At 57.7% G+C, this 57,671-nt stretch carries 52 protein-coding genes and 1 pseudogene (2 of these 53 running past the window's edge); 39 read left to right on the top strand and 14 right to left on the bottom strand.

The annotated features are described in order from the left end of the window. Positions 1 to 1,723, top strand: partial view of a phosphoribosylformylglycinamidine synthase gene (gene purL / locus EE949_RS16675; RefSeq protein ID WP_122665280.1) — the 3' end only. The gene continues 2,174 nt to the left of window position 1, outside the view; the window shows 1,723 of its 3,897 coding nt (coding positions 2,175–3,897); the start codon falls outside the window, past its left edge; it ends in the stop codon at positions 1,721 to 1,723. 6 nt (positions 1,724 to 1,729) lie between these two features. Next, the gene (locus EE949_RS16670) at positions 1,730 to 2,041 is read left to right on the top strand and encodes a YqfO family protein (protein WP_122665279.1); all 312 of its coding nucleotides are present in this window, start codon (positions 1,730 to 1,732) and stop codon (positions 2,039 to 2,041) included. Positions 2,042 to 2,136: 95 nt separating this feature from the next. On the opposite strand, the gene EE949_RS16665 is transcribed toward EE949_RS16670, so the two are convergent. Both EE949_RS16665 and EE949_RS16660 read right to left on the bottom strand, forming a co-directional pair. Beyond that, positions 2,137 to 2,700, bottom strand: coding sequence for a L,D-transpeptidase family protein (locus EE949_RS16665; protein WP_122665278.1), 564 nt, complete (start codon positions 2,698 to 2,700; stop codon positions 2,137 to 2,139). 44 nt (positions 2,701 to 2,744) lie between these two features. Further along, entirely contained in the window at positions 2,745 to 3,296 is a 552-nt protein-coding gene (locus EE949_RS16660; protein WP_122665277.1) for an NUDIX hydrolase, read from the bottom strand. A gap of 156 nt (positions 3,297 to 3,452) precedes the next feature. On the opposite strand from EE949_RS16660, the gene EE949_RS16655 reads away from it, so the two are divergent. From EE949_RS16655 to purT, 5 genes are all read left to right on the top strand, one after another. Next, entirely contained in the window at positions 3,453 to 4,049 is a 597-nt protein-coding gene (locus tag EE949_RS16655) for a CoA pyrophosphatase (protein WP_087264536.1), read from the top strand. A gap of 42 nt (positions 4,050 to 4,091) precedes the next feature. Further along, positions 4,092 to 4,616 (top strand): gamma carbonic anhydrase family protein, encoded by a 525-nt coding sequence (locus tag EE949_RS16650; RefSeq protein ID WP_122665276.1) that lies wholly within the window; start codon positions 4,092 to 4,094, stop codon positions 4,614 to 4,616. Then, complete coding sequence (locus tag EE949_RS16645) at positions 4,616 to 4,813, top strand: DUF1289 domain-containing protein (protein WP_430735944.1); 198 nt, start codon at positions 4,616 to 4,618, stop codon at positions 4,811 to 4,813. The genes EE949_RS16650 and EE949_RS16645 overlap by 1 nt, the downstream gene beginning before the upstream one ends. Positions 4,814 to 4,981: 168 nt before the next feature. Beyond that, positions 4,982 to 5,449, top strand: coding sequence for a VUT family protein (locus EE949_RS16640; protein WP_122665274.1), 468 nt, complete (start codon positions 4,982 to 4,984; stop codon positions 5,447 to 5,449). A gap of 98 nt (positions 5,450 to 5,547) precedes the next feature. Next, on the top strand, positions 5,548 to 6,729 hold the full coding sequence (purT, locus tag EE949_RS16635; protein WP_122665273.1) for a formate-dependent phosphoribosylglycinamide formyltransferase: 1,182 nt from the start codon (positions 5,548 to 5,550) through the stop codon (positions 6,727 to 6,729). Between the two features lie 176 nt (positions 6,730 to 6,905). On the opposite strand, the gene EE949_RS16630 is transcribed toward purT, so the two are convergent. The 3 genes from EE949_RS16630 to EE949_RS16620 form a co-directional block, all read right to left on the bottom strand. After that, positions 6,906 to 8,228 (bottom strand): MFS transporter, encoded by a 1,323-nt coding sequence (locus EE949_RS16630; RefSeq protein ID WP_122665272.1) that lies wholly within the window; start codon positions 8,226 to 8,228, stop codon positions 6,906 to 6,908. 276 nt (positions 8,229 to 8,504) lie between these two features. Next, positions 8,505 to 9,740, bottom strand: coding sequence for an HlyC/CorC family transporter (locus EE949_RS16625; protein ID WP_122665271.1), 1,236 nt, complete (start codon positions 9,738 to 9,740; stop codon positions 8,505 to 8,507). Between the two features lie 13 nt (positions 9,741 to 9,753). Continuing rightward, entirely contained in the window at positions 9,754 to 10,566 is an 813-nt protein-coding gene (locus EE949_RS16620; RefSeq protein WP_122665270.1) for a cytochrome C assembly family protein, read from the bottom strand. A 210-nt stretch (positions 10,567 to 10,776) separates the two neighbouring features. Between EE949_RS16620 and ffh the strand changes: the two genes are divergently transcribed. The 11 genes and pseudogenes from ffh (at position 10,777) to EE949_RS16565 (ending at position 22,125) form a co-directional block, all read left to right on the top strand. Beyond that, positions 10,777 to 12,153 (top strand): signal recognition particle protein, encoded by a 1,377-nt coding sequence (gene ffh, locus EE949_RS16615; RefSeq protein ID WP_087264527.1) that lies wholly within the window; start codon positions 10,777 to 10,779, stop codon positions 12,151 to 12,153. Between the two features lie 247 nt (positions 12,154 to 12,400). Beyond that, positions 12,401 to 12,658 carry a 30S ribosomal protein S16 gene (gene rpsP / locus EE949_RS16610; protein WP_122665269.1) on the top strand — a complete coding sequence of 86 codons (258 nt, stop codon included), beginning with the start codon at positions 12,401 to 12,403 and terminating at the stop codon, positions 12,656 to 12,658. A 5-nt stretch (positions 12,659 to 12,663) separates the two neighbouring features. Continuing rightward, on the top strand, positions 12,664 to 13,200 hold the full coding sequence (gene rimM / locus EE949_RS16605; RefSeq protein WP_087264526.1) for a ribosome maturation factor RimM: 537 nt from the start codon (positions 12,664 to 12,666) through the stop codon (positions 13,198 to 13,200). A 3-nt stretch (positions 13,201 to 13,203) separates the two neighbouring features. Further along, positions 13,204 to 13,956: a tRNA (guanosine(37)-N1)-methyltransferase TrmD gene (gene trmD / locus EE949_RS16600; protein WP_122665268.1), complete on the top strand. Its 753-nt coding sequence runs from the start codon at positions 13,204 to 13,206 to the stop codon at positions 13,954 to 13,956. A gap of 42 nt (positions 13,957 to 13,998) precedes the next feature. Continuing rightward, positions 13,999 to 14,349, top strand: coding sequence for a 50S ribosomal protein L19 (gene rplS, locus EE949_RS16595; protein ID WP_027902605.1), 351 nt, complete (start codon positions 13,999 to 14,001; stop codon positions 14,347 to 14,349). 111 nt (positions 14,350 to 14,460) lie between these two features. Further along, positions 14,461 to 15,357, top strand: a complete 897-nt coding sequence (xerD, locus tag EE949_RS16590) for a site-specific tyrosine recombinase XerD (RefSeq protein WP_122665267.1) — start codon at positions 14,461 to 14,463, stop codon at positions 15,355 to 15,357. A 149-nt stretch (positions 15,358 to 15,506) separates the two neighbouring features. Continuing rightward, positions 15,507 to 16,247, top strand: coding sequence for a DsbC family protein (locus EE949_RS16585; RefSeq protein ID WP_122665266.1), 741 nt, complete (start codon positions 15,507 to 15,509; stop codon positions 16,245 to 16,247). A 103-nt stretch (positions 16,248 to 16,350) separates the two neighbouring features. Continuing rightward, positions 16,351 to 17,655, top strand: a complete 1,305-nt coding sequence (locus EE949_RS16580) for a homoserine dehydrogenase (RefSeq protein WP_122665265.1) — start codon at positions 16,351 to 16,353, stop codon at positions 17,653 to 17,655. A 106-nt stretch (positions 17,656 to 17,761) separates the two neighbouring features. Beyond that, positions 17,762 to 19,171, top strand: coding sequence for a threonine synthase (thrC, locus tag EE949_RS16575; RefSeq protein WP_122665264.1), 1,410 nt, complete (start codon positions 17,762 to 17,764; stop codon positions 19,169 to 19,171). A gap of 173 nt (positions 19,172 to 19,344) precedes the next feature. Further along, positions 19,345 to 21,594, top strand: a pseudogene (locus tag EE949_RS16570) (transporter substrate-binding domain-containing protein); the annotation flags it as partial. A 234-nt stretch (positions 21,595 to 21,828) separates the two neighbouring features. Continuing rightward, complete coding sequence (locus EE949_RS16565) at positions 21,829 to 22,125, top strand: DUF3509 domain-containing protein (protein ID WP_122665263.1); 297 nt, start codon at positions 21,829 to 21,831, stop codon at positions 22,123 to 22,125. Positions 22,126 to 22,296: 171 nt separating this feature from the next. On the opposite strand, the gene EE949_RS16560 is transcribed toward EE949_RS16565, so the two are convergent. Further along, entirely contained in the window at positions 22,297 to 23,139 is an 843-nt protein-coding gene (locus EE949_RS16560; RefSeq protein WP_162874480.1) for a TIGR02285 family protein, read from the bottom strand. 324 nt (positions 23,140 to 23,463) lie between these two features. On the opposite strand from EE949_RS16560, the gene EE949_RS16555 reads away from it, so the two are divergent. From EE949_RS16555 to EE949_RS16545, 3 genes are all read left to right on the top strand, one after another. After that, a complete protein-coding gene (locus EE949_RS16555) occupies positions 23,464 to 24,006 on the top strand; it encodes a YaeQ family protein (protein WP_122665261.1) in 543 nt (180 codons plus the stop codon). Positions 24,007 to 24,181: 175 nt separating this feature from the next. Next, positions 24,182 to 25,897, top strand: coding sequence for a single-stranded-DNA-specific exonuclease RecJ (gene recJ / locus EE949_RS16550; RefSeq protein ID WP_122665260.1), 1,716 nt, complete (start codon positions 24,182 to 24,184; stop codon positions 25,895 to 25,897). Positions 25,898 to 26,000: 103 nt separating this feature from the next. Then, the gene (locus EE949_RS16545; RefSeq protein ID WP_122665259.1) at positions 26,001 to 27,107 is read left to right on the top strand and encodes an NADH:flavin oxidoreductase/NADH oxidase; all 1,107 of its coding nucleotides are present in this window, start codon (positions 26,001 to 26,003) and stop codon (positions 27,105 to 27,107) included. Between the two features lie 251 nt (positions 27,108 to 27,358). Here the strand turns inward: EE949_RS16545 and EE949_RS16540 are convergent, their stop codons facing one another. From EE949_RS16540 to ydcS, 5 genes are all read right to left on the bottom strand, one after another. Continuing rightward, entirely contained in the window at positions 27,359 to 28,783 is a 1,425-nt protein-coding gene (locus EE949_RS16540) for a gamma-aminobutyraldehyde dehydrogenase (RefSeq protein ID WP_122665258.1), read from the bottom strand. A gap of 24 nt (positions 28,784 to 28,807) precedes the next feature. Then, positions 28,808 to 29,635: an ABC transporter permease gene (locus EE949_RS16535; protein ID WP_122665257.1), complete on the bottom strand. Its 828-nt coding sequence runs from the start codon at positions 29,633 to 29,635 to the stop codon at positions 28,808 to 28,810. Beyond that, complete coding sequence (locus EE949_RS16530; protein WP_122665256.1) at positions 29,625 to 30,563, bottom strand: ABC transporter permease; 939 nt, start codon at positions 30,561 to 30,563, stop codon at positions 29,625 to 29,627. The genes EE949_RS16535 and EE949_RS16530 overlap by 11 nt, the downstream gene beginning before the upstream one ends. A 1-nt stretch (position 30,564) precedes the next feature. Next, complete coding sequence (locus tag EE949_RS16525) at positions 30,565 to 31,605, bottom strand: ABC transporter ATP-binding protein (protein WP_122665255.1); 1,041 nt, start codon at positions 31,603 to 31,605, stop codon at positions 30,565 to 30,567. Between the two features lie 179 nt (positions 31,606 to 31,784). Then, positions 31,785 to 32,936, bottom strand: a complete 1,152-nt coding sequence (gene ydcS, locus EE949_RS16520; protein ID WP_122665254.1) for a putative ABC transporter substrate-binding protein YdcS — start codon at positions 32,934 to 32,936, stop codon at positions 31,785 to 31,787. A gap of 218 nt (positions 32,937 to 33,154) precedes the next feature. On the opposite strand from ydcS, the gene EE949_RS16515 reads away from it, so the two are divergent. The 15 genes from EE949_RS16515 to EE949_RS16440 all read left to right on the top strand — a co-directional run bounded on the left by EE949_RS16515 (position 33,155) and on the right by EE949_RS16440 (position 51,184). Further along, positions 33,155 to 33,892 carry a tellurite resistance TerB family protein gene (locus EE949_RS16515; protein WP_122665253.1) on the top strand — a complete coding sequence of 246 codons (738 nt, stop codon included), beginning with the start codon at positions 33,155 to 33,157 and terminating at the stop codon, positions 33,890 to 33,892. 614 nt (positions 33,893 to 34,506) lie between these two features. Beyond that, the gene (locus EE949_RS16510; RefSeq protein WP_122665560.1) at positions 34,507 to 36,129 is read left to right on the top strand and encodes a methyl-accepting chemotaxis protein; all 1,623 of its coding nucleotides are present in this window, start codon (positions 34,507 to 34,509) and stop codon (positions 36,127 to 36,129) included. A gap of 9 nt (positions 36,130 to 36,138) precedes the next feature. Continuing rightward, positions 36,139 to 36,678 carry a chemotaxis protein CheW gene (locus EE949_RS16505; protein ID WP_122665252.1) on the top strand — a complete coding sequence of 180 codons (540 nt, stop codon included), beginning with the start codon at positions 36,139 to 36,141 and terminating at the stop codon, positions 36,676 to 36,678. Then, the gene (locus tag EE949_RS16500) at positions 36,675 to 37,973 is read left to right on the top strand and encodes a CheR family methyltransferase (protein WP_122665251.1); all 1,299 of its coding nucleotides are present in this window, start codon (positions 36,675 to 36,677) and stop codon (positions 37,971 to 37,973) included. Before EE949_RS16505 ends, EE949_RS16500 begins: the two co-directional genes overlap by 4 nt. After that, positions 37,970 to 38,659 carry a chemotaxis protein CheW gene (locus EE949_RS16495; RefSeq protein WP_122665250.1) on the top strand — a complete coding sequence of 230 codons (690 nt, stop codon included), beginning with the start codon at positions 37,970 to 37,972 and terminating at the stop codon, positions 38,657 to 38,659. The genes EE949_RS16500 and EE949_RS16495 overlap by 4 nt, the downstream gene beginning before the upstream one ends. Beyond that, a complete protein-coding gene (locus EE949_RS16490; RefSeq protein ID WP_122665249.1) occupies positions 38,656 to 41,049 on the top strand; it encodes a hybrid sensor histidine kinase/response regulator in 2,394 nt (797 codons plus the stop codon). The genes EE949_RS16495 and EE949_RS16490 overlap by 4 nt, the downstream gene beginning before the upstream one ends. Beyond that, positions 41,046 to 42,056 (top strand): chemotaxis response regulator protein-glutamate methylesterase, encoded by a 1,011-nt coding sequence (locus EE949_RS16485; RefSeq protein ID WP_122665248.1) that lies wholly within the window; start codon positions 41,046 to 41,048, stop codon positions 42,054 to 42,056. The genes EE949_RS16490 and EE949_RS16485 overlap by 4 nt, the downstream gene beginning before the upstream one ends. 45 nt (positions 42,057 to 42,101) lie before the next feature. Then, positions 42,102 to 43,106 (top strand): response regulator, encoded by a 1,005-nt coding sequence (locus EE949_RS16480; protein ID WP_122665247.1) that lies wholly within the window; start codon positions 42,102 to 42,104, stop codon positions 43,104 to 43,106. A 988-nt stretch (positions 43,107 to 44,094) separates the two neighbouring features. Next, positions 44,095 to 45,190 (top strand): peptide chain release factor 2 gene (prfB, locus tag EE949_RS16470; protein WP_122665246.1). Its coding sequence is split into 2 segments (ribosomal slippage): positions 44,095 to 44,166 and positions 44,168 to 45,190, totalling 1,095 coding nucleotides; the frame shifts between segments, so codons are not numbered across the junction. A gap of 73 nt (positions 45,191 to 45,263) precedes the next feature. After that, positions 45,264 to 46,766: a lysine--tRNA ligase gene (gene lysS / locus EE949_RS16465; protein WP_122665245.1), complete on the top strand. Its 1,503-nt coding sequence runs from the start codon at positions 45,264 to 45,266 to the stop codon at positions 46,764 to 46,766. A gap of 416 nt (positions 46,767 to 47,182) precedes the next feature. Continuing rightward, the gene (locus tag EE949_RS16460; RefSeq protein WP_122665244.1) at positions 47,183 to 47,914 is read left to right on the top strand and encodes a TetR/AcrR family transcriptional regulator; all 732 of its coding nucleotides are present in this window, start codon (positions 47,183 to 47,185) and stop codon (positions 47,912 to 47,914) included. A 23-nt stretch (positions 47,915 to 47,937) separates the two neighbouring features. Next, positions 47,938 to 48,504: a hypothetical protein gene (locus EE949_RS16455; RefSeq protein ID WP_122665243.1), complete on the top strand. Its 567-nt coding sequence runs from the start codon at positions 47,938 to 47,940 to the stop codon at positions 48,502 to 48,504. A gap of 25 nt (positions 48,505 to 48,529) precedes the next feature. Next, positions 48,530 to 49,807 (top strand): flavohemoglobin expression-modulating QEGLA motif protein, encoded by a 1,278-nt coding sequence (locus tag EE949_RS16450; protein ID WP_122665242.1) that lies wholly within the window; start codon positions 48,530 to 48,532, stop codon positions 49,805 to 49,807. 196 nt (positions 49,808 to 50,003) lie between these two features. After that, entirely contained in the window at positions 50,004 to 50,858 is an 855-nt protein-coding gene (locus tag EE949_RS16445) for an alpha/beta hydrolase (protein ID WP_122665559.1), read from the top strand. Next, positions 50,855 to 51,184: a hypothetical protein gene (locus tag EE949_RS16440; RefSeq protein ID WP_122665241.1), complete on the top strand. Its 330-nt coding sequence runs from the start codon at positions 50,855 to 50,857 to the stop codon at positions 51,182 to 51,184. The genes EE949_RS16445 and EE949_RS16440 overlap by 4 nt, the downstream gene beginning before the upstream one ends. A gap of 159 nt (positions 51,185 to 51,343) precedes the next feature. On the opposite strand, the gene EE949_RS16435 is transcribed toward EE949_RS16440, so the two are convergent. From EE949_RS16435 to EE949_RS16425, 3 genes are all read right to left on the bottom strand, one after another. After that, a complete protein-coding gene (locus EE949_RS16435) occupies positions 51,344 to 52,126 on the bottom strand; it encodes an OmpA family protein (protein WP_122665240.1) in 783 nt (260 codons plus the stop codon). Between the two features lie 60 nt (positions 52,127 to 52,186). After that, positions 52,187 to 52,615 (bottom strand): DUF4398 domain-containing protein, encoded by a 429-nt coding sequence (locus EE949_RS16430; RefSeq protein WP_122665239.1) that lies wholly within the window; start codon positions 52,613 to 52,615, stop codon positions 52,187 to 52,189. Between the two features lie 259 nt (positions 52,616 to 52,874). Beyond that, a complete protein-coding gene (locus EE949_RS16425; protein ID WP_122665238.1) occupies positions 52,875 to 53,213 on the bottom strand; it encodes a pilin assembly protein in 339 nt (112 codons plus the stop codon). Between the two features lie 235 nt (positions 53,214 to 53,448). Between EE949_RS16425 and ppc the strand changes: the two genes are divergently transcribed. From ppc to tsaB, 3 genes are all read left to right on the top strand, one after another. Continuing rightward, positions 53,449 to 56,085 (top strand): phosphoenolpyruvate carboxylase, encoded by a 2,637-nt coding sequence (gene ppc, locus EE949_RS16420; RefSeq protein ID WP_122665237.1) that lies wholly within the window; start codon positions 53,449 to 53,451, stop codon positions 56,083 to 56,085. Between the two features lie 276 nt (positions 56,086 to 56,361). Then, positions 56,362 to 57,009: an adenylate kinase gene (adk, locus tag EE949_RS16415; RefSeq protein WP_122665236.1), complete on the top strand. Its 648-nt coding sequence runs from the start codon at positions 56,362 to 56,364 to the stop codon at positions 57,007 to 57,009. A 90-nt stretch (positions 57,010 to 57,099) separates the two neighbouring features. Next, a protein-coding gene (gene tsaB, locus EE949_RS16410) for a tRNA (adenosine(37)-N6)-threonylcarbamoyltransferase complex dimerization subunit type 1 TsaB (protein WP_122665235.1) crosses the window boundary here: on the top strand, positions 57,100 to 57,671 show its 5' portion. Its footprint extends 103 nt past the window's final position; only the first 572 of its 675 coding nucleotides appear in the window; its start codon is at positions 57,100 to 57,102; the stop codon falls past the right edge of the window.

The raw sequence follows: 57,671 nt of genomic DNA, 5'->3' as shown, positions 1-57,671 counted from the left end.
CATCGAAAAGCTTTCCGATATCAAGATGTCCGCCAACTGGATGTCCGCTGCCGGTCACCCAGGTGAAGACGCTCGTCTGTACGACACGGTCAAGGCTGTGGGTATGGAGCTTTGCCCTGCACTGGGTATCACCATTCCGGTGGGCAAGGACTCAATGTCCATGAAAACCCGCTGGAGCGATGAAGGCGTCGAGAAGAGCGTAACGTCGCCGCTGTCGCTGATCGTGACCGGCTTTGCGCCGGTGACTGACATTCGCAAGACCCTGACTCCAGAGCTGCGTATGGACAAGGGCGTCACCGACCTGATCCTGATCGATCTGGGTCGTGGCCAGAACCGTATGGGTGCTTCTATCCTGGCTCAGGTTTACGGCAAGCTCGGTCGTGTTGCACCGGACGTCGATGACTCGGAAGACCTCAAGGCGTTCTTCGCTGTCATTCAAGGTCTGAACGCTGACGGCCATCTGCTGGCTTACCATGACCGTTCCGATGGCGGTCTGTTGGTTACGACGCTGGAAATGGCTTTCGCTGGTCATTGTGGTCTGGACCTGCACATGGACGGTCTGGCTGAGACGCCAGCCGAACTGGCAGCAATCCTGTTCAACGAAGAGCTGGGTGCGGTGATTCAGGTTCGCCAGGATGCCACTCCGGATGTACTGGCCCAGTTCAGCGCTGCGGGTCTGGAAGATTGCGTTGCCGTAATTGGTCAGCCGGTCAACAACGACGAAGTTTCCATCAGCTTCAATGGCGAGCCAGTGTTTGGCGGCCAGCGTCGTCTGCTGCAGCGTCAGTGGGCTGAAACCAGCTACCAGATCCAGCGTCTGCGTGATAACGCCGAGTGTGCCGATCAAGAGTTCGACGCGCTGTTGGAAGAAGATAATCCAGGCCTGACCGTCAAGCTGGGCTTCGACGTCAACGAAGACATTGCGGCGCCGTACATCAAGACTGGCGTGCGTCCACAAGTCGCTGTACTGCGTGAGCAGGGCGTCAACGGTCAGGTCGAAATGGCAGCTGCTTTCGACCGCGCCGGTTTCAACGCGATTGACGTTCACATGAGCGATATCCTCGCCGGTCGTGTCGATCTGAACGATTTCAAAGGGATGGTTGCTTGCGGTGGCTTCTCGTACGGCGACGTGCTGGGCGCTGGTGAAGGCTGGGCCAAGTCGGCGCTGTTCAATAGCCGAGCGCGTGATGCGTTCCAGGGCTTCTTCGAGCGTCAGGACAGCTTCACTCTCGGTGTGTGCAATGGTTGTCAGATGTTGTCCAACCTGCACGAGTTGATTCCGGGCAGCGAGCTGTGGCCACACTTCGTGCGCAACCGCTCCGAGCAGTTCGAAGCCCGGGTTGCGATGGTGCAGATCCAGGAGTCGCCGTCGATCTTCCTGCAGGGTATGGCCGGTTCGCGCATGCCGATCGCCATCGCCCACGGCGAAGGTCACGCTGAGTTCTCCAGTGATGAAGCGCTGGTCGCTGCCGATGTTTCCGGCACGGTCGCGCTACGTTTCGTCGACAACCACGGCAAGATCACCGAAGCCTACCCGGCCAACCCGAACGGTTCGCCGCGCGGCATTGGTGGTCTGACTACTCGCGACGGTCGCGTCACTATCATGATGCCGCACCCTGAACGTGTATTCCGTGCCGTGCAGAACTCCTGGCGTCCAGAAGACTGGAACGAAGACGGTGCGTGGATGCGCATGTTCCGCAATGCACGTGCCTGGGTTAACTAAGACGTCATGTACAAGCTCGCGTTCTTTGTGCCGCCGAGCCATGTAGATCAGGTCAAAAGTGCCGTATTCGCCGCTGGTGCAGGGCGAATCGGGGCTTATGACCAGTGTTCATGGCAGGTGCTTGGCCACGGCCAGTTCCGCCCGCTGGATGGCAGTCAGCCATTTATCGGGCAGGGCGGCGTGGTCGAGCAGGTGCAGGAATGGAAGGTTGAGCTTGTTGTAGCGGATGAGTTGATTCAGCAAGTAGTGGTGGCTCTCAAGCAGAGCCACCCCTATGAGACACCAGCCTACGAGGTTTGGCGGTTGGAGGATCTGTAATTCCTCTGTAGGAGCTGCCGAAGGCTGCGATGCGATTTATCTGATACATCGCCATCGCAGCCTTCGGCAGCTCCTACAGGAGTCCAGCGTTCTCTTTAAGGCCTGATCTCAATCATCGTGCCGTCTTTTACCAGGCTCCACACTTCCCGCATGTCGTTGTTCTTCAGCGCGATGCAGCCGTTGGTCCAGTCCAGCGTGTGGAAGTACCACTCCGGATACTCCTCATCCACTGGCGTGCCATGAATCATGATCATGCTGCCCGGCTTCACGCCTTCGCGTTTTGAGCGCTCTGCGTCCGCAGCATTCGGGTAGGAGATGTGCATCGACAAGTTGTAGTTGGTGCTGGTCTTGCGCCAGTCGAGCCAATAGAAACCTTCGGGTGTGCGCTGGTCGCCTTCCTTGAGTTTGGTGCCTTTGGGTTGTTTACCCAGCGAAATACGGTAGGTCTTCAGGGACTCGCCACCGCTGATCAGTTGCAACTGACGGACTGATTTGAGCACCAGCACTTTGTCGATTTTCTTGTCTGCGATGTTCTCGACGTTGATGACCTTTTCGCCAACGATCTTCTGCTCGCTGCCCTTCGGAACAATGGTCTGAGTAAACGAGGCCTGAGACAGCGGCATGAATGACAAGCACAAAGCAGCGAGCAACCAACGCATCTAAACGGTATCCCTGAGGCGGCGCCTGTTGTGGGCTGGCCTGATTAAGAGTCTTGAATGGGCCGCGATGGCGGCAGGGACTCGTTACGCACAGGGTAAACCTGTTGGCGACGATCCGCGAAAAAGCATTCTAGGGTACGGCGGACCGTCATGAAAGCCAGCTCTGACCACGGTATGTCGGCTTCGTCGAACAGGCGGACTTCCAGGCTCTCGATTCCGGCGGCGAAGTCTGGTGTAGCCAGCTCGCCCCGAAAGAACACATGCACCTGATTAATGTGCGCAACGTCTACCAGCATGTACAGACTGAGATCGCCCGGCGTTGCGCAGGCTTCTTCATCCGTTTCCCGGCGTGCTGCCTGCTCCATGGTTTCGCCGTTTTCCATAAAGCCTGCCGGCAGGGTCCAGAACCCCAGGCGAGGTTCGATAGCCCTACGGCACAGCAATACCTTGCCTTCCCACACCGCCAGGCAGCCCGCGACGATATTGGGGTTCTGGTAGTGAATGGTTTTGCAATGTTCGCAGACATAACGCAGGCGGCTATCGCCTTCAGGAATGCACTGGATAACCGGTTTGGCGCACTGGCTGCAGAATTTCATGGAATGAGTCGATTGCTGAATTCAGCCGCTATCTTGGCGCGTGGTGCGGGTCATCGGCAAGCTGCGCTTTAGTCTTGCTTACATTGTCCTACAAGGGCTTGGGCGGTTCGCCACTTTGGTGCATGATGCGGGGTAGGCAACAGATCGAGATTTCCCATGCTGGATGAGCTACTTCGCCGTGTAAGCAGTCATACGCCGAGCACATTTGAGACGGATCGACTTTTTCCCGAAGCTGCAGTGTTGCTGCCGATTACCCGTAGTGACGAGCCGGAGTTGATTCTGACTCTGCGTGCCAGCGGGCTGTCGACCCATGGTGGTGAAGTGGCCTTTCCGGGTGGGCGACGTGACCCTGAAGACAGTGACCTGATTTTTACTGCACTGCGCGAAGCCGAGGAAGAGATCGGTCTGCCGCCGGGGCTGGTAGAAGTGATCGGCCCGCTCAGCCCATTGATCTCCAAGCACGGTATCAAAGTCACGCCCTATGTGGGGTTGATTCCCGACTTCGTCGAATATCGCCCCAACGATGCTGAAATCGCCGCCGTGTTCAGCGTGCCGCTGGAGTTCTTTCGGCAGGACACCCGAGAGCATACCCACCGCATCGACTATCAAGGACGTAGTTGGTACGTGCCCAGCTATCGTTACGGGGAATTCAAAATCTGGGGGCTGACTGCGATCATGATCGTCGAGTTGATCAACGTGCTTTATGACAGCAAGATCAGCCTGCATCACCCGCCTGAACACTCCGTGATCTAAGCGTCGATTAAACGGGCCGCAGAGCCTTGAGGATTCCTACCCATGAAATATCGTCTGGGCGATTTTCGCGTCGAAACCCATCCGCAAAGCTGGGTCGCGCCCAATGCTGTGCTGATCGGCAAGGTCAAGCTGGAGGCGGGGGCTAATGTCTGGTTCAACGCCGTGCTGCGTGGCGATAACGAGTTGATCCACATTGGTGAGAACAGCAACGTGCAGGACGGCACGGTGATGCATACCGATATGGGCTCGCCGTTGGCGATCGGTAAAGGCGTGACTATCGGGCATAACGCCATGCTGCATGGTTGCAGCGTCGATGATTACAGTCTGATCGGGATCAACGCAGTGATCCTTAACGGCGCGAAGATTGGCAAGTACTGCATCATCGGCGCCAATTCGTTGATCGGTGAGGGCAAGGTGATCCCTGATGGCTCGCTCGTCATGGGCTCGCCCGGTAAAGTAGTGCGTGAACTCACTGAAGTGCAGAAGAAAATGCTTGAAGCCAGTGCCGCCCACTACGTCCACAACGCCCAGCGCTACGCTCGCGACTTGATGCCGCAGGACGATTGATGGAAACCGAACGCCGTGTTGCCTCACCCTGCGTCAGTATCTGCGCGCTGGATGACGATGATGTATGCCTGGGTTGCCAGCGTACCGTGAAAGAAATCACCGACTGGCACGCCATGGACAACGACCAGCGCCGCGCCGTGCTCAGGCTCTGCCATGAGCGTGCCGAAGCGAGTGGGCTTGTCTGGAAGTTGTCCTGAGCAGTCTCGCATGGCGATTCTTGTAGGAGCTGCCGAAGGCTGCGAAAGCGGTCTTCCAGATGGTTCGCTTCGCAGCCTTCGGCAGCTCCTACAAAGTACCGATTCCAGATCAGCGAGCAGCGAGGCTGGTATCATCTCCGCATCTTCCCGCCACATAAGCCTCACCTCATGCTCTTCCTGATTGCCTACATCAGCAGCGTTGTGCTGATCAATTTCGCTTTTTCCGCCGCGCCGCATCTGGACGTTATCTGGTCTGCCTGGGGTGGGTTGGTGTTTGTGTTGCGCGATATGGTGCAGACCCGTTTCGGCCACGGTGCGATCCTGGCTATGCTCGCCGCTCTGGTGCTGTCGTATGTGACGTCCGATCCCACCATTGCGCTGGCCAGTGCCACAGCGTTTGCGGTCTCGGAGTGCATCGACTGGCTGGTGTTCACTATCACCAAGCGTCCGTTGCGTGATCGTTTGTGGCTAAGTTCGGCGTTGAGTATCCCGGTGGATACCTTCATCTTTTTCGGCCTGATCGATGCGCTGACCACTCCGGTTATTGTCACGGCGCTGGTTTCCAAGTTTGCCGGTGTCACTGCCGTCTGGCTGATCATGGCCTGGCGTGCGCGCAAGAACGCTTGTCCTGGCTGAGAATTACGGGGCTTCGTGTTAAATTGCGCGCCTTTCTCCACAGCGGTCGCTCGCATCGACGCGGGCTGCCCTCGATATCTGCTCCACGAGGACCTGAGATGACTCAAATCGGAACTCCACTGTCGCCTGTCGCGACCCGTGTATTGCTCTGCGGTTGCGGTGAGCTGGGCAAGGAAGTAGTGATCGAACTGCAGCGCCTGGGCGTTGAGGTGATCGCTGTTGATCGTTATGCCAATGCGCCTGCCATGCAGGTTGCCCATCGCAGCCATGTGATCAACATGCTCGACGGTGCTGCGCTGCGTGCGGTGATCGAAGCCGAGAAACCGCACTACATCGTGCCGGAAATCGAGGCAATCGCCACCGCCACTCTGGTTGAACTGGAAGCTGAAGGGTTCACGGTTATCCCGACGGCCCGCGCCACGCAATTGACCATGAACCGCGAAGGCATCCGTCGTCTTGCCGCCGAAGAGCTGGACCTGCCAACGTCGCCGTATCACTTCGCCGACACCTTCGAAGACTACAGCAAGGCTGTCCAGGACCTGGGCTTCCCATGTGTGGTCAAGCCGGTGATGAGTTCGTCGGGCAAAGGCCAGAGCCTGCTGCGCACTGCTGATGACGTGCAGAAGGCCTGGGACTACGCTCAGGAAGGCGGTCGTGCCGGTAAAGGCCGCGTGATCATCGAAGGCTTCATCGACTTCGAATACGAAATCACTCTGCTGACCGTACGTCACGCGGGCGGTACTACCTTCTGCGCGCCAGTGGGCCACCGTCAGGAGAAGGGCGACTATCAGGAGTCCTGGCAGCCACAGGCTATGAGCCCTGTTGCACTGGCTGAGTCCGAGCGCGTTGCCAAGGCGGTTACTGAGGCGCTGGGTGGTCGTGGTCTGTTTGGTGTCGAACTGTTCATCAAAGGTGATCAGGTCTGGTTCAGCGAAGTTTCGCCGCGCCCGCACGATACAGGCCTGGTTACTCTGATTTCTCAGGACCTGTCGCAGTTTGCCTTGCACGCTCGCGCCATTCTGGGTCTGCCGATCCCGCAGATTCGCCAGTTTGGGCCATCGGCTTCAGCTGTAATTCTGGTGGAAGGTCAGTCGACGAATACCACTTTCGCCAACCTCAATGAGGCCCTGAGCGAGCCGGATACCGCACTGCGTCTGTTCGGCAAGCCTGAAGTCAACGGCCAGCGCCGCATGGGCGTGGCACTGGCCCGTGACGAGTCCATCGAAGCGGCCCGCGCCAAGGCCACCCGCTCTTCGCGGGCTGTGAAAGTCCAGCTGTAACGTAGCGCTGCGTCATATAGGGCGGTGTCCCAGACACCGCCCTATCGCGGGGACTGTTGGAGCGAGGCTTGCCCGCGAACTAGCCGACGCGGTATGTCTGGCGCACAGCGTCATCGTTCTTCGCCGGCAAGCCTCGCTCCAACAGAAACCTCTGTTCACACGAGCGCTTGTCTGAGCTAAGCAATCTTGTCCAGATCCGCCTCACGCGTCTCCTTCAGGCACAGCACGGCAATCACGCTGATCAACGCTGCTGCCGACACATACCCACCGACCCAACTCAAGCCGCCCATCGCTACCAGTTTCTGGGCGAAGAAAGGCGCAACTGATGCTCCGACAATGCCACCCAGGTTGTAGGCCGCTGACGCGCCGGTGTACCTGACGCGTGTAGGAAACAGTTCGGGCAACATCGCACCCATAGGGGCGAAGGTCACGCCCATCAAGAACAGTTCGATACACAGAAACAGCGCTACGGCCCATGTCGTGCCATGCGTCAGCAAGGGCTCCATGGTGAAGCCGGACATAATCGCCAGCACGCCACCAATGATCAGCACCGGGCGTCGTCCAAAACGATCGCTGGCCCATGCAGCAAGCGGGGTCGCCGCAGCCATGAACAGCACCGCGAAGCACAGCAGGGCGAGGAAGGTCTCCCGGCTGTAACCCAGGGTGGACACGCCATAGCTCAGTGAGAACACCGTTGAGATGTAGAACAGCGCATAACAAACCACCATTGATGCCGCACCAAGTAATACCGGCACCCAGTATTGGCTGAACAGCTCGACTATCGGCATCTTCACTCGCTCGTGGCGGGCGATTGCCTTGGTGAAGACTGGCGTTTCTTCCAGCTTCAGGCGCACATAAAGTCCAACCATGACCAATGCCGCGCTCAGCAGGAACGGGATTCGCCAGCCCCAGGAGCGAAACTGCTCGTCATCCAGCGTCATGGCCAGTGTCAGGAACAGCCCGTTAGCGGCGAGGAAACCAATCGAAGGGCCAAGTTGCGGGAACATACCGAACCAGGCGCGTTTGCCTTTGGGGGCGTTTTCCGTAGCAAGCAAAGCCGCGCCGCCCCATTCGCCACCCAGCCCCAGGCCCTGTCCGAAACGTAGCACGCATAAAAGAATCGGTGCCCAGGCACCTATCGTTGCGTAACCCGGCAGTACGCCGATCAGCGTGGTGCACACGCCCATCAGCAGAAGTGAAGCCACCAGCGTTGATTTGCGCCCAATGCGATCACCGAAGTGGCCGAACAGCGCAGAGCCTAGCGGGCGGGCAAGGAAGGCGATACCGAAGGTCAGAAACGCCGACAGCATTTGTGCGGTGCCTGACGTTTGGGGGAAAAACACCGGGCCGATTACCAGCGCGGCGGCGGTGGCGTACACGTAGAAGTCATAGAATTCGATGGCGGTGCCAATAAAACTGGCGGTAGCGACGCGTGTGGCGGAATTGGCCGGGCGAGCTGGCGCGCTATCATTTTCATGAGCGGCAGAAGTCGTAGTCATGCGGTTTTCCTGACAGTCGTAGTGCCTTTCGACGAGGCATACATTAATTATTGTGGGTGCAGCGCTGATCAGGTTAGCCCGGATAAGGGCGAAAGGCGTTGGCCGTGCCTTGGGTAGGGCAGGGTCAGGGAAATGCGCGAAACGTTCAGGCTGAGTGACTGGCCGGATCACACGGGGTGCGGGTAGCACACGGATCGGCGGGCTGGGTAAGCGGCTCGATTATAGGAATCGTGCCGCTTGCATAACAAGGGGCTTGTAACAATGGCATCAGTGACTTTAGCGGGTGGTCGGCTTCTGCCACATCATGACTCGCGTCACGCGGTTGTCTTCGGTTTCGAGGATTTCCAGGCGATACGGCCCGATCTTCAGGCAGACCGCACTTTCCGGGATGGTTTCCAGCGCTTCGGTGACGAGACCATTGAGGGTCTTGGGGCCGTCGGACGGCAAGTGCCAGCCCAGACTCTTGTTCAGATCACGAATCGAAGCCGCGCCGTCCACTACCAGCCTGCCATCGGCCTGTGGGTGAATGTGCGGATTGTTCAGGGTTTGCTCGTTTTCGAACTCGCCGACGATCTCTTCCAGAATGTCTTCCAGGCTGACAATGCCCAGCACTTCGCCGTACTCATCGACCACCACGCCGAGGCGGCGCTGTTGTTTGTGGAAGTTGAGCAACTGCAGTTGAAGCGGCGTGCTTTCCGGAACGAAGTAAGGCTCGTAGCACGCGGCCAGGATCTGCTCTTTGGTCAGCTCACCCTTGGGCAGCAGATGGCTGATCTGACGTGTGTTGAGCACGCCTTGAACCTGATTGATATCGTTGTGATAAACAGGCAGACGGGTGTGCCTTGAGATAATCAGGCGCTCGACAATCTGCTCGATGCTGTCGTCAAGGTTGACGCCGTCCACGTCATTGCGCGGTACCAGAATGTCGTTGACGGTGATGCTGTCCAGCGCATGGATGCCTGAAAGCACGGGAGAGCGGCCAGGATGGTGTTCGTTGACGCCGTCGTGATGAGTGTGCGGACGTACTTCGTCGTCGTTCGCTGCGACCACCCGGGTGTTACGCCCGCCGAACGGTCGTAGCAGCGTCCTGGCAATGCAGTTGAACAGCCAGGCCAGTGGCCAGAGCAACTTCATCGGAATGCGCAGCAGGCTGTTCGCCATGTGCACGATTACTTCCGGATGGCGGGCTGCCAGTTTGCGAGGGATGAGTTCTACGAAGATCAGCGTGATGCTGGTGACGCTGATCCAGGCCAGCGTCGGGCCGTTGTAAAACCAGTAGTTCACTGACAGCAGGGTGACGATCACGGTGATCAGCACCTTGATCAAGGTGTTGGCAAGGATCAGGCTGCCCAGTTCGAATTTAAGCTCAGGCCGGGGAGGGGCCGGTTGACGGTCACCGCTGCGCAGCGCTTTGAGTCGCTGGTGGGCTGTTTCAATAGCCGTAAAAAGGGCTGCCCAAAGAATCAACAGGGCCACGACACCGAGCATCGGGGCGATTGGCAAATTATCCATAATCAGCGAACCGTCAGATGTGCAGAATGAATTCGCGGACCAGCTTGCTGCCGAAATAGGCCAGCATCAGCAGGCAGAAACCGCCCAGGGTCCAGCGGATAGCCTTGTGCCCGCGCCAGCCGAGACGATTGCGGCCCCACAACAATACGCTGAACACCACCCAGGCCAGGCACGCCAGCAGGGTTTTGTGTACCAGGTGCTGTGCGAAGAGGTTTTCGACGAACAGCCAGCCGGAGATCAGTGAGAGGGAAAGCAGCGACCATCCGGCCCAGAGAAAGCCAAACAACAGGCTTTCCATGGTTTGCAGGGGAGGGAAGTTCTTGATCAGCCCTGACGGGTGCTTATGCTTGAGTTGATGGTCCTGCACCAGCAGCAGCAATGCCTGCACGACTGCAATGGTGAACATGCCGTAGGCAAGAATCGACAGCAGAATGTGGCTGAGAATGCCCGGTTCTTCAACGATGGGCTGCACTGTGCCCGCCGGTGCAAACTGCGCAAGCAGCGCAGTAATCATCCCCAGCGGGAACAGAAGCACGAGCAGGTTTTCTACCGGGATGCGCACGGTAGCGAGCAATGTCAGCGCGATCACCGCAACGGCAATCAGGCTGGCGGCGCTGAAAAAGTCCAGGCCAAGCCCGATGGGGCGGATCAACTGGGAAAAAAGTCCGAAGGCATGTGCCACAACGGCCAGCGTGCCGAGCAGGCAGAGCAGCCGTTTGTCGGCGCGTTTCGCCTGGCTGAGGCGGATGCCCTGATAGATAGTCGCAGCGGCATAAAGGCAGGCGGCGGCGAGGCTGGGTAGCAGGCTGGGTGGCAAAGGGAACATAAATCCTGATGGACGGGCCTTTAAAGGCGCTGAGTTTGGCATACAACCGTCATTTCACGAAAGACCACAGATGCAGACTCCGTAGTGTCCGTCCAGCGGAGTCTTCGCTATAATCCGCGACCTGCTCTAGCCACAGGCTCGCCGAGCGCCATTTTATGATGGGCCGGGCCGCATCAACCGGGGTTCGCCAAGAGCCTGAAAGGATCGCGCATGTTTGAAAACCTGACAGATCGTCTCTCGCAGACGCTGCGCCATGTGACTGGCAAAGCCAAGCTGACCGAGGACAACATCAAAGACACCCTGCGCGAAGTGCGTATGGCGTTGCTTGAAGCAGACGTTGCCTTGCCGGTTGTCAAAGACTTCGTCAACAAGGTCAAGGAGCGCGCTGTCGGCACGGAAGTGTCGCGCAGCCTGACCCCGGGCCAGGCCTTCGTGAAGATCGTCCAGGCTGAACTAGAAGACATGATGGGGGCAGCCAATGAAGAGCTGACCCTGAATGTCACGCCGCCTGCCGTGATTCTGATGGCGGGTCTGCAGGGTGCGGGTAAGACCACTACTGCTGGCAAGCTGGCCAAGTTTCTCAAAGAGCGCAAGAAAAAGACCGTCATGGTCGTGTCTGCCGACGTATATCGTCCGGCAGCCATCAAGCAGCTCGAAACCCTGGCTGGCGACATCGGTGTCACGTTCTTCCCTTCGGATATCAGCCAGAAGCCGGTGGACATTGCCGAAGCGGCAATAAAGGAAGCGAAGCTCAAGTTTATTGACGTCGTCATCCTCGACACCGCAGGTCGTCTGCATATCGACGCGGAGATGATGGGCGAGATCCAGGCGCTGCATGCTGCGGTCAAGCCAGCCGAGACGCTGTTCGTGGTTGATGCCATGACCGGTCAGGATGCCGCCAACACTGCCAAGGCGTTTGGTGATGCGCTGCCGTTGACCGGTGTGATCCTGACCAAGGTCGACGGTGATGCCCGGGGCGGTGCAGCGTTGTCCGTGCGCGCCATCACCGGCAAGCCGATCAAGTTCATCGGTATGGGCGAGAAGAGCGATGCGCTCGAACCGTTCCACCCTGATCGTATCGCGTCACGAATTCTTGGCATGGGGGACGTGCTCAGCCTCATCGAACAGGCCGAGCAGACCCTCGACAAGGACAAGGCCGATAAACTGGCCAAAAAGCTGAAAAAGGGCAAAGGCTTCGATCTCGAAGATTTCCGTGATCAGCTTCAACAGATGAAGAACATGGGCGGCCTCGGCGGGCTCATGGACAAACTGCCGAGCATCGGTGGCGTCAACCTGTCGCAGATGGGCAATGCCCAAGGCGCAGCAGAGAAGCAGTTCAAGCAGATGGAAGCCATCATCAACTCGATGACTCCGGCTGAGCGTCGTGACCCGGATCTGATCAGCGGCTCGCGCAAGCGCCGCATATCCATGGGGTCTGGCACTCAGGTGCAGGACATCGGGCGTCTGATCAAGCAGCACAAGCAGATGCAGAAGATGATGAAGAAATTCTCCGCCAAAGGCGGAATGGCCAAAATGATGCGCGGCATGGGCGGAATGTTGCCCGGCGGCGGCATGCCAAAAATGTGATGCATCGCGTGCAGGTTCCTCTGCGCGCATCCCACATGGGGGCTCGCCCCCGGTAAAAGCCCGCGTTGCGGGTCTATATAAGCCGTCGCAAGCGACGGCTCCCTGGCAAATCTGCACGGCACAACAGCAAGTGCCAGAAAAAGACATTTGCAAAAGTCCGGATATTCCTTAGAATATGCGGCCTTTCGGGCACCTATGCCCGCTGTGCATCTTAGATTTGCAGCACCGACTACAGGAACGATGTTCAATGCTAACTATTCGTCTTGCCCTGGGCGGCTCCAAAAAGCGCCCGTTTTACCACCTGACTGTTACCGATAGCCGCAATGCGCGCGACGGTTCGCACAAAGAGCAAATTGGCTTCTTCAACCCGGTTGCCCGTGGTCAGGAAGTTCGTTTGTCCGTGAACGAAGAGCGCGTTAACTACTGGTTGAGCGTGGGTGCACAAACATCCGATCGCGTTGCCCAGTTGCTGAAAGAACACGCCAAGACCAAGGTCGCGGCCTGAGCAATATGAACGCGGCGCCAACGACTGCCGACGACTTGATCGTCATTGGCAAGATTTATTCGGTACATGGCGTTCGCGGCGAAGTGAAGGTTTTTTCCTTTACTGATCCGATTGGAAACCTGTTGGATTACAAAACCTGGACGCTTCGGCGCGAAGGCAGCGTTAAACAGGTAGAGCTGGTCAGCGGACGCTTGCAAAACAAGTTCCTGGTCGCAAAGCTCAAAGGTCTCGATGACCGTGAAGAAGCTCGTCTTCTGGCCGGTTTTGAAATCTGCGTGCCGCGTAACCTGTTCCCTGATCTGACCGACGGCGAGTACTACTGGTACCAGCTGGAGGGTCTCAAGGTCATCGACCATCAAGGGCAATTGCTCGGGAAGATCGATCATCTGCTAGAGACAGGCTCGAATGATGTAATGGTGGTCAAGCCCTGCGCAGGCAGCCTGGACGATCGCGAACGCCTGTTGCCCTATACAGAGCAATGTGTGTTGGTTGTTGACCTGGAAGCTGGCGAGATGAAGGTGGATTGGGATTCGGACTTCTAAGCAATGGCTAGCCTGCGCATAGAAGTGATCAGTCTGTTTCCCGAGATGTTTTCCGCCATCAGCGACTACGGCATTACCAGCCGTGCGGTGAAACAAGGGCTGTTGCAGCTGACTTGTTGGAATCCGCGGGACTACACCACGGATCGGCATCACACTGTGGACGATCGCCCATTTGGCGGTGGTCCGGGCATGGTGATGAAGATCAAGCCCCTTGAAGATGCTCTGGTTCAGGCCAGGCAAGCGGCAGGGGATGCGGCGAAGGTGATTTACCTGTCGCCACAAGGCCGCCAACTGAATCAGTCTGCGGTACGCGAACTGGCGCAGGAGGAAGCGATTATCCTCATCGCCGGTCGTTATGAAGGCATTGACGAGCGTTTTATTGATGCTCATGTCGATGAAGAGTGGTCGATTGGTGACTATGTACTGTCTGGCGGCGAGCTGCCGGCAATGGTGCTGATCGATGCGGTTACGCGGCTGCTGCCTGGAGCTTTAGGGCATGCGGACTCTGCGGAGGAAGATTCCTTCACTGATGGTCTGCTGGATTGCCCGCATTACACCCGACCGGAGGTGTATGCGGATCAGCGTGTTCCCGACGTGTTGCTAAGTGGCAATCACGCGCACATCCGGCGTTGGCGTTTACAGCAGTCCCTTGGGCGGACCTATGAACGACGCGCCGATCTTCTGGAAAGCCGCTCGCTTTCTGGAGAAGAGAAGAAGCTGCTCGCGGAATACATCCGCGAACGGGACGATAGTTAACGTATCGATGGTAGATCAGACGATTTACCTTAGGAGCACAGCATGACTAACAAAATCATCCTTGCACTCGAAGCAGAGCAGATGACCAAAGAGATCCCTACCTTTGCCCCGGGCGACACTGTTGTCGTTCAGGTGAAAGTGAAGGAAGGCGACCGCGCTCGTCTGCAGGCGTTCGAAGGCGTAGTAATTGCCAAGCGTAACCGTGGCGTAAACAGTGCTTTCACTGTTCGTAAAATCTCCAACGGTGTTGGCGTTGAGCGTACTTTCCAGACCTACAGCCCGCAAATCGACAGCCTGGCTGTGAAACGTCGCGGTGACGTTCGCAAGGCCAAACTGTACTACCTGCGTGACCTGTCCGGTAAAGCAGCTCGCATCAAGGAAAAACTGTCCTGAGTACAGTTTTTCGATGCAAGAAAAAAGCAGCCTAAGGGCTGCTTTTTTGTGCCTGGGGTTTTATTGTCCCCAGCCAGTACCTTATGTAGCACTGCTCAAGCGCGAATACTCATGTCTGCTATCGATGACCCTCTGATCGACCGTTTTCTTGATGCCCTCTGGCTAGAGAAGGGGCTCTCGGACAATACGCGTGATGCCTATCGCAGCGATCTTGCCTTGTTCAACGGCTGGTTGCAGGAGCAAGGCCTGGAGTTGATCAACGTTGGACGCTCGGCAATCCTTGATCATCTGGCATGGCGAGTGGACAAGGCCTACAAGCCTCGTTCCACGGCACGCTTTCTTTCCGGGGCGCGTGGCTTCTATCGTTACCTGTTGAGAGAAAAGCTGATTCAGGTCGATCCGACGCTGCAGGTGGATATGCCTCAGCTTGGCAGGCCTTTGCCCAAATCGCTGTCGGAAGCGGACGTTGAGTCTTTACTGGCTGCGCCTGATTTGAGCGAAGCCATCGGTCAGCGGGATAAAGCCATGCTTGAGGTGCTGTATGCCTGCGGCTTGCGAGTTACCGAACTGATCAGTCTGACCCTGGAGCAGGTCAATCTTCGCCAGGGTGTCTTGAGGGTGATGGGCAAGGGCAGCAAGGAGCGTCTGGTGCCCATGGGCGAAGAGGCTATTGTCTGGATCGAGCGCTACATGCGCGGGGCCCGCGATGAATTGCTGGCAGGTCGTCCCAGTGATGTGTTGTTTCCCAGTCAGCGCGGCGAGCAGATGACCCGCCAGACCTTTTGGCACCGGATCAAACATCAGGCCATGGTTGCGGGCATCAGCAAATCTTTGTCGCCTCATACATTGCGCCACGCTTTTGCCACTCACTTGCTCAATCATGGCGCTGACTTGCGAGTGGTGCAGATGCTGCTGGGGCACAGTGATCTGTCCACAACACAAATCTACACCCACGTTGCCCGTGCCCGATTGCAAGAGATGCACGCCAAACATCACCCGCGCGGCTGAACGTTCAAGGCTGCATCTTTTGCAGGCAGTCTGTATCAGTCCGGTAAGGTTTACGGGCCTTATGTGGTAGGCTTTGCCGGTTTCGCAGATTGAAGCTGACGGGCGCTTTTTTTGCCCCAGTCAGTCTGCCCACCGCCCGAGGAGTTTTCATGCGCGTGACCCAGATTATCGCCGCCGCCGCAGTTGCGTTGGCCAGTACGTTCAGTATGTTCGCCCAGGCGGATGCTCCCGCCGACCAAGCCATTCGCAAGACTCTGGATTCGCTCAAGCTTGAGCTGCCGGTAGAAAGCATCGGCGCCAGTCCGTTGAGCGGTCTGTACGAGGTCAAGCTCAAGGGCGGCCGCGTGCTGTATGCCAGCGCTGACGGCCAGTTCGTGATGCAGGGCTATCTGTTTCAGATCCAGGACGGCAAACCGGTCAACCTGACCGAGAAGACCGAACGGCTGGCCATCGCCAAGACCATCAACGGTATCCCTACCGCCGAGATGGTTGTTTATCCGGCAATTGGCGAGACCAAATCGCACATCACGGTTTTCACCGACACCACCTGCCCGTATTGCCACAAGCTGCACGCCGAAGTGCCGCAGTTGAATAAAATGGGCATCGAGGTTCGTTATGTTGCGTTCCCGCGTCAGGGCCTCGGCTCACCGGGCGACGAACAGTTGCAGGCTGTCTGGTGCTCCAAGGATCGCAAGGCAGCCATGGATCGCATGGTCGATGGCAAGAACATCGAAGCGCCCAAGTGCGCCAACCCTGTCACCAAACAATTCGAAGTGGGCCAATCGATCGGTGTGAACGGCACACCGGCCATCGTTTTGGCTGACGGCCAGTTGATTCCGGGTTACCAACCCGCTGCACAAGTGGCCAAGCTGGCGCTCAGCGCCAAATAAATCAGCGTGTCCCATGACCGTTGAGTAAATAGAGAGCCGTGCTGTGCTGCACGGCTGTTTTCCACGGTTGGTTCCAAGCCGACCGTTTTACGGGGAGTTCATAGTGAATCCGGTCAAAGTAGGCATCTGTGGGCTGGGTACCGTCGGTGGCGGTACCTTCAACGTACTTAAGCGTAACGCCGAGGAAATTGCCCGCCGTGCGGGTCGTGGAATTGAAGTGGCACAAATCGCCCTGCGTACGCCAAACCCCAACTGCCAGATTACCGGTACACCGACCACCAGCGACGTCTTCGCGGTGGCAACCAACCCTGAAATCGATATCGTCATTGAACTGATTGGCGGCTATACCGTAGCTCGCGATCTGGTGCTCAAGGCCATTGAAAACGGCAAGCACGTAGTCACTGCCAACAAAGCGCTGATTGCTGTGCACGGTAACGAAATTTTCGCCAAGGCGCGTGAGAAGGGCGTGATCGTAGCGTTTGAAGCTGCGGTTGCGGGCGGTATCCCGGTGATCAAGGCAATTCGTGAAGGTCTTTCGGCCAACCGCATCAACTGGGTTGCCGGGATCATCAACGGTACCGGTAACTTCATCCTTACCGAAATGCGTGAGAAAGGCCGCACCTTCCCTGACGTTCTGGCCGAAGCCCAGGCGCTGGGTTACGCCGAAGCCGATCCAACGTTCGACGTTGAAGGTATCGACGCTGCACACAAGCTGACCATCCTGGCGTCCATCGCCTTTGGTATCCCGCTGCAGTTCGACAAGGCTTACACCGAAGGCATCACCAAACTGACTACCGCAGACGTCAATTATGCTGAAGCGCTGGGTTATCGCATCAAGCACCTGGGCGTGGCGCGCAGCACCGCGGCCGGTATTGAATTGCGAGTCCACCCGACGCTGATCCCGGCTGATCGCCTGATTGCCAACGTCAATGGTGTGATGAACGCGGTCATGGTCAATGGTGACGCCGCAGGCTCGACGCTGTTCTACGGCGCTGGCGCCGGCATGGAGCCTACCGCTTCGTCAGTGGTTGCCGATCTGGTCGACGTCGTGCGTGCGATGACTTCAGATCCGGAAAATCGCGTACCGCATCTGGCATTCCAGCCCGACTCGCTGTCCGCTCATCCAATTCTGCCAATCGAAGCCTGCGAAAGCGCGTATTACCTGCGCATTCAGGCCAAGGACCATCCTGGCGTACTCGCGCAGGTGGCGAGCATTCTGTCGGAGCGGGGCATTAACATCGAATCGATCATGCAGAAGGAAGTCGAAGAACATGACGGCCTGGTGCCGATGATTCTGTTGACGCATCGCGTGCTGGAACAGCGCATGAACGATGCCATTGAGGCCCTGGAAGCTCTGCAGGACGTGGTTGGCCCGGTAGTCCGGATCCGCGTCGAACATCTCAATTAAATACAGCTGCAAGCTGTCAGCTACAAGCCGCAAGCCAGAAGCCGGTCGCTTCGAACTTGCCGCTTGAAGCTTGAAGCTTGAAGCTCAAACCGAAGGTTTGAATCTCATGCGCTACATCAGTACCCGCGGCCAGGCGCCGGCCCTGAACTTCGAAGACGTGCTGCTGACTGGTCTGGCCAGCGACGGCGGTTTGTACGTGCCGGAAAACCTGCCGCGCTTCACTCAGGAAGAGATTGCTTCCTGGGCAGGCCTGCCATACCACGAACTGGCGTTCCGGGTGATGCGCCCGTTCGTGACCGGCAGCATTCCCGATGCGGATTTCAAAAAGATCCTTGAAGAAACCTACGGCGTATTCGCTCATAGCTCGGTTGCACCGCTGCGCCAACTGAATGGTAATGAGTGGGTCCTGGAACTGTTCCACGGCCCGACGCTGGCGTTCAAGGACTTCGCACTGCAATTGCTGGGTCGTTTGCTGGATTACGTGTTGGCCAAGCGTGGCGAGCGGGTTGTGATCATCGGTGCAACATCCGGCGATACCGGCTCTGCGGCCATTGAAGGTTGCCGCAAGTGCGATAACGTGGATATCTTCATCCTGCACCCGAACAACCGGGTGTCGGACGTCCAGCGCCGCCAGATGACGACCATCTTCGGCGACAACATCCACAACATCGCTGTGGAAGGCAACTTCGACGACTGCCAGGAAATGGTCAAGAACAGCTTCGCTGACCAGAGCTTCCTCAAAGGCACGCGGCTGGTCGCGGTCAACTCGATCAACTGGGCGCGGATCATGGCTCAGATCGTTTACTACTTCCACGCCTCGCTGCAGCTGGGCGGGCCGGCACGCTCGGTGTCGTTCTCGGTACCTACCGGTAACTTCGGCGACATTTTTGCCGGTTACCTGGCACGCAATATGGGCCTGCCGATCAATCAATTGATCGTCGCTACTAATCGCAATGACATTCTGCACCGCTTCATGAGTGGCAATCAGTATGTAAAAGAGACCCTGCATGCCACGTTGTCGCCGTCCATGGACATCATGGTGTCGTCGAACTTCGAGCGTTTGCTGTTCGATATGCATGGCCGCAACGGTGCCACGCTGGCGGGGCTGATGGAGAGCTTCAAGCAGGGCGGTGGTTTCAGTGTCGAAGAAGACCGCTGGACCGAAACCCGCAAGCTGTTTGACTCCCTGGCTGTCAGCGACGAAGAGACCTGCGAGACCATTGCCGATGTTTATGCCAAGACTGGTGAGGTGCTGGATCCGCATACGGCGATCGGTGTTAAAGCAGCACGAGCCTGCCGTCGGAGCCTGGATACGCCGATGGTGATCCTTGGCACGGCGCATCCGGTCAAATTCCCTGAGGCAGTGGAGAAAGCGGGTGTAGGAAAAGCGCTTGAGCTACCTGCACATTTGTCTGATTTGTTCGAGCGTGACGAACGCTGCACCGTTTTGCCTAATGACCTGAAAGCCATACAGGCCTTCGTTAGCCAGCATGGCAACCGGGGTAAACCGCTCTAACGGTATATCCGTGTAACAACTTAAGGCCCGCCCCCCAGCGGGCCTTCTCGTTTCTGCATGCCAAACTTCGGGAGTTTTAGACACTTACGGATGAGTTAGTCGCTGTGAAAAATGCAAACAAAGGGGGCGCCTTCGAAGGCAAGAACATCGCCCCCGGAAAAAGCGCGCTATGCGTGCTGTCACTACTATTGGCGTTGCTGTTCACTCAGTCCGGCCATGCCGAGCGAAGCCTGTCTTTCAGCCTTGGTGCCCCGTTCATGGCAGTGGAACCACTGGCTATGTCTGAATCTGACCGCCAATGGCTTGATGATCGCCCAGCGCTGCGAGTCGGCGTGGTGACGGTCGACTATGAGCCGATCGATATCGCCAGCGACCGCAACCGATACCAAGGCATCAGTGCCGATTATCTGAGTCTGATCGGCAGCAAACTGAATGTCAGAATGCAAATTCGTGGATTTCCAAGACCCGAGGGGGCAATCAACGCTTTGCGCGACGGAACCATCGATATCATTGCGACAGCAAATGGTTTCGAGCGTGCGTTCAATGAGGTGCGTTTATCGGCGGGCTATGTGGCTGATCGCTCGGTAGTTGTCGGTCGTAAAGGCGGGCGGGGGCTAATGGAAGGGCTCAAGGGCAACAAGGTGGTGGTGCTGGACGGGTATGTTGATTTGCTTGCCGTGCAGGCAGAGTACCCTCAAAGCGAAATCGTTATCGCCCCGACTCTGTTCAGTGCCATGGAAGCCGTCAGCCATGGCGACGCGGACGCTTTAATCGGTAACGACGTCATTGCCCGTTCTTACATGGCATTGCGTCCATATCTGGGGTTGCAGATCCAGTACGACAGTCAGTTGCCGCAAGACAGTTTTTCCTTCGCCGTGCACGCTAACCAACCGCAACTACTCTCCCTGATCGACGCCGCTCTGGCCAGCCTGAGCCCGGCGACCAGGCGTGAAATACTGGGGCGCTGGACCCTGGGTCTGGGCTCTGACGCCGGTGGCCAGCGAGTGGCGCTCAATCGCAATGAAAGACGCTGGATTGGCAAGCACCCGGTTGTGACGATCGCCTCACAACAACACCCGCCGTATATCTACAAGGATAACGATGGGCAGTGGGTAGGTCTTAATATCGACATATTGGCCCGGATATCACGTATTACCGGTCTGCAGTTCGTTCATGAAGAAACGGTGACCATCGAGCAGACGTTCAATCTTCTGCGCAGCGGTCACGCCCAGATGAACACGACGCTTGCCGAGAATGCCGAGCGTCGCGAGATGCTCGACTTCAGCTATGCGTTTGGCGGCAACAGTTGGGTGTTCGTATTGCGCGCAGAGGACTCCTCCCCGCATTCTCTGCGCGAGTTGGCAGGCAAATCACTGGCGCTGCCTGCCAGGCATGCTCTGGAGGGCATCATAAGGCGCGAGTATCCGCGCATAAATTTGATCCCTACGGCCAGCTATGAAGAAGCCCGGGAATTGGTCGCTTCCGGCGATGCAGTGGCGACGATACAAAACGAGGCGGGGGCTTATCTTGATCCTCGAGGCGTATTGAAGGTTGGCCGTGGCGTTGAAGGCTGGTGGTCTTCTGACCGGATGTCTGTCATCAAGTCCCATCCGGAATTGCTCGACATCCTTAACAAGGCGCTGGAGGAGTTCCCGATTACCGAAATGCGCGCCATCCGCACCAAATGGCTTTCGTCTGCTGCTCCCCAGGTCGGGCTCTGGAGCCGGATTCCGGGCTGGATTTACTGGGGTTTCAGCATCGCGCTGTTACTGGTGCTGGTTTCGTTGCTCTGGAGCAGTCGTCTCAAGATTCAGATCAATCAACGGCTCAGGGCGGAAGAGGCACTCAACGACCAGTTGGTGTTCAAGCATGCGTTGTTCGATGGAATACCCAACCCCGTGTATGTGCGGGACCTGAAAGGTCGGTTGATCTCCTGTAATCGGAGTTACGAAGAGAGCCTGGGGATCAGCTTCGAACAGATGAACGGCCGACGCTTGATTGATGTGGACCTTATCCCCCGCGAGACAGCCGAGCAATTACATGGGGATTACATCAAGTTGCTGGAAACCCGGCAGCCCATTTTCGCTGACCGTAGCATGCGTTTGATGGATAAGCAGATTGATGCCTTGCAGTGGACCGTGCCGTTTTATCGTGCCGATGGCGAAGTGCAGGGGCTCTTGGGCGGCTGGATCGACATCAGCGAGCGCAGGCAGCTTGAAACGCAGCTGTTTGAAGCGAAGGAGCAGGCACTTCGGTCGAGCGAGGCAAAAAACATCTTCATGGCGAATGCAGGTCGTGAAATGCGCAGTGCACTGGCGGATATTGTTGGCTTGCTGGAGCTCGAAATTGAACACATTCTGCACAAGGGGCAGACACCCTCCAGAGCCCTTGAAGAGGCGTTGTGTTCGACCCGCGCTTTGCTCGACAGGGTCGACGCCAATGATGTGGCTGCATGACGCGCCCGGGGGGGCTTATTGCTGTTATGGCGTCTGCGCCACAGCCATTGAGCGATGGAGATTGAGCCTGACAGTTTTTTCTCTGTCATATTCGACAGGCATGCTCGGACAGTCGCATTGCAAAACCATCGAGAACTTTCCACTGAGGGCGATGGTCATTGATAAGCACCTTTGCATTCAAACTGTTGAGTGGTGATCCAGATGGAAAATATCAGCTTACTGCTAAGCGAGGCGCTGGCACCTTACCAGGCTGTTCTTGGGCCTGTTGGACTGCTGGGTGAGCGCCTGGTATCGATCAAGGATGTTACCGGTGCAGTGGTGATCGAACGCACATTCACAGCAGGTCATTTGCGCGACAAGCGTCAGCTTACGGATGTGGTCGATGGCTTGCGTCGTGATCTGATGGTCGCTGAAGGCCGTATCGAACCTTGTGTCATTGCTGCCATGCGCCACGCTGCCCTTGATCGTCCGTTTATCCCGGCGCAGGGATTTGTTTGAGGTGCACAGGAACCTTAAGGTCCATAGACGTTCTGACTATTTACGGCAGGTTGAGACATTGTGCTCCGGTGGCTCAACCTGTTCGTACTGGTCCCGAATGGACCACGGTTTACCCCGAGTAGTCTCCCCGCTGCTCGGGGTTTCTTTTTTTAAACCCGCCTGAAATCTGATTTACTTGCCCGGTTCCTCAAAAAACCTCTTGGCGTCCTGCAGGTATTCCTCACGCTTGGGTGACGGAATCCATTGCGCGTAGAACCCCACCAGCTTTGTTTCGCGCAGCACGCGCATTTCACGATTGATGATTTCCATGGCTTGGCGCCCCTGCAGGGTGTCTGCGCAGCCGATATGGGTGAACTGATATTTGGGAACGCCCTTCACCGGCAAAAACGTCAGGTCCTGTTCGGGGATACCTTGTTGACGGGCTTGATAAAGCGCCTCGGGCCAGTAGCTGATCAATCCTTGCAATCGTCCCAGACGCTCCATTTGCAGCAGGCTGCCAACGGCGTCGCTGCCGTAATGCACGCTTAGTTCATCGTCCGCAACCTTGTCCAGAATCCTGTCGATTACCTGGCCATAGCTGCGCTCGGCGACTACCCCGACCTTGACGCTATTACTGTTGAGCAGCGCCTCCAGGTCGAGGATGTTGTCTTTCACAAACGGTAAGAATTGCGCCATGTCCTGCTTGCGTACCGTCAGACCATTGCTGAACGCCGCGTAGGTAGGGATCGAAAAAACAATGTTTTTGGCCCGCTCTGGCGTCCAGAGTACGGTGGGGTCGCAAGCGAAAACTCCGTCCTTGAGCATTTGTGTGCCACGCGCCCGATTGACGCGCATCAGCAGGTGGTCATATTCCGGCATCCTGGCGATGAGCAGCGGCATGAGCCTGTCGATTGCGCCTTTCCCCTCATCGGGGCCTGAAAAGATGGTCGAAGGGGGCAAGTCGCGTAGTAGCCAGATGAGTGTGTCTTTGGCATGGCTGGTGGCCGCAATACACATCATGCTCAGAGCAGACAGGCATGCGACCAGAATCCTTCGGGCGAGAGGCGAGTTGCGTGTATGCATTCGCGGATGTCTTCCCCGGGAAATGGCTGAGTATAGGTGTCAACTGACAAACGAGAGGATAGACGTTCTGACGCAGACGTGAGGTGCAGTATCACTCAGACCCCGTGGCTGCGAATATCGGGCTTTACCTGATAGCGTTTTGGCTTTTTGTACCTTTCCAACCACTTGAACCCACACCAACTCCGCATTCATTGCAGCCGAACAGACGGGCCGGGTCGTTCAATCAGACGGCATCGGGTAGACTTGCCGCCTTTCCCCGTATCTAGAAGCCCGTTCATGGCCCAGCCGTCCACGACCTACAAATTCGAACTCAACCTTACCGATCTTGATCGCGGGGTTTACGAGAACGTCAAACAGACCATTGCCCGCCATCCTTCCGAAACCGAAGAGCGCATGACCGTGCGCCTGCTGGCCTATGCCTTCTGGTACAACGAGCAACTCTCGTTCGGCCGTGGTTTGTCGGACGTAGATGAGCCGGCCCTGTGGGAAAAAAGCCTGGATGACCGCGTGCTGCACTGGATCGAGGTGGGTCAGCCGGACGCTGATCGCTTGACGTGGTGTTCGCGTCGTACCGAACGTACCAGCCTGCTGGCATACGGCAGCCTGCGGGTCTGGGAAGGCAAGGTCATTCCTGCCATCAAGAACCTGAAGAACGTCAACGTCGCAGCCGTTCCTCAGGAAGTGCTGGAAGTGCTGGCCAAGGACATGCCACGGGTCATCAAATGGGATGTGATGATCAGCGAAGGGACGATCTTCGTGACTGACGATCGGGGGCAGCATGAAGTCCAGTTGCAATGGCTCACCGGCGAGCGCGGCTGATCGTCCAGGTCTCAACGCCTCCTGCAGGAGCGCACGAGCACCGCGAGGCCGCGATAGCGGTTTATCAGACAGACCGTCATCGCTGCCTCGCGGTGCTCGTGAGTTCCTACAGAAGAAAAGCATTTAAATTCAGTTACTCAGTTATTTAACGTCTGGTTGGAATCAAAAAAACCGCATGCGCATCGAACCTCGCCTACTGCCGCAAACCCTGCCTTTTCTTGGTGATTTGCCGCCGCTGCTGACACGGCTGTACGCCGCGCGCGGCGTGTTGTCTGAAGCCGAGCTGGATAAAAGCCTTGCGCGGTTGATCCCCTATCAGCAGCTCAAGGGAATCGATGCCGCGGTTGATCTGCTGGTCACTGCCCTGAACGAACGCCAGCGGATTCTCATCGTCGGAGACTTCGACGCTGACGGCGCAACGGCCAGTACTGTCGGCGTGCTGGGCCTTAGATTGTTGGGCGCTGCCCATGTTGATTACCTCGTGCCCAACCGTTTCGAATATGGATACGGTCTGACCCCGGAAATCGTCGCCGTAGCGCTGGAGCGCACCCCGCAGTTGTTGATGACCGTCGATAACGGCATTTCCAGCGTGGAGGGCGTGGCGGCAGCCAAGGCGGCGGGTTTAAAGGTGCTGGTCACTGACCACCATTTACCCGGTCATGAGTTGCCGGCTGCAGATGCCATCGTCAATCCCAATCAGCCAGGCTGCACGTTCCCAAGCAAGGCGCTGGCGGGTGTCGGGGTGATTTTCTATGTCTTGATGGCTTTGCGTGCCCGCCTGCGAGACACCGGCTGGTTCGAGACAAATCAGCGTGCGCAGCCAAATCTGGGTGAATTGCTGGATCTGGTCGCACTGGGCAGCGTGGCTGACGTGGTGCCGCTGGATACCAATAACCGGATTCTGGTACATCAGGGCTTGATGCGTATTCGCGCCGGGCGTGCGCGTCCCGGCCTGAAGGCAATTCTCGAAGTAGCACGTCGCGATCACAAACGGATTACCTCCACTGACCTGGGCTTTATCCTCGGGCCACGGCTGAATGCCGCGGGACGTCTGGATGACATGAGCCTGGGTATCGAATGCCTGCTTTGCGAAGATGAAACCCTGGCCCGTGAAATGGCCGTGCAACTGGACGAGCTGAACCAGGACCGCAAAACCATTGAGCAGGGCATGCAGCGTGAGGCGCTTGCCCAGCTCAAGGATCTGCCGCTGGAGTCCATGCCGTTCGGCCTGTGCCTGTTCGAACCCGACTGGCACCAAGGGGTGATCGGCATTCTGGCATCGCGCATGAAAGAGCGTTATCACCGGCCGACGATTGCTTTCGCCAGCGCTGGCGAGGGCATGCTCAAGGGCTCGGCCCGTTCGGTGCCCGGGTTTCACATCCGCGATGCACTGGATGCTGTGGCCGCACATCATCCCGAGTTGATCAGCAAGTTTGGTGGCCATGCAATGGCGGCTGGTTTGTCGTTGCCTGAAGAGAACTTTCCCGCTTTTGCTGCGGCTTTTGATGAGGAAGTCCGGCGTCAGCTCCAGGAAGAAGACCTGACTGGCCGGTTGTTGTCCGACGGTCCTTTGGCCGTCGAAGAGTTTCATCTGGAGCTGGCTCGTGCGCTGCGTAATGCCGGTCCCTGGGGGCAGCACTTTCCCGAACCTTTGTTCCATGGCGTCTTCCAGCTAGTGGAGCAGCGGGTGGTCGGCGAGCGGCATCTGAAGATGGTGCTCAAGAGTGAATGCGGCAGCGTGAAGCTCGATGCCATTGCGTTTGGCATTGATCGCGATGTCTGGCCGAATCCCAATATTCGTTGGGTCGAACTTGCCTATAAACTCGACCTCAACGAGTTTCGCGGCAATGAAACGGTGCAACTGATGGTGGCGCATATCGCACCCCGGTAGGACACACAGCAGGAACCCCCAACAGGATCGGATTGTCGACTAGGCTCTAGACACGGTTTTTTCATTGCGTGTCTTGACGCCTATTCCTGCCTGAGAGGTCCCCATGAGCCTGTTGTTAGAACCCTATACCCTTCGCCAGTTGACGCTGCGCAACCGCATTGCTGTGTCCCCGATGTGTCAGTATTCCGCGGTGGACGGCCTGACTAACGACTGGCACCTGGTGCACCTGGGCAGTCGTGCGGTGGGCGGTGCGGGCCTTGTGTTCACTGAAGCCGTTGCGGTTACCCAAGATGGCCGGATCACCCCGGAGGATCTGGGCCTGTGGAATGACGAGCAGATTGAAGGCCTGCAACGAATCACCCGCTTTATTGATGCTCAAGGTGTGGTCGCGGGCATACAACTGGCTCATGCCGGACGTAAGGCCAGCAGCTGGCGCCCGTGGTTGGGCAAGTCGGGCAGTATCAAGGCCGATGAGGGCGGCTGGACACCGTGGGGGCCATCGCCGATTGCCTTTGATCCCAAGCATACTGCGCCGGTGCAGCTCAGTGAGGGGCAGATTCAGGAAGTGATTCAGGCCTTCGTCGCAGCCGCAAAGCGCGCGCTGACGGCTGGTTTCAAGGTTGTGGAAGTGCACGCCGCCCACGGTTATCTCCTGCATCAGTTTCTGTCGCCGTTGAGTAATCAGCGTCAGGATAAATACGGCGGCTCGTTCGAAAATCGTATCCGCTTGACCCTTGAAGTGACTCAAGCGGTGCGTGCTGTCTGGCCTGAAGAGTTGCCATTGTTCGTGCGGGTCTCGGCGACTGACTGGGTGGAAGATGGCTGGAACCCTGATGAAACCGTCGAGTTGGCGCGTCGCCTGAAAGATCTCGGGGTAGACCTTATTGATGTGTCCTCCGGGGGCACTTCTGCCAATGCGGAAATCCCGGTTGGCCCCGGTTATCAGACCCGTTTTGCCGAGCGAGTGAAAAAAGAGTCCGGCATCGCGACCGGTACTGTCGGCATGATTACCGAGCCTGCTCAGGCCGAACATATTCTGCGCACCGGTCAGGCCGATATCATCCTGCTGGCTCGCGAATTGTTGCGTGACCCTTACTGGCCATTGCACGCTGACGATGATCTTGGCGGCCGCAAGGCAACCTGGCCCGCTCAGTACCAGCGCGCGACCCACCGTGACCAGCCGATTCATGAGTCTGATTTGCGCGATTGATCAGAGCTGAGGTGACAGGCACCCCGCCATCGATGGGGCCTGTCACCCCGGTGGGGGCGTGTCTGAAAACACGAGCTTGTAGGAGCTGCCGAAGGCTGCGATCGCGGTGTGCCAGGATGAATGCATCGCAGCCTTCGGCAGCTCCTACAGGAAATGCGTTTCAATCATGCTGTGTAATAAGAGTTCCTGAGCACCGCGGCGGCAGATTGTCTTTTACACCGCGTCGCGAATCCTGGTCATGCACAAAAGACTCAATGCTTGAACATCACATGCCTCACGGTGGTGTAGTCCTCCAGCCCGTACATCGACATGTCTTTGCCATAGCCCGAGAGCTTCTGGCCGCCGTGAGGCATTTCGCTGACCAGCATAAAGTGGGTGTTTACCCAGGTGCAGCCGTATTGCAGGCGTGCGGCCAGGCGATGAGCGCGGCCGATGTCCTGAGTCCAGACTGACGACGCCAGGCCGTAATCCGATTCATTGGCCCAGGCCAGCACTTGCGCTTCGTCATCGAAACGGGTCACTGACACCACCGGACCAAACACCTCGCGTTTGACGATTTCATCATCCTGCTGTGCGTCGGCAATCACTGTTGGCTCAAAGAAGTAGCCGTTGCCCTCTATCGCCTTGCCGCCTGTTACCAGGCGCATGTGCGACTGGGCCAGCGCACGTTCGACGAAGCCGGCCACACGGTCTCGATGCTGGGCGCTGATCAAAGGTCCCATTTCGGTGGCAGGGTCATTCTGCAGGCCGTGTTTGATGCTGCTCACGGCCTCACCCAGTTTCGTGACGAACGCGTCATAGACAGCATTTTGTGCGTAGATCCGGCAGGCCGCGGTGCAGTCCTGACCCGCGTTGTAGAAGCCGAACGTGCGGATGCCTTCGACGGCTGCGTCGATGTCAGCATCGTCAAAGATGATCACCGGGGCTTTGCCGCCCAGTTCCATGTGCATGCGTTTTACGCTGGCCGCCGTGCTGGAGATGATATGCGCGCCTGTGGCGATTGAACCCGTCAGCGATACCATGCGTACTTTTGAATGGCTCACCAGAGCGTTACCCACCGTAGTACCGCGTCCGAATACCAGGTTCAGCACGCCCGCCGGAAAGATCTCAGCAGCCAGCTCCACGAGACGCAACGCGGTCAGCGGCGTCAGTTCCGAGGGCTTGAGCACGACGGTATTGCCTGCCGCGAGTGCCGGCGCGATTTTCCAGGCGACCATCATCAGCGGGTAGTTCCAGGGCGCAATCGATGCGATGACGCCAATCGGATCACGACGGATCATCGAGGTATGACCGGGTAGATACTCACCTGCCGCCGATCCGCCCATGCAGCGACTGGCGCCCGCGAAGAAGCGGAACACATCGGCAATCGCTGGAATCTCGTCATTGAGCGCGGCGCTGTAGGGCTTGCCGCAATTGTCAGATTCCAGCTTGGCCAGTTCTTCACCGTGGGCGTCGATGGTGTCTGCGAGCTTGAGCAGCAAGAGCGAGCGATCCTTGGGGGCGGTTTGTGACCAACTTTCAAATGCAGCGTCCGCAGCACGCACCGCGCTGTCGACCTGGGCTTCGCTGGCTTCATTGATTTCCACCAGCACGCGTCCCAGTGCCGGGTTGAACACTGACTGCTGGGGACCTTCGCCCTTCACCAATTGGCCGTTGATCAACAGTTTGGTTTGCATGGGGCATCTCCTTTTGGCTCTGGATTATTTTCCACCGCTTCCCGCCACGCTTTCACCGCCGCGGGTCAGGTAATACGCGCCAAGAATCGGCAGCATGGTAACGATCATGACCAGCATGGCCACCACGTTGGTGACGGGCACATCCCTTGGTCGGCTCAGTTGGTTAAGCAGCCAGATCGGTAAAGTGCGCTCGTGTCCTGCGGTGAAGGTGGTGACAATGATTTCATCAAACGACAGCGCGAAAGCCAGCATGCCGCCTGCCAGCATGGCCGAGCCGAGGTTGGGCAGAATGATGTAACGAAAGGTTTGCCAGCCGTCTGCGCCCAGATCCATCGACGCTTCAATCAGGTTCTGGGAAGTGCGGCGTAACCGAGCGATGACATTGTTGTAGACGATCACCACACAGAAGGTGGCATGGCCGACGATGATGGTGAACATGCCCGGCTCAATACCCAGAGTTTTGAACGCCGCCAGCAAGGCCAGGCCAGTGATGATGCCGGGCAGGGCGATGGGCAGGATCAACACCAGCGAAATGGAGTCTTTGCCGAAGAAGTCACGCCGGTACAGGGCGAGAGAGGCGAGGGTGCCCAGTACCATGGCGATCAACGTTGCGATAAGCGCAATCTTCAAGGACAGCTTGATCGCTTCAAGCACGTCAGGGCGGGAGAACGCCACGCTGAACCACTTCAGGGTAAAGCCCTGGGGCGGGAAGCTGAAGGCGGCGTCCTGAGTGTTGAACGCATACATGAAAATAATCAGGATCGGAAAGTGCAGGAATACCAGGCCGCCCCACGCTGCCAGTTTCAGCCAGATGGAAGCCCGTTCTGAAGGGGGCACAGGGTCAGAGCGCATCGAAAGCCCCCAGTCGTTTGACGATGGACAGGTAAATGGCAATCAGCAGAATAGGCACTAGCGTGAATGCAGCTGCCATGGGCATGTTGCCGATGGCGCCTTGCTGGGCATACACCATGCTGCCGATGAAGTAACCCGGAGGGCCGATCAGTTGCGGCACGATGAAGTCACCCAGGGTCAGCGAAAAGGTGAAGATCGACCCCGCGGCGATGCCCGGTATGGCTAACGGCAGGATGACCTGCGTGAATGTCTGCCAGGGGCGGGCACCCAGATCGGCCGAGGCTTGCAACAGTGTCGGCGGCAGCCGTTCCAGTGAAGCCTGGATTGGCAGAATCATGAACGGCAGCCAGATATAGACGAAGACCATGAAGCGCCCCAGATACGAGGTCGACAGGGTGCTGCCACCAACTCCGGGTATCCCCAGAATGAACTGCAACACCGGTTCCAGCCCCAGGTGCTGAATGAACCATTGCGCCACGCCGCCTTTGGCCAGTAATAACGTCCAGGCGTAGGCCTTGACGATGTAGCTGGCCCACATCGGCAGCATCACGGCGATGTAAAAAAACGCTTTGGTTTTGCCTCGGGTATACCGAGCCATGTAATACGCGATGGGAAAGGCGATGATGCCGCTGGCGATGGAAACTGCGATTGCCATTGTCAGCGTACGTTTGATGACATCGAAGTTTGCCGGTTGCAGCAGCGCCGCGAAGTTGCTCAGGGTCAGGTCCGGCGTAACGGTCATGCTGAAGTCGTCGAACGTGTAAAACCCCTGCCACAGCAGGCTGAGCAGTGAACCCAGGTACACGGCGCCGAACCAGATCAACGGCGGGATCAGCAATAGCGACAGGTACAGATTCGGTCGTCGATAAAGCAAGTCGCAGAACCTGCGCATGACAGTGGCTGGCGGCTGAGGCAGGGCGCGGCTCATTTCACGAACCTGCGTTCACAGGCATGTCCCTGAGGACGACCATTGCTTCGCGAGACCATCGCACCTGCAGCCGTCGACCTGTTTCATAGGGCGAGCCGTCATCCCGCCATTGGCTGTTGGCCCGACTGACATTGAGACGCTGTCCGCTGTCCAGCGTCAGCTCGTAGCGGGTGGTGCTGCCCTGGTACTGAATGTCGTGCAACAGTCCGTGGACTTCAACCTCATGGCTGGCCAACGGGCCCTCGGCGAAACGGATATGTTCCGGGCGAATCGAGAAGGGCTGGGGGCTACCACTCAATTGCGCAGCGAGATCGCCATGCAGCACATTGGAGGTGCCGACAAACTCGGCAACAAAGCGCGTCGCGGGGTTCATGTACAGATTACGCGGCGTATCGACCTGTTCGATGCGACCTTTGTTGAATACCGCAACCCGGTCTGACATCGACAGTGCCTCGGTCTGGTCGTGAGTGACGAAAATGAAGGTAATGCCCAGTTGGCGCTGGAGTTTTTTCAGTTCGCCCTGCATCTGTTCACGCAGCTTCAAGTCCAGTGCGCCAAGGGGCTCATCCAGCAGCAATACTCTGGGGCGATTGACCAGCGCCCGGGCCAGAGCCACACGCTGGCGTTGGCCACCCGAAAGCTGTACTGGCTTGCGCTCGCCGTAACCCTCCAGCGCGACCATGGTCAGGGCCTCATCGGCTTTGGCATAACGCTCGTGCCTGGCGACGCCTTTTACTTTCAGCCCATAGGCGACGTTGTCCCGCACATTCATATGGGGGAACAGCGCATAGTCCTGAAACACTGTGTTCACGTCGCGTTGATAGGGCGGCAATCCGGTGGCTTCTTCACCGTGGATGCGGATTGAACCCGTGTCAGGCTGCTCGAATCCGGCAATCAAACGCAGACACGTCGTTTTGCCCGAGCCGGAAGGCCCCAGCATAGAGAAAAATTCCCCGTCCTTAATCTCGATACAAACGGCGTCGACGGCCTTCACCTCGCCAAACTGTCGGGACACATTGGTGAACTGGACTGCAAGGGGCATGGTGGAACTCCGGTGAGTGAGTGCCTTCAGAAACTTCGTCGTCGCGCAGCAAGCGGGCATTTGTAGGCGCGCGCTTGCCCGCGATTCGCTCTTTCAGTCGACGAATGTATTGCCTGTGCTGACGCCATCGCGGGCAAGCGCGCTCCTACAGGCCCCCGTTTGCTCGCGACAGCGAGGTATTACCTGCCGCCCATAATCGCAATGTAGTCCTGGGTCCAGCGGCTGTAAGGGACGTACTTGCCGCCTTCGGATTGCGGCGTTTTCCAGAAGGCGATGTGCTCGAATTGATCGAAGCCGTTGGTCGCACAGCCTTGAGGGCCGAGCAGGTCACTGGCCTTGCACGCTTCGGGCACCGCAGGCAGGGAGCCGAACCATGCGGCAATGTCGCCCTGGACTTTCGGTTGTAACGACCAGTCCATCCACTTATAGGCGCAGTTAGGGTGCTTGGCCTCAGCATGCAACATGGTGGTATCGGCCCAGCCGGTGGCGCCTTCTTTGGGGATGGTCGAATCGACGGGTTGTTTGTCTGCCTTCAAGCCGTTGACCATGTAGCCCCAGGAGCTGGAGGCTGCCACGCCTTCGTTTTTCACGTCACTCATCTGGACCGTCGCGTCATGCCAGTAGCGATGGATCAACGGCTGCTGTTTGCGCAGCAAGTCGAGCACCGCTGCGTATTGCGTTTCGGTGAGTTGGTACGGATCGACGATACCCAGCTCGGGCTTGGCGGACTTCAGATACAGCGCTGCGTCGGCCATATAGATTGGCCCGTCGTAGGCCTGGACCCGGCCCTTGTTGGATTTACCGTCGGGCAACTCCTGTGCCTCGAAAACCACACTCCAGCTGATAGGCGGAACCTTGAACACGTTGGTGTTGTACATCAACACGTTCGGGCCCCATTGGTAGGGCGTACCGAAGGTTTGCTGATCAACCACGTACCAAGGGCCGCCCTTGAGACGCGGGTCGAGGTTTTTCCAGTTCGGGATCAGTTGCGGGTCGATGGGTTGAACGCGTTTGCCTGCGATCAGGCGTAAAGAAGCGTCGCCGGAGGCCGTCACCAGGTCGTAACCACCCTTGGTCATCAGGCTGACCATTTCGTCAGAGGTGGCCGCCGTCTTTACGTTGACCTTGCAGCCGGTTTGTTGCTCGAACCCGGTAACCCAGTCATAAGCCTTGTCGCTCTCGCCGCGCTCGATGTAGCCGGGCCAGGCAACTATATCCAGTTGGCCTTCACCATCACCGACGGTCTTGAATGTTTCGGCTGCCTGCAAGCTGGCGCTGGCAATCAATGCGCTGATCGCTGCGCTCAGGAGTGCGGTGGTATGTGCTGACATCAGAATCCCTCTTATTTAATTATGATCGGGGCAGTAATCAACAGGTGTAGCGCAACAACGACGAAGCTGCGGGGCTTATTGCTTATTAGTGTTTGGCTAATGTGCAGGAGCGCCGGTCGCGTTGCAACATCCAGAAGCACACCCGACAACAGCCCCGACACACTTCGTTTTACTCTGGCCAATACCTAACCAAACGAATAAGTCTGTGGAGGCTTTCCATGAACACGCGTGGCTTACTGGACCAACTTCTTAAATCCGGCCAGGAAATGCTGCAGAACAAGGCCGGTGGTGCAGGGCATCAGCAAGGTGGCAAAAAGTCTTCTGCCGCTGGCGGTCTTGGCAGCTTGCTGGGCGGTGCAGGTGGCGGTGGTTTGAGCAGTCTGTTGTCAGGCGCGGGTGGCGGGGCACTGGCTTCAGGTGCCATGGGCTTGCTGATGGGCAGCAAGGGCGCCCGCAAAGTCGGCGGTAAAGTACTGACGTATGGCGGCCTGGCGGCGTTGGGCGTGATTGCCTATAAAGCGTATGGCAACTGGCAAGCCAAGCAGGGTTCTGCACCGCAGGGCGAGCCGCAAACGATTGATCGTCTGCCACCTGAGCAGGTCGAGGAGCACAGTCAGGCAATCCTGCGTGCGCTGGTGGCAGCGGCCAAATCTGACGGTCATGTCGACGAGCGCGAGCGTGAGTTGATCGAAGGTGAATTCACCAAGCTGACGGGTGATCAGGAGTTGCAGCACTGGCTTCATGCCGAGCTTCACAAACCTCTGGACCCGGCCGAAGTCGCCCGCGCTGCCAAGACGCCTGAGATGGCGGCCGAGATGTATATCGCCAGTGTGATGCTTGTTGATGAAGAGCATTTCATGGAGCGCGCGTATCTGGACGAACTGGCCCGTCAACTCAAGCTGGCACCGGCTTTGAAGGCGGAGCTGGAGATACAGGTGCGTCAGGCGCAGGTTTAAAAGCAGATAGTGAATTGAATGCGTTGAAGGCAGTTGTATGTATGGCGCTGCCAAGTCCGGTTCCGTCCTGGCGGCCGGGTCACTTTTGTTTCGTCAAAAGTAACCAAAACCATTCGCGCTGACGTACGGCCCCTGCTTCGCAGGGGTTCCTTCGTTCCGGCACCGTGGTGTGGGCACGCGCCGACGGGCCATCCATGGCCCAACGGCGCTCGCTCGGCATCCATGCCGAGCGACCCACACCACGGCACCTCCACTCAGCCTTCCGACGCTAATTTGGTGGCGTGTTCAAAGTTGTTGCCCGGCTCTGAATAGCTGAAGCGAAAAAACAACATCACAATCTTAATCAAGAGCGTTCAGGTCGTCAGTTGACGACATTCAGGATCAGCGGCGCAAAACCTGCATCTGCATCACCCCCAATTTCCCCTGCATTCATTCGGATATTTCGGCCCTGTAAGAAAATTCTCAAAGGTTGGCGGGAATAACCCTAATTTATCTCTGAAACAACCCCCTTAGTTCGTAAGAGGCTGGGCTATACTCAGGCCGCGTTGGGCCGTTCGTCGGTCCGCTTCTTGAACCCGGCGTGAAATCCGGTGTTGAACTCTTGAGGGATGACCGTGAAGAACTGGACCTTACGCCAACGGATTTTGGCGAGTTTCGCCGTAATTATCGCCATCATGCTCTTGATGGTTGTCGTCTCGTTTTCCCGCCTGTTAGCGATCCAGTCCAGTGAAGAGGAAGTTCGCCTCGATGCATTGCCCGGCGTTTACTACAGCACCTTGTTGCGCAGTGCGTGGGGCGAAAGTTATATCCGTACTCTGGAGCTGATCGGTGAAGGGCAGGGCCGCGAGCTGACGGCACCGGAAAAAGATCAGTTCAACGACTTCGAAGCTCGCCTTCAGCAGCAGGTCGATAACTACAAACAAACTATTTTTGATGATGCCGACAAGGCCAACTTTACTGACTTCGAGCGTCAGCGTGAGACCTACACGCGGCTGCTTAACGATGTTCATACCAATTTTCAACGTGGTGATTACGCAAAAGCCAAATCAGAGTTTTACGACCAGACGCGGCCCGTATGGTCTCAAGGGCGTAAGCAACTGAACGACATCATTGTCATCAACAAGAAAGTGGCCGATCAGGCGACGGACGAAATCGTCTCCGCCGTGACTGCTGCCAAGATCAGCATGGGTCTTTCTTTACTCATTGCGATCATTGCCGCCACCGCATGCGGGCTGCTGCTGATGCGCTCGATCATGTCGCCGATGCAGCGCATCGTCAGCATTCTTGAAACCATGCGTACCGGCGACCTGAGCAAGCGGCTCAACCTCGATCGCAAAGACGAGTTCGGTGCCGTGGAAACCGGCTTCAACGACATGATGACCGAATTGACCGGTCTGGTTTCTCAGGCGCAACGTTCTTCGGTACAGGTCACGACCTCGGTCACCGAGATCGCTGCCACCTCTCGGCAGCAACAAGCGACCGCCACTGAAACCGCTGCCACCACCACTGAAATTGGTGCGACGTCGCGGGAAATCGCAGCGACTTCACGTGATCTGGTGCGCACCATGACTGAAGTCACCAGCGCTGCCGATCAGGCTTCTATTCTCGCCGGTTCCGGCCAGCAGGGGCTGGCGCGCATGGAAGACACCATGCATCAGGTGATGGGCGCTGCCGATCTGGTCAATGCCAAGCTGGCAATCCTTAACGAGAAAGCAGGCAACATCAACCAAGTGGTGGTGACCATCGTCAAGGTCGCCGATCAGACCAACTTGCTGTCGTTGAACGCGGCTATTGAAGCGGAAAAAGCCGGTGAGTATGGCCGTGGTTTTGCCGTGGTTGCGACCGAAGTGCGCCGCCTGGCTGACCAGACAGCCGTGGCCACCTACGATATCGAGCAGATGGTCCGTGAGATACAGTCGGCGGTATCTGCTGGCGTGATGGGTATGGACAAGTTTTCCGAAGAAGTCCGTCGTGGCATGTTCGAAGTCACTCAAGTGGGCGAGCAGCTGACGCAGATTATTCATCAGGTACAGGCGCTCGCACCTCGTGTGCTGATGGTCAACGAAGGCATGCAGGCTCAGGCAACCGGTGCCGAGCAGATCAACCAGGCGCTCGTTCAACTGGGCGACGCCAGCAGCCAGACTGTGGAATCCTTGCGTCAGGCCAGTTTTGCCATCGATGAGTTGAGTCAGGTGGCGGTCGGTTTGCGCAGCGGCGTCTCGCGTTTCAAAGTCTGAGTACCGACTATGAGCGAGCTCTCGGTCAGTCGCGGCAGTTCTTCGGTAGCCCCGAAGAACAGGCTGTTCCTGCTGTTTCGTATCGGCGATGAACGTTACGCCCTTGAGGCGGTGGAAATCGCCGAAGTATTGCCTCGTCTGCCTCTCAAGGTCATTGCCCGGGCTCCACACTGGGTGGCAGGCATACTGGCCCATCGTGCGCAGATGATTCCGGTCATCGACCTGGCCGCGTTGGCGTTTGGTCAGAGCGCCAGGTCGCGCACCAGTACGCGATTGGTGCTGGTGCATTATCGGGTCGATGCCCGGCAACCGAAACGCTTGCTCGGGCTGATTATCGAACAAGCCACTGACATGCTCAGATGCGCGCCAGACGAGTTCAGGGATTACGGGCTGGACAACCCCGATGCTGCTTATCTGGGGCCGGTGCGTGAGGACGCCTCCGGGCTGGTGCAGTGGATCGGTATTCAAGATCTGCTCAGTGATCAGGTGCGTGAATTGCTTTATCCGGCGCAGCCTTCTGAGTTCGAGTTTATAGGGGAGGTGCCATGAGTCGTGAGGCGCGCTTCTTCAGTTTCCTCAAAGATCGCATTGGTCTGGACGTGGCTTCTATCGGCGAAGCCATCGTCGAGCGCGCCATACGTCAGCGCTATCTGGCGACCAAGGCCGCAGACAGTGACGACTATTGGCATCTGCTGCAGTCTTCGACGGACGAACAGCAGGCGCTGATTGAAGCAGTGATCGTTCCCGAAACCTGGTTTTTTCGCTATCCCGAATCCTTTGTTTCTTTAGGCAATCTCGCCAAGGCGCGCATCGCCGAGCTGAACAGCGTGCGGCCGATTCGTATCCTCAGCTTGCCGTGCTCAACCGGTGAGGAGCCATACTCGATTGCGATGGCTCTGTTTGACGCCGGTGCTCTGGCTCAGCAGTTCGCGATCGACGCGATGGACATCAGCCCGATATCGATCCAGCGTGCGCAACGCGGTGTGTATGGCAGGAACTCGTTTCGCGGTGACGACATTTCCTTTCGTGATCGTTATTTCAATGCGACCGAAGACGGCTTTGAGCTACAGGACCGCATCCGCGAACGAATCAGTTTTCGCGCCGGGAACCTGCTCGATCCGGCGTTGATGAACCAGACCCCCTACGACTTCGTGTTCTGTCGCAACTTGCTGATCTATTTTGATCAGGCCACGCAGAAGCATGTGTTCGAGGTGCTTAAGCGCCTGACCCGTGATGACGGCATTCTGTTTATCGGACCCGCTGAAGGCAGCTTGTTGACGCGCATGGGCATGCGCTCCATAGGCATACCTCAGACCTTTGCCTTCAGCCATTACATAGAGCCTCAAGTCGATGTCGCAACACCTGCGGCACCCATGCCGCGCAGCGGATTGGTGCCGCCAGGTTTTTCCGCTCGAAGCGTGCCGCGTCCTCCTCCACGGCCAGTTACGGCGTCGCTTGCGACCCCGCAGCGTTCAAGCCCTGTGGCGTCGGGGGGCAGCGCTGCGGCAACTGGCAAAGACGATATTGCGACGTTGCTGGCCACCATCGCCAGCCTGGCCAATGAAGGCAAAAGCGTTGAAGCACGCGCTGCGTGTGAGCGCTTTCTGAAAAGTCATGAGCCGGTGGCGCAGGTGTTTTATTGGTTAGGGTTGCTCAGCGAGGTCGAGGGTGGCATTGCCCAGGCGCAGGGTTTCTATCGCAAGGCGCTTTATTTACAACCGCAGCACCCGGAAGCGCTGGCGCAGCTTGCAGCATTGCTGGCTGCTCAGGGTGACAGCGCTGGCGCACGTCGACTCAATGAGCGTGCGGCCCGCAGCGTGAACAAGCAAGGTAGCCCGCGATGAGCAGAATCTACAGCTATTCGAGCTTCATTCACGAAGATGCCCAAGCCATTGATGATTGCTGGAACCGCATCGGGATCCATGGCGACCGGTCTTGCCCGCTGCTGGTGGAACACATTCATTGCCGTAACTGCCCGGTCTATGCGGCGGCTGCCACGACGTTGCTGGATCGTTATGCGCTGACGCGTGATGATCGTGATTACACGCAGGGCGCCGATCTTCAGGTCGAGACCAAGACTCGCTCCATTCTGGTTTTCCGTCTGGGCGAGGAGTGGCTCGGTTTCCCCACCCGTTGCCTGATAGAGATCGCGCCGTTGCAAATCATTCACTCGCTGCCGCATCAGCGCTCTCGGGCCTTGCTCGGCGTGGCCAACGTGCGTGGCGCCCTGGTCGCCTGCCTGTCGCTGGTGGAATTGCTGGGGCTGGATTCGACCGGTGCGCCTGCGCAATCTGGCCGGATCATGCCGCGTATGCTGATTGTGGCTGCAGAGGGTGGGCCGGTGGTGGTGCCCGTGGATGAAGTTCACGGTATTCATGCCATTGAAGAGCACCTGCTGGATTCGGCTTCGAGTTCCGGCACGCACGCCAATGCCCGCTTTACCCGAGGCGTCTTGCAATGGAAGGATTACAGCCTGCGTTTGCTTGATGAAGAACAACTGTTGTCGGCGGTCAATCGGAGCCTTTCATGACGCCAGATGAAATGCGCGATGCCTCGCTGTTCGAACTGTTCACCCTTGAGGCCGAAGCCCAGACTCAAGTGTTGAGCGCAGGTTTGCTGGCACTTGAGCGTGACCCGACCCAGGCCGATCACCTGGAAGCCTGCATGCGCGCTGCTCATTCGCTTAAAGGCGCAGCGCGTATTGTCGGCGTCCATTTCGGTGTCAGCGTTTCTCATGTGATGGAAGATTGTCTGGTCAGCGCTCAAGAGGGACGTCTGTACCTTCAGCCTGAACATATCGACGCCTTGTTGCAGGGCACCGACCTGTTGATGCGCATCGCAACGCCTGGCGTGAGTCATGTTGCGCAAGCCGATATCGACGCGTACGTGGAGCGCATGAATACCCTGATGGCGCAGGGCAGCGGGGTGGTGCGCGGAACGACGTTACTGACGCCTTCCGCTGATGATGCCTTGTTGGCAAGCGCGATGGCGCTGACTCAATCGGCGCCTTCCGGTTTTGATCCGTTGCTCGCGCTGGACATTCCTGCGCAAAACCCGCCTTCGGGTTTTACGGCCCCGTCAGATTCAGTTCCGGATACATCTGCCGAAGAAAACCTTGCTGAGCCAGCCCCTGCACCTGCCATGCGACGCAATCGTCGGGCATCGGAGGGCGGTGAGCGGGTTCTGCGAGTCACTGCCGAGCGCCTTAACAGCTTGCTGGATCTGTCGAGCAAGTCGCTGGTCGAAACGCAGCGCATCAAGCCTTACCTGGCCAACATGCAGCGCCTCAAGCGGATTCAGAGCAGCAGTAGTCGTGCGCTGGATGATCTGGAAGCTACCTTTGGTGAGGTCGGCCTTGGTCCTGATGCGCAAAAGGCGTTGGACGAAGCGCGTCGCTTACTGGCAGACGCTCAGCAAATGCTGGTGAACCAGACCGCCGAGCTGGATGAGTTTGGCTGGGTCGCGGGGCAGCGAGCGCAGGAGCTTTATGACACAGCACTGGCTTGCCGCATGCGCCCCTTTGCCGATGTGCTCGCCGGGCAGGCGCGCATGGTGCGTGACCTCGGACGTGAGTTGGGCAAGCAGGTTCGCCTGGAAATCGAAGGCGAAAAAACCCAGGTTGACCGCGACGTGCTGGAGAAGCTTGAAGCGCCGCTGACCCATTTGCTGCGTAACGCCGTGGATCATGGCATCGAATTGCCCGAACTTCGGCTTGCTGCGGGCAAGCCGGCGGAAGGCCTGATCCGTCTCAAAGCGTCGCATCAGGCCGGTCAGTTGCAGGTAGAACTGAGTGATGACGGCGGCGGCGTTGACCTTGAGCGGCTGCGCAGCAATATCATCAAGCGCCAGCTGTCGCCCGCTGAAACGGCTTCGCAGTTGAGTGAGGAAGAGCTGCTGACGTTTCTGTTTCTGCCGGGTTTCAGCCTGAAAGACAAAGTTACCGAGATTTCCGGGCGTGGCGTCGGCCTTGATGCAGTCCATGACATGGTTCGTCAGCTTCGCGGCGTAGTTGTCGCCCAGCAACAGGCGGACCATGGCACCCGGTTCGTGATGGAAGTCCCGTTGACCCTGTCGGTGGTGCGCAGCCTGGTGGTGGAGGTCGGCGGCGAAGCGTATGCCTTCCCGCTAGCGCATATCGAACGCATGAGCGATGTGCACAGCGATGATATCGTTCAGTTGGAAGGGCGTCAGCACTTCTGGCACGAAGGACGACACGTCGGGCTGGTTGCCGCCAGCCAGTTGCTGCACCGGCCTGCGAGCCAGAACACCGAAGGCGTGCTTAAGGTCGTGGTGATACGCGAGCGTGATGCGGTGTATGGCGTTGCCGTCGAACGTTTTATCGGTGAGCGTACGCTGGTGGTTCTGCCCCTCGATCCACGGCTTGGCAAGGTGCAGGATATCTCCGCGGGTGCCTTGCTTGATGACGGTTCGGTGGTACTGATCATCGACGTCGAAGACATGCTCCGGTCGGTGGAGAAGCTGCTTAACACCGGACGTCTTGAACGTATTGATCGGCGTAATCGCCAGGCTGACGCCATATTGCGTAAACGCGTGCTGGTGGTCGACGACTCGTTGACGGTGCGTGAGTTGCAGCGCAAGTTACTGGTCAATCGCGGCTACGAAGTGGCCGTTGCCGTGGACGGTATGGATGGCTGGAATGCATTGCGCGCAGAAGATTTCGATTTGCTCATTACGGATATCGACATGCCCCGCATGGACGGTATCGAACTGGTCACGCTTGTGCGCAGGGACACTCGATTGCAGTCCCTGCCGGTGATGGTTGTTTCCTATAAAGATCGCGAAGAAGACCGCCGTCGTGGTCTGGATGCGGGGGCCGATTACTATCTGGCCAAGGCCAGCTTTCATGACGATGCGCTGCTCGACGCTGTTGCTGAATTGATTGGAGATGCTCAGGCATGAAAATCGCGATCGTCAATGACATGCCTATGGCAGTCGAGGCCTTGCGCCGGGCGGTGGCCCTGGAGCCTGCGCATGAAGTGGTGTGGGTTGCGGGCAATGGGGCAGAAGCGGTGCGTAAATGTGCCGAATTGACCCCGGACGTCATTCTGATGGACCTGATCATGCCGATCATGGACGGCGTCGAAGCGACCCGGCAAATCATGGCGGCAACGCCTTGCGCCATCGTCATCGTTACAGTAGATCGGCAGCAGAATATGCACCGCGTCTTTGAAGCCATGGGGCATGGCGCGCTGGATGTTGTCGATACGCCTGCCATCGGCGCGGGCAACCCCCGGGATGCAGCGGCACCGCTGCTGCGCAAGATCCTTAATATTGGCTGGTTGGTGCGCCCGGAGCAGCGTTCTGAAACGGTCGTCGCCTCACCGCAGCGCGCAGGCGGTCAGCGTCAGCAATTGGTGGCCATCGGTTCATCGGCGGGTGGTCCTGCCGCGCTGGAGCAGTTATTGAAAGGGTTGCCGGTGAATTTCCCGGCGGCCATTGTGTTGGTGCAGCATGTAGACCAGGTGTTCGCTGCCGGCATGGCTGAATGGCTCAGCACCGCGTCCGGGCTGCCGGTGCGGTTGGCCCAGGAAGGTGAACCACCACGTCCGGGCACCGTGTTGCTGGCGGGTACCAACCACCATATCCGTTTACTCAAGAACGGTACGCTTGCCTACACAGCGGAGCCGGTCAATGAAATCTACCGGCCTTCAATCGATGTTTTTTTTGAAAGTGTGGCGCGTTACTGGACCGGAGATGCGGTCGGTGTTTTGCTGACGGGCATGGGACGCGACGGGGCTCAAGGCCTCAAGCTCATGCGTCAGCAAGGTTATTTGACCATCGCACAGGATCAGCAGTCCTGTGCGGTGTACGGCATGCCCAAAGCGGCTGCGGCAATTGATGCGGCGGTTGAGATCAGACCGCTGGAGACTATTTCGATGCGCTTGAAAGAGGTGTTCGCCCCATGAGTATTCTGGTGGGTTCACCTTCAGGTGTTGATCAGGAGTTCTTTAATGAATGACTTGCAGCTGGACTCCTTCCAGCCAGATGACGAAAACTCGGCCATGGTGCTGCTGGTCGATGACCAGGCAATGATCGGCGAAGCGGTCAGACGCGGCCTGGCCAACGAAGAGCGCATCGACTTCCATTTCTGCGCCGATCCGCATCAGGCCATCGCTCAGGCTATTCAGATCAAGCCTACCGTCATCTTGCAGGATCTGGTCATGCCGGGCCTGGACGGCCTGACGCTGGTGCGCGAGTACCGCAATAATCCGCTGACCAAAGACATCCCGATCATCGTGCTTTCGACCAAAGAAGACCCGATGATCAAGAGCGCGGCGTTCTCTGCCGGGGCCAACGATTACCTGGTCAAGCTGCCGGACACTATCGAGCTGGTGGCGCGCATTCGCTATCACTCCCGTTCCTACATGACCCTTCTGCAACGCGACGAAGCCTATCGCGCCTTGCGCGTGAGCCAGCAGCAGTTGCTCGACACCAACCTGGTGCTACAGCGCCTGATGAACTCTGACGGTTTGACCGGGCTGTCCAATCGTCGTCATTTCGACGAGTACCTGGAGCTGGAATGGCGTCGTGCGACACGTGATCAGACGCAGCTGTCGTTGATGATGATCGACGTCGATTTCTTCAAGGCCTACAACGACAACTTCGGCCACCTTGAAGGGGACGAAGCGTTGCGCCAGGTCGCCAAGGCCATTCGCGCCAGCTCAGCAAGGCCGTCGGACTTGCCTGCGCGTTATGGTGGCGAAGAGTTTGCTTTGGTGCTGCCGAGCACGTCGCCGGGCGGCGCCCGCCTGTTGGCCGAGAAGCTGCGCATGACGGTCGCGGGCATGAACATCCCGCATATCGCACCCACACCGGGCTCGTCGTTGACCGTCAGTATTGGCGTCTCGACCATCGTTCCTCAGCCGGGCAGCAACAGCCGTCAGTTGATTCAGGAGGCTGACAAGGGGCTTTATGCGGCCAAGCATAATGGGCGTAATCAGGTTTCGGTGGCGTAGGGAGAGTTACAAAACTGCCGACATCGCGGTAACGTTATCCACGCATGGATATCTACACATCTTTCAAAGCATTTTGTGTACATATCCGTTACCGCGTTAATGGCTGATATTGGTTGCGCTTTTACAGCGCCTCACTTTTGAAAGCGCAAAAGTAAGCAAAACGCTCTTGCCCCACCACTGGGTACCTCGCTGTCGCTCGGCATACCCGTAATCCGACATTGCTGCGTGGGGCCGCCGCCACCGGCCATCCATGGCCTGAGGCGGCTAAACCGGCATCCCTGCCGGTTTGCCCCACGCAGCAATATCGAATTCCGGCCGTCGTGGTTTAACGGGGCGCCTAAGATCAAAATCAAAAGCAGATCAAAAGCAGAGCGAAAACCGCGATAGCGCCTCGGACCGGTAGGAGCGAACTTGTTCGCGAGACGTCACCACAGCCAACGCATTCGACGTCTGGCACACCGCTTCGCAGCCTTCGGCAGCTCCTACAGAAACCCGGAAAGTTCACGCATCAGGTCGGCTGTCAGGCCGCCGTGCTTTTGATTTTGATCTTGGGCGCCCCGTTAAACCACGCTGGCCGAACGCAGATTCTGAACCGTGGGCAACCCGGCAGGACGCTGGGTTAGCCGCACCGGGCCATGGATGGCCCATTGCGGCGGCCCACGGTTCAGGATCTGCGGGCGGGTACACCGAGCGACAGCGAGGTGCCGAGTGGTGGGGCAAGAGCCTTTTGCTTACTTTTGCGCTTTCAAAAGTGAGGCGCTGTAAAAGCGCAACGAATATCAGCCATCACCGCTATAACGGATATGTACACGATCGATGCATGAAAGATGTGTAGACCTATGCCGCGATAAGATCACCGCAGAATTTGCAGATATCACTCCCCATCAGTGGCTTTCACGCCAAACCACTGCCCAACGGACTGCCTTCATTCCGTTCACTCGGGTATACTCACCGGCTTTGAAAATTTCGCCTGCGAGTGCTGCCCACCATGGAAATCAACCCGATCCTAAACAGCATCAAGGACCTGTCCGAGCGCTCCGAAACCATTCGGGGGTATCTTTGACTACGATCACAAACATGATCGTCTGACCGAAGTTAACCGCGAGCTCGAAGATCCAAATGTCTGGAACAACCCGGCCTACGCTCAGGAACTGGGGCGTGAGCGCTCCCTGCTGGCGCAGATCGTAGAAACCCTGGACGAAATGTCCTCCGGTCTGGCTGATGCCAAAGACCTGCTGCTGATGTCCGCTGAAGAAGAAGATCAGGCTGCCGTCGATGACGTGGCTGCCGAAGTCGAGCGCTTGCGTGCGTCGCTTGAGAAGCTTGAATTCCGCCGTATGTTCAGCGGCGAAATGGACCCTAACAACGCCTACCTGGATATCCAGGCCGGTTCCGGCGGTACCGAAGCACAGGACTGGGCCAACATCCTGCTGCGCATGTACCTGCGCTGGGCTGACAAGCGCGGTTTCGATGCAACCATCATGGAACTGTCTGCAGGTGAAGTCGCCGGTATCAAAGGCGCCACTGTACACATCAAGGGTGAATACGCCTTTGGCTGGTTGCGCACTGAAATCGGCGTGCACCGTCTGGTGCGCAAGAGCCCGTTTGACTCCGGCAACCGCCGCCACACCTCGTTCTCGGCGGTCTTTGTTTCTCCGGAAATCGACGACAACATCGAAATCGACATCAACCCGTCGGACCTGCGTATCGATACCTATCGCTCGTCCGGTGCCGGTGGTCAGCACGTAAACACCACTGACTCGGCCGTGCGGATTACTCACGTACCGACCAACACTGTGGTGAGCTGCCAGAACGAACGCTCCCAGCACGCCAACAAAGACACCGCGATGAAAATGTTGCGGGCGCGCTTGTACGAACAGGAAGTGCAGAAACGCAACGCCGCTTCCCAGGCGCTGGAAGACACCAAGTCCGATATCGGCTGGGGTCACCAGATCCGTTCCTACGTGCTGGACGCCTCGCGGATCAAGGATCTGCGGACCAACATCGAACGCAGCGACTGCGACAAAGTGCTGGATGGCGATCTCGACGAGTACCTGATCGCGAGCCTCAAACAAGGGCTGTAACCCGTCAGCCTCGATCTACAAGACCCCCGTGCAAGCGCGGGGGCAACGAACCTGTGATGGAAAATCTAAAGACATGAGCGACCAACAACTCGACCCGCAAGCCCTGCAACAGGAAGAAAACACCCTGATCGCCCTGCGCAAGGAAAAGCTTGCTGCCGAGCGCGCCAAGGGGCAGGCCTTCCCCAACGACTTCCGCCGCGACAGCTACTGCAATGATCTGCAGAAGCAGTACGTGGACAAGACCAAGGAAGAGCTGGCTGAAGCGGCGATCCCGGTCAAGGTTGCCGGTCGCCTCATGCTCAACCGTGGCTCGTTCATGGTGATTCAGGACATGACCGGTCGCATCCAGGTCTACGTCAACCGCAAGACTTTGTCGGAAGAAACCCTGGCCGCAGTGAAAACCTGGGACCTGGGCGACATCATCGCAGCCGAAGGCACCCTGGCGCGTTCGGGCAAGGGCGACCTGTACGTTGAAATGACCAGCGTGCGTCTGCTGACCAAGTCCCTGCGCCCGCTGCCGGACAAGCACCACGGCCTGACCGACACCGAACAGCGCTATCGCCAGCGCTACGTTGACCTGATCGTCAACGAAGACGTACGCGACACGTTCCGTGTGCGTTCGCAAGTCATCGCTCACATCCGCAGCTTCCTGATGAAGCGTGACTTCCTGGAAGTCGAAACGCCGATGCTGCAAACCATTCCAGGTGGTGCCGCAGCCAAGCCGTTCGAAACTCACCACAATGCGCTGGACATGGAAATGTTCCTGCGTATCGCGCCTGAGCTGTACCTGAAGCGCCTGGTGGTTGGCGGCTTCGAGAAAGTGTTCGAGATCAACCGCAACTTCCGTAACGAAGGCGTCTCGACCCGTCACAACCCTGAGTTCACCATGCTTGAGTTCTATCAGGCATACGCGGACTACGAAGACAATATGGACCTGACCGAGGAGCTGTTCCGCGAACTGGCTCAACTGGTTCTGGGTACTACCGATGTGCCCTACGGCGACAAGGTATTCCACTTCGGCGAACCGTTTGTGCGTCTGTCGGTGTTCGATTCGATCCTCAAGTACAACCCGGATCTGACCGCTGCAGACCTGCAAGACATCGACAAGGCGCGTGCCATTGCCAAGAAAGCTGGCGCCAAGGTGCTGGGCTTCGAAGGTCTGGGCAAACTGCAGGTGATGATTTTCGAAGAGCTGGTCGAGCACAAGCTGGAGCAGCCGCACTTCATCACTCAATACCCGTTCGAAGTGTCGCCGCTGGCACGTCGCAACGATGACAACCCGAACGTCACTGACCGTTTCGAGCTGTTCATTGGCGGCCGTGAAATCGCCAACGCCTATTCCGAGTTGAACGATGCGGAAGATCAGGCTGAGCGCTTCCAGGCCCAGGTGGCCGACAAGGACGCGGGCGATGACGAAGCCATGCACTACGACGCAGATTTCGTGCGTGCGCTGGAATACGGCATGCCGCCGACTGCCGGTGAAGGTATCGGTATCGACCGTCTGGTGATGTTGTTGACCAACGCACCGTCGATCCGCGACGTGATCCTCTTCCCGCACATGCGCCCGCAAGCGTAAGTGATGTGAAAAAACGAGCCGCCTGTGATGGGCGGCTTTTTTTTGCGTGACGATTGAGCGTCTGAAAGCTTCAGTTCAGTCATGTTGGTTTACATTTGAACCGGAAAGGCAAGCTGGAAACAGCGCCTTGGTAACCCCAAGAGCTCTTACGGTGAGCATGGCAACGCGCTGGCACGTGGCGAACATTGCACTTGTAGGAGCTGCCGAAGGCTGCGATAGAGGTATTGCAGGATGAATGCTTCGCAGCCTTCGGCAGCTCCTACAGGAATGCATTCCAATTCAGTTGTTTGCATAGTGGTTGATAAGACCGCACTCGCAACGCGAAGGCTGCGATAAGGTTTTGGCTGATCCACCGCAATCGCAATGCTGTGAGTCATTACAGAAAATGAGTTGTTAAGCAAAAGGAAAGAACCGTCGTGACCCGTTCTATTGCTCAAAATGGAGCCGCTGGTGCCGCTAGCGCCGTGGTGCAAAGTGTCGAGTACCGCGGGCGCAAGGCAAGTCGCCAGGGCAGCGAACAACGCAGGCAGGATATTCTCGATGCCGCCATGCGCATTGTGGTCCGCGACGGCGTGCGCGCCGTGCGGCACCGGGCAGTCGCTGCCGAAGCAGGCGTGCCGTTGTCGGCCACTACTTATTACTTCAAGGATATCGATGACCTGCTCACCGATGCCTTTTCCCAGTACGTCGAGCGCAGCGCTAACTATATGGCCAAGCTCTGGGAGAGCACTGAGGTCAGGTTGCGTGAAATGGTTGCGCGCACTGACGGCACGCCTGTCGGCCGTGCGCGTCTGGCCGACGAAATCGCGCTGATGGCCATGGAGTACATTCGTCACCAGCTTGCAACCCGACGCGATTTTCTGATTGCCGAATATGCTTTCCATTGCGAAGCACTGCTCAACCCGAGACTGGCCCGGCTGGTTAATGCCCATCAGGATATTCTCCTGCAAGGCGCCTGCCGGCTTTTGCAGGTCATGGGCTCGGTTCAGCCACTTCAGGACGCTCAAGTGTTGACGGGGATAATGTGCCGGATGGAATATCAGGGGCTACTACATGGCGCGCAGCCTGACGCGGACGAAGAAAACCTCGGTATTCTCACTCGCCAGATGCACCTGGTACTGGGTACCACCAAGCCGGTTGACGAGTGACAAACCCCTCTGGGGAGTAGCCAATGAAAGCCTGGCGTCTGTGCGTCGCCTTGTCGTTTCTGCTGTTGAGTGGGTGTCTGGTGACCTTCAAGGATCCGATCCCTGCTCGCGAGGCTGCGCCTTCGCAGCTACTGGGGACCTGGACGAGCAAGAATGCCTGGGGCGAGCCACTCGAACTGGAAATAAGCCGGGCAGGTGACAACGAATACAAGGCTCTGAGCTATCGTAAGGGGGATCGCAAGAACCGCGATGCATATGCGTTTACGGTCTCAAGGCACGGCAGTCGATGGTATTTGTCTGCAGGATTACCGACCAAAGACGGCGGTCATTTTGTGATGGCTGGCTTCGAGTTGGCAGAAAGTGGCGAGCTTGTGGTCTACAACCTTGATCTGGATCGTTTCACGCAGTGGGTTGAGCAAAAGGCACTGACTGGCGAAAAAGTGCCAGCCGGAAAAGGCGAGGGGCTGTTAATCACCAGCCCGCTGGATGAGGTCTTCAGCTACCTGAACGATCCGGCCAATTCCGACGTTTTCCTTGAGGTGGCGCGTTACCAGCGACTGCCGAAGCAGGGCACACGCCCAACCAATTAAGGCTTGGCCAACTAAGGAGCAGTGGGTGGACGAGTACCAGCAGACTATTCGAACGTTGTCGGACCGTATCGTCGCAGCGCAGACGCCGATCCGGGTTCTGGATGCGGTGAAGTGGGACGATACGGTGCGCAAGGACTTTCTTGCGGCCAAGGGTAAAGCGCTACCGGCAGTGGACCGCGCTTACTATGAAAATCGACCGCTGGGTTTTGACTCTTCCGAAGTGAAGCTCGAATTCCAGAATATCGAGCGCGACATCACCCGGCAGTTGGGTCAGTTCAACCCTGTTGGTCAGATCATGCGTCGCATGTGCAAGGAGTACCGCATGGTGGTGCGCATGCTCGAAGCCCGTGGGACGGCTGATTTCGGTCTGATTTCCCAAGAGCTTTACGGCGCGGCATCTGACGCGTTTCATGCCGGTGACCCCACCCTGGCCGACCTGGGCTTGATGCTCTCCGACTACCTCAACAATATTGCCGGACGCGGTGACCTCAAGGACGAACCAAAAATCCTGACCGCCAAGGACGCGGTATCGTTGCTGCAAAGTCGCTTGAACAAAGTCTTTGGCGAGGCCGAAGAGACCATCCGCGTATTCGAGTCTGACGGTATTGTGGCCGACGCAGCGGCGGGTGCCGATTACATCAAGATCCGCAGCGATGCGATGTTCAACGAACGAGACGTTCGCGCGCTGGAAGTCCATGAAGGCCTAGTGCATGTAGGCACCACCCTCAATGGCCAGAATCAGCCGATCTGTACCTTTCTTTCGAAAGGACCACCGTCGTCGACAGTGACGCAGGAGGGCCTGGCTATCCTCATGGAGGTCATCGCTTTCGCCTCCTATCCGAGTCGTCTGCGCAAGTTGACCAACCGCACGCGCGCCATTCACATGGCCGAGGAGGGTGCTGATTTCCTTCAGGTGTTCGAGTTCTATCGTGAGCAAGGTTTTGGCATGTCTGAGAGCTACGGCAATGCCAGTCGGGTTTTCCGCGGTTCGGTGCCCAATGGTCTGCCATTCACCAAAGACTTGTCCTACCTCAAAGGTTTCATCATGGTTTACAACTATATTCAGCTCGCCGTGCGCAAGGGCAAGCTGGAGCAAGTGCCGCTGCTGTTCTGTGGCAAAACCACCCTTGAGGACATGCGTACCCTGCGTCAACTGGTTGATGAGGGACTGGTCGTACCGCCCAAGTACCTGCCGGAACAGTTCAGGGACATGAATGCCCTGTCGGCCTGGATGTGTTTCTCGAACTTCTTGAACCACCTGAGCCTGGACCGGATCGAAGCGGATTATTCGAACATCCTGTAGCGCCACCACCGATCCTGTGTAGGAGCTGCCGAAGGCTGCGAAGGCGGTGTGTCATTGGAATCCGATCGCAGCCTTCGGCAGCGCCTACAGGAAATGTATTTTATTGATCAGAGCCGCATCAAGAAAACAAAAGGAATCCCGCTTGAAGTTCCTGATATCCCTCGCGCTGCTCCTCTCTCTCACCGGTTGCAGTTCGATGCTGTTTTACCCGGAACCAGGCCTGCCGTTTACCCCTGAAAAAGCCCACCTGCAATATCGCGATGTGACGCTTACCGCTGCTGACGGTACGCAATTGCATGCCTGGTGGTTGCCGGCAAAAGAGGGCGTTGAGGTCAAAGGCACGGTGCTGCACCTGCATGGCAACGGCGGTAACCTCGCTTGGCATCTGGGCGGTAGCTGGTGGCTGCCCGAGCAGGGTTATCAGGTCTTGATCCTGGACTATCGCGGCTATGGTTTATCCCAAGGGGAGCCCAGCCTGCCTGCGATTTATCAGGACGTGGATGCGGCATTCGACTGGCTGAACAAAGCCCCTGAAGTGCAGAACAAACCGCTGGTAGTGCTTGGGCAAAGTATCGGCGGAGCACTGGCCGTACACTATCTGGCTGAGCAGCCGCAGCAGCGCTCGCGGATCAAGGCGTTGATCCTCGACGGCACACCCGCCAGTTATCGCGATGTAGCCCGTTACACCCTGGGTACGTCATGGCTGACCTGGCCGCTCAAAACGCCGCTGTCATGGTTGATTCCCGACTCAGACAGCGCCATCAACGGCCTGCCACAGCTGGCGGGTACGCCGATGCTGATTTTCCAGAGTCTCGACGACACCCTGGTGCCGCTCGACAACGGCATCAGCCTTTATCGAGCCGCGCCACCACCGCGGGTGCTGCAGTTGACCCGTGGTGGGCATGTCCAGACATTTGCTGATCCCACCTGGCGTCAGGTGATGGTCCGTTATCTGGAAGACCCACAGCACTTCAATGGCCTGCGTCGTTTGGCCGAAGTGCCGAACTACCCCGTGCCCTCCGAAAAAAGAAACGCCCGAGAACCGCAATGACTGAAGAACGCAACGCTATCCCTTTGATCATCACCGGCATTTGCACCATCTTCGTCACCGTCGGCACGCTCTGGTATTACGGCTATCTGCATTTTGCCAAGCCTGAAGATGCGCTGTTGCTCAATGATTTCACCATGATCAAGACAGTGCCGGGTGAGGACTACAAAGTCGCCGCCACCCCTGCCGCAGAAGTCGCCCAGTGCATTGATGGCGTGCTGGTGCTGTTCGATACGTCGCAGAAAGGGTTATCGGGTGTGCTGATCAACAGCAAGAAGCAGGCGGTGCGCTGTGTGGGGCAGGAGACGCCACAGCAGCTCCAGCCTTAACGCGTATCGATTTCCTCTGTAGGAGCTGCCGGAGGCTGCGAAAGCGGTGTGTCATGGGGATCCATTCGCAGCCTTCGGCAGCTCCTACAGGTGACGACAAACAACAAAAAGCCCGGCCTGTTTTCACAGGCCGGGCTTTCGGTTTACAGCGTCAGCGATTTATTTGATCGACGAACGCGGTGCTACCGGCTGGTTGTCATTGGAAACGGTCACTTCCACGCGACGGTTCTGGGCGCGGCCCGAAGCGCTGCTGTTGTCAGCAACCGGGTATTCCTTGCCATAACCCTGGGAAACTACGCGGGATGGATCAACGCCCATTTTCACCAGTGCCATACGAACGGAATTAGCGCGGCGCTCGGACAGGGACAGGTTGTAAGAGTCGGAACCCGAGCTGTCGGTATAGCCTTCAACGATTACCTTGCGATCCGGGTTGTCACGCAGGTAAGTCGCCAGCTGGTTAACGTTAACCAGACCGCTGGACTTCAGTTCAGCCTTGTTCAGATCGAACAGCACGTCGCCGAAAGTCACCAGAGTGCCGCGTTCGGTCTGCTTGGCATTCAGGCTGCTTTGCAGGGCTTTGATCTGAGCGTCACGAGCATCCAGACGGGCTTGAGCACGCTGTGCGGAAGCGCCTTTCAGTTCTTCTTCAGCGGTGCGCAGGGCAATAGTCTGCTTGGCCACTTCAACGCGCTGGTTGGTCAGATAAGCCAGTTGGTCGACTTTCTTCTCGTCTTCGCTGTTGCGATAGGCTGCGTCAGCCTTGTCCAGCCAGTCGCTGGCGTCTTTGGTTTCCAGCGCCGCGACTTTAGTAGCCTGCGGGTTGGTCTGCAGAGCCGAGAAATTGGTGCGTGCCTGTTCCAGATTCTGGTTTGGCGGTGTCGAGCAAGCGGCCAGTGCAACACTCATGGCCAGCAGGGCAGGGATCATCACTTGTTTACGCATAATAGTTTCGTCCTTTAAATCGAATTCGAAATGCATGAAAAACGTTGCTTGCAACGCTGGTTACTGGGCCGGTGCCGGTTGCACCTGACGCAGGCCTTCTTCACGTAGTTCGTTGACGCCTTGACGGGCGTCCTGCACGGCTCTTTCGGCCTTGGCTGCCTGGGACTTACGCTCCGCTACACGGGCGTCCCACTCAGCTTGTTCAGCCAGGCGGCGTGCTTCGTCGTATTTCTGCTCCTGCATGGCGAGGTCCGCTTGCTTGAGCTTGTCTTGTGCCGATTTCATTTCTACGGCGGAGTACTCGGTGCCACCGGCGCTGACGGCACTGTTAACGGCAGACTGGCTCACGGCGTACTGCTCGGTCGGCGGATTACCAGCGCAACCAGCGAGGACGAAGCTGGCACCCAGTGCCAGTGCGGTCAGTTTCAGGCCGCGCAGACCTTTGGACTTGGTGTTGGCAGTAAGCGTGTTCATCGTGTTCGACTCCATTATGTAACTCCTGAAAATCTTGGGTGTTCCATGACAGTCGTTGGCCTGAAGCGTGCGAGGTAGCGTGGGGCTGCGCCGTTAGCTATCCGTAGGCTTTTCTGTAATGGCTAATGGCTCGGACACATGCGCTTTTTGAATAGTTCAGCTTTTTTTTGACGTCAATTCATTAGTCGAACAGGGGAACGAATCGTGTGAAAAAACGATCCCGGCAGGCAAATGCCAGGTCGTTTCGAGTCAGGCGAGAGCCGGAAACCGGGTGTTACTCAGCGTCCTGTTTCGCGGATAAGTCATGCAGGTAACGCCGTGACAGGGCAAGGAAGCGCGGGGTCGGGCCGACGTCTTCGTAAATCGGATCACCCTCTTCATCGGTGGTCACTACATGCTGACCCTTGACGTAAGGGAAGCTGGTTTCAAGCTCTTCCAGCGCGGCGCCAATCAGCTCGCCCAGTAACTCTTCAGGATGATGTTTGGGGTACATTTCGGTCAGTGCGCTAAGGCGTGCAGCGGACTCCATGTCCAGGTGAATCGCATATTGGGTCTTGGTCAGCCGTCCTTTGGCGTTCTCTTCCCAATGGGTGGCAAGCTCACGGATTTTCATAAGGGCCTCTTCATTTACCCGCCTGCGGCAGGTCTGCTTGAGTACTGAGCCATGGCTCGGGAATGAGATTAGTCGGGTTATTGCAAACCGGTTTACTCACAGGGATTTGGCGTGCTCAATGATTTTGGTGCACTGTTGGTAGACAAGGGGTAGATCAGATTTCTGCACGCTTGTTCAGTAGCGACGTTCACTGGCTGGCTGCACCCATACAAAAAGACAGTGGGGGAAAAGGACGATGGCTGATATCGATGCGCGCTTACGCGAAGATGTACACCTGCTGGGGGAGCTATTGGGGAACACCATTCGTGAGCAGCGCGGTGGTGAGTTTCTCGACAAGATCGAACGTATTCGCAAGGGCGCCAAAGCGGGTCGAAGGGGTTCGGCGGAGGGGACCGAGCAACTCACTTCCAGCGTCGACGGCCTGGCCGAAGATGAGTTATTGCCCGTCGCCCGGGCATTCAATCAGTTCCTCAATCTGGCGAACATTGCCGAGCAATATCAACTGATCCGGCGTCGCGACGATTCACAGCCTCAGCCGTTCGAGTCTCGTGTCTTGCCTGAACTGCTCGATCGCCTCAAGGCTGCCGGACAGACTCCCGAAGCGCTGGCGCGGCAATTGGGCAAGCTGGAAATCGAGCTTGTTCTGACCGCGCACCCCACTGAAGTCGCGCGTCGCACGCTGATTCAGAAATACGACGCCATCGCCGCGCAACTGGCTGCCCTCGATCACCGGGATTTGAGCAGCACCGAGCGCGAGCAGATCACCGAACGTTTGCAGCGCCTGATCGCCGAGGCCTGGCACACTGAAGAAATTCGCCGCACACGTCCAACGCCAGTCGATGAGGCGAAGTGGGGCTTTGCCGTTATCGAGCATTCACTCTGGCATGCCGTGCCCAATTATCTGCGCAAGGCTGATCATGCGTTGTATGCGGCTACCGGCTTTCATCTGCCGCTGGAAGCTGCACCGATTCGTTTCGCTTCCTGGATGGGCGGCGACCGTGACGGCAACCCGAATGTCACCGCGGCAGTGACTCGCGAAGTGCTGTTGCTGGCTCGCTGGATGGCAGCGGACTTGTACGTGCGTGATGTTGATCAACTGGCTGCCGAATTGTCGATGCAACAAGCCAGTGACGCATTGCGCGCCAGTGCGGGTGACAACGCCGAGCCTTATCGTGCCGTTCTGAAGCAACTGCGCGAGCGTCTGCGGGCGACCCGGAACTGGGCTCAGGCATCGCTTGCGGTGACTCAACCTGCACCGGACAACGTGCTGCACGACAATCGTGACCTGCTTGGCCCACTGATGCTGTGCTTCCAGTCGTTGCATGAATGCGGCATGGGCGTGATCGCTGATGGTCCGCTGCTCGATTGCCTGCGTCGTGCGGTGACGTTCGGCCTGTTCCTTGTACGCCTTGATGTGCGTCAGGACTCCAGTCGGCATGAGTCGGCCATGACCGAAATCACCGACTACCTCGGGCTCGGTCGTTACGAGGACTGGGATGAACAGGCGCGTGTCGATTTCCTCTTGAAAGAACTCAACAGCCGACGTCCGTTGCTGCCTGCCCATTTCAAACCGGCAGCAGACACCGCCGAAGTGCTGGCAACCTGTCGTGAGGTAGCTTCTGCGCCCGCCGCGTCATTGGGGTCCTACGTGATTTCCATGGCCGGTGCCGCATCGGATGTACTGGCGGTGCAACTGTTGCTCAAGGAGGCTGGTTTGCAGCGTCCGATGCGCGTCGTGCCGCTGTTCGAAACCCTTGCGGACCTGGACAACGCCGGGCCTGCGATCGAGCAATTGTTGAGCTTGCCAGGCTATCGTTCGCGTCTGCACGGCCCGCAAGAAGTCATGATTGGCTATTCCGATTCCGCCAAGGATGCCGGCACCACCGCCTCGGCCTGGGCGCAGTATCGGGCGCAGGAAAAACTGGTGGATATCTGCCGTGCCCAGCAAGTCGAGCTGCTGCTGTTTCATGGCCGGGGCGGCACTGTAGGGCGTGGGGGCGGTCCGGCCCACGCGGCGATTCTGTCGCAGCCACCGGGTTCGGTCGCGGGACGTTTCCGCACGACGGAGCAGGGCGAGATGATCCGCTTCAAGTTCGGCTTGCCTGACATCGCTGAACAAAACCTGAATCTCTACCTTGCTGCCGTACTGGAAGCCACGTTGCAGCCACCACCACCGCCGGAGCCGGCATGGCGAGACATGATGGACAGCCTGGCCGCCGACGGCGTCAACGCTTACCGTGCCGTGGTGCGTGAGCATCCGGAGTTCGTCGAATACTTCAGGCAGGCCACACCCGAGCAGGAACTTGGGCGTTTGCCTTTGGGCAGTCGCCCGGCCAAGCGCAGGGAAGGCGGGGTCGAGAGTCTGCGGGCGATCCCGTGGATTTTTGCCTGGACTCAGACGCGTCTGATGTTGCCCGCCTGGCTCGGCTGGGAGGCAGCCTTGAACAAGGCGCTGGAGCGCTGCGAAGGTGAGCTGTTGGCGCAGATGCGTGAACACTGGCCGTTTTTTCGCACCCGGATCGACATGCTGGAGATGGTTCTTGCCAAGGCTGACCACGATATTGCCCAGTTATACGATCAGCGTCTTGTGGAGCCACGATTGCAACATTTAGGTACGCATTTGCGCGACCTATTGTCGCAGGCTTGCGCCGTGGTGCTGGGCCTGACCGGGCAATCGCAACTGCTGGCTCACAGTCCCGAGACATTGGAGTTCATCAGTCTGCGCAACACCTATCTGGATCCGCTGCATCTGCTTCAGGCGGAGCTGCTTGCACGCTCACGCAATCGCGAGGCAAGTCTGGACAGTCCTCTGGAACAGGCGCTGCTGGTGTCTGTAGCCGGTATCGCCGCCGGATTGCGTAACACCGGTTAACCAGCGTGTCCGTTAATGGCGCACTGCTAATTGCCTGTGCGCCATTAGCATCAATGACTTGCGTGCTTTTAGCTGACTCAAGCCACCTGAACCAATCCCACACTCTGCTACCTCTGACCGGGTGGCGGATACTGCGACTTTTGGCGGCTTGTGCCACCCCTGTCGGCTGTGTATCTTGATCAGCCTTTGGCCATTCTTCGGCTGTAACCTTATTTGAGATTGGTCCTGCAGTGGCGAATCTGACGTTTACATATAAAAAATTTGAGGAGCACATCAATGCGCGTGATTCTGCTGGGAGCTCCCGGGGCCGGTAAAGGTACTCAGGCAAAATTCATCACCGAAAAATTCGGCATCCCGCAAATTTCCACAGGCGATATGCTGCGCGCTGCGGTCAAGGCTGGCACCGAACTGGGGCTTAAAGCCAAAAGCGTCATGGACAGCGGCGGTCTGGTTTCCGATGACCTGATCATCGGCCTGATCAAGGATCGTCTGTCCGAGCCTGATTGCGCCAACGGCGTACTGTTCGACGGCTTCCCGCGGACCATCCCGCAAGCAGAAGCATTGCTGGCTGCCGGTCTGGAAATCGACAACGTGCTGGAAATCGCTGTAGATGACGAGGAAATCGTCAAGCGTATGTCTGGTCGCCGCGTGCACGAAGGCTCTGGCCGCATCTATCACACCATCTTCAATCCGCCTAAAGTTGAAGGTGTTGACGACGTTACCGGCGAGCCACTGCTGCAGCGCAAGGACGACGTAGAAGAAACCGTTCGCCATCGCCTGTCCGTGTATCACGCGCAGACCAAGCCGCTGGTTGAGTTCTACAGCAAACTCGAAGCCAGGAATGGCAAGCCTAAGTGCAGCCACATCGCAGGCGTTGGTTCTGTTGAAGAAATCACCAAAAAAGTGCTTGAAGCCCTGAGCTGATAACGCTGGTTTGAGTCAACAAACGGTCCGCTTGCGGGCCGTTTTGTCGTTTATAATGCGCCCCTTTTTTGATCTTGATGGATAACCCTGATGACCACCTTGCTGGCCCTGGATACTGCCACTGAAGCCTGCTCGGTTGCCCTGCTGCACGACGGCAAGGTGCTGAGCCACTACGAGGTGATCCCGCGCCTGCATGCCCAGCGTCTGCTGCCGATGATCAAGACAATCATGGCCGAAGCCGGTATTGGCCTGTCCGCACTGGATGCCATCGCTTTCGGCCGTGGTCCGGGCGCATTTACGGGCGTGCGGATTGCCATTGGTGTGGTTCAGGGGTTGGCGTATGGCCTGGAGCGTCCGGTATTGCCTGTCTCCAATCTCGCGGTACTGGCTCAGCGGGCCTTGCGTGAGCATGGCGTGCATCAGGTGGCTGCAGCCATCGATGCGCGCATGGATGAGGTTTACTGGGGTTGTTATCGCGAGGCGGCGGGGGAGATGTGTTTGCTCGGGGCTGAAGCGGTATTGCCGCCAGAGCACGTTGCATTGCCGTCCGATGTCAGTGGTGAATGGTTCGGCGCGGGTACCGGCTGGGGTTATGCCGAACGTTTGCCGGTCAACGTTGCTGGTCATGACGCCAGCATGCTGCCCCATGCACAGGATCTGCT

Origin of the sequence: Pseudomonas viridiflava, from assembly GCF_900602065.1 — a bacterium.
Lineage (GTDB): Bacteria > Pseudomonadota > Gammaproteobacteria > Pseudomonadales > Pseudomonadaceae > Aquipseudomonas.
The sequence above is the reverse complement of the archived record's forward strand: the minus strand, read 5'-3'. Positions and strand labels throughout refer to the sequence as shown.

Bases quoted from the DNA above. Each gene is read 5' to 3' on its own strand.
- EE949_RS16670 (WP_122665279.1), top strand. From the start codon at position 1,730: ATGTACAAGCTCGCGTTCTTTGTGCCGCCGAGCCATGTAGATCAGGTC.
- EE949_RS16665 (WP_122665278.1), bottom strand. From the start codon at position 2,700: ATGCGTTGGTTGCTCGCTGCTTTGTGCTTGTCATTCATGCCGCTGTCT.
- EE949_RS16660 (WP_122665277.1), bottom strand. From the start codon at position 3,296: ATGAAATTCTGCAGCCAGTGCGCCAAACCGGTTATCCAGTGCATTCCT.
- EE949_RS16655 (WP_087264536.1), top strand. From the start codon at position 3,453: ATGCTGGATGAGCTACTTCGCCGTGTAAGCAGTCATACGCCGAGCACA.
- EE949_RS16650 (WP_122665276.1), top strand. From the start codon at position 4,092: ATGAAATATCGTCTGGGCGATTTTCGCGTCGAAACCCATCCGCAAAGC.
- EE949_RS16645 (WP_430735944.1), top strand. From the start codon at position 4,616: ATGGAAACCGAACGCCGTGTTGCCTCACCCTGCGTCAGTATCTGCGCG.
- EE949_RS16640 (WP_122665274.1), top strand. From the start codon at position 4,982: ATGCTCTTCCTGATTGCCTACATCAGCAGCGTTGTGCTGATCAATTTC.
- purT (WP_122665273.1), top strand. From the start codon at position 5,548: ATGACTCAAATCGGAACTCCACTGTCGCCTGTCGCGACCCGTGTATTG.
- EE949_RS16630 (WP_122665272.1), bottom strand. From the start codon at position 8,228: ATGACTACGACTTCTGCCGCTCATGAAAATGATAGCGCGCCAGCTCGC.
- EE949_RS16625 (WP_122665271.1), bottom strand. From the start codon at position 9,740: ATGGATAATTTGCCAATCGCCCCGATGCTCGGTGTCGTGGCCCTGTTG.
- EE949_RS16620 (WP_122665270.1), bottom strand. From the start codon at position 10,566: ATGTTCCCTTTGCCACCCAGCCTGCTACCCAGCCTCGCCGCCGCCTGC.
- ffh (WP_087264527.1), top strand. From the start codon at position 10,777: ATGTTTGAAAACCTGACAGATCGTCTCTCGCAGACGCTGCGCCATGTG.
- rpsP (WP_122665269.1), top strand. From the start codon at position 12,401: ATGCTAACTATTCGTCTTGCCCTGGGCGGCTCCAAAAAGCGCCCGTTT.
- rimM (WP_087264526.1), top strand. From the start codon at position 12,664: ATGAACGCGGCGCCAACGACTGCCGACGACTTGATCGTCATTGGCAAG.
- trmD (WP_122665268.1), top strand. From the start codon at position 13,204: ATGGCTAGCCTGCGCATAGAAGTGATCAGTCTGTTTCCCGAGATGTTT.
- rplS (WP_027902605.1), top strand. From the start codon at position 13,999: ATGACTAACAAAATCATCCTTGCACTCGAAGCAGAGCAGATGACCAAA.
- xerD (WP_122665267.1), top strand. From the start codon at position 14,461: ATGTCTGCTATCGATGACCCTCTGATCGACCGTTTTCTTGATGCCCTC.
- EE949_RS16585 (WP_122665266.1), top strand. From the start codon at position 15,507: ATGCGCGTGACCCAGATTATCGCCGCCGCCGCAGTTGCGTTGGCCAGT.
- thrC (WP_122665264.1), top strand. From the start codon at position 17,762: ATGCGCTACATCAGTACCCGCGGCCAGGCGCCGGCCCTGAACTTCGAA.
- EE949_RS16565 (WP_122665263.1), top strand. From the start codon at position 21,829: ATGGAAAATATCAGCTTACTGCTAAGCGAGGCGCTGGCACCTTACCAG.
- EE949_RS16555 (WP_122665261.1), top strand. From the start codon at position 23,464: ATGGCCCAGCCGTCCACGACCTACAAATTCGAACTCAACCTTACCGAT.
- recJ (WP_122665260.1), top strand. From the start codon at position 24,182: ATGCGCATCGAACCTCGCCTACTGCCGCAAACCCTGCCTTTTCTTGGT.
- EE949_RS16545 (WP_122665259.1), top strand. From the start codon at position 26,001: ATGAGCCTGTTGTTAGAACCCTATACCCTTCGCCAGTTGACGCTGCGC.
- EE949_RS16540 (WP_122665258.1), bottom strand. From the start codon at position 28,783: ATGCAAACCAAACTGTTGATCAACGGCCAATTGGTGAAGGGCGAAGGT.
- EE949_RS16535 (WP_122665257.1), bottom strand. From the start codon at position 29,635: ATGCGCTCTGACCCTGTGCCCCCTTCAGAACGGGCTTCCATCTGGCTG.
- EE949_RS16530 (WP_122665256.1), bottom strand. From the start codon at position 30,563: ATGAGCCGCGCCCTGCCTCAGCCGCCAGCCACTGTCATGCGCAGGTTC.
- EE949_RS16525 (WP_122665255.1), bottom strand. From the start codon at position 31,605: ATGCCCCTTGCAGTCCAGTTCACCAATGTGTCCCGACAGTTTGGCGAG.
- ydcS (WP_122665254.1), bottom strand. From the start codon at position 32,936: ATGTCAGCACATACCACCGCACTCCTGAGCGCAGCGATCAGCGCATTG.
- EE949_RS16515 (WP_122665253.1), top strand. From the start codon at position 33,155: ATGAACACGCGTGGCTTACTGGACCAACTTCTTAAATCCGGCCAGGAA.
- EE949_RS16505 (WP_122665252.1), top strand. From the start codon at position 36,139: ATGAGCGAGCTCTCGGTCAGTCGCGGCAGTTCTTCGGTAGCCCCGAAG.
- EE949_RS16500 (WP_122665251.1), top strand. From the start codon at position 36,675: ATGAGTCGTGAGGCGCGCTTCTTCAGTTTCCTCAAAGATCGCATTGGT.
- EE949_RS16495 (WP_122665250.1), top strand. From the start codon at position 37,970: ATGAGCAGAATCTACAGCTATTCGAGCTTCATTCACGAAGATGCCCAA.
- EE949_RS16490 (WP_122665249.1), top strand. From the start codon at position 38,656: ATGACGCCAGATGAAATGCGCGATGCCTCGCTGTTCGAACTGTTCACC.
- EE949_RS16485 (WP_122665248.1), top strand. From the start codon at position 41,046: ATGAAAATCGCGATCGTCAATGACATGCCTATGGCAGTCGAGGCCTTG.
- EE949_RS16480 (WP_122665247.1), top strand. From the start codon at position 42,102: ATGAATGACTTGCAGCTGGACTCCTTCCAGCCAGATGACGAAAACTCG.
- lysS (WP_122665245.1), top strand. From the start codon at position 45,264: ATGAGCGACCAACAACTCGACCCGCAAGCCCTGCAACAGGAAGAAAAC.
- EE949_RS16455 (WP_122665243.1), top strand. From the start codon at position 47,938: ATGAAAGCCTGGCGTCTGTGCGTCGCCTTGTCGTTTCTGCTGTTGAGT.
- EE949_RS16445 (WP_122665559.1), top strand. From the start codon at position 50,004: ATGCTGTTTTACCCGGAACCAGGCCTGCCGTTTACCCCTGAAAAAGCC.
- EE949_RS16440 (WP_122665241.1), top strand. From the start codon at position 50,855: ATGACTGAAGAACGCAACGCTATCCCTTTGATCATCACCGGCATTTGC.
- EE949_RS16435 (WP_122665240.1), bottom strand. From the start codon at position 52,126: ATGCGTAAACAAGTGATGATCCCTGCCCTGCTGGCCATGAGTGTTGCA.
- EE949_RS16430 (WP_122665239.1), bottom strand. From the start codon at position 52,615: ATGGAGTCGAACACGATGAACACGCTTACTGCCAACACCAAGTCCAAA.
- EE949_RS16425 (WP_122665238.1), bottom strand. From the start codon at position 53,213: ATGAAAATCCGTGAGCTTGCCACCCATTGGGAAGAGAACGCCAAAGGA.
- ppc (WP_122665237.1), top strand. From the start codon at position 53,449: ATGGCTGATATCGATGCGCGCTTACGCGAAGATGTACACCTGCTGGGG.
- adk (WP_122665236.1), top strand. From the start codon at position 56,362: ATGCGCGTGATTCTGCTGGGAGCTCCCGGGGCCGGTAAAGGTACTCAG.